The organism is Acidocella sp. MX-AZ02 (genome assembly GCF_000306035.1).
GTDB lineage: Bacteria > Pseudomonadota > Alphaproteobacteria > Acetobacterales > Acetobacteraceae > Acidocella > Acidocella facilis.
The window spans coordinates 537,121-586,625 of the sequence record NZ_JH976207.1; the positions used below are offsets into that span (position 1 = coordinate 537,121).

A 49,505-nucleotide genomic window follows, 5' to 3' on the forward strand; every position below is an offset into this window, starting at 1 on the left:
GGAATTTTCCGCCACTTCCTTCGTCACCCGCACCCGCTCAATCCGCCGCCCATCCATCTCCGTCACTTCAAACTTCCAGCCGCCGAACAAAATCGCATCGCCCTTCGCCGCCGGGCGCAGCAGCAGCGCCAGGATCAGCCCGCCCAGCGTGTGATAGCTGCCCTCGCTCGGCAGGTCCGGCAGATGCAGCCTGGCCTTGATCTCGTCCACCGGGGTCAGCCCGTCCAGCTCATAGGCGCTGTCCGCCGGCGGCTCGATATAGGAGGAGGGGCCGGTATCCTCGGCGTCGCCGACGATCGCCTCCAGCACGTCCGCCGCCGTCACCACGCCCTCGAAGCTGCCATATTCATCGAACACCAGCGCCATGCCCAGCGCATCCGCCTTCAGCCGCTCCAGCGCGTCCAAGGCCGAGACCGAGTCCGGGATCGCCATCGGCTGGCGCAGCACGGAGGAGATGATCGGCCCGTCCTGCTTGCCCAGCACGCGGTCCAGCACATCCTTGGCCAGGATGATGCCGGTGACGTTATCGACCGAGCCGTCGCACACCACGAAGCGGGAATGCGGCGCGGCGCGCAGCCGGGCGATGATGTCCTCGCGTCCGGCGGAGCGGTCGATCCAGACGATTTCGGTGCGCGGCGTCATGATCGCGCGCACCGGCTTGTCGGCCAGGCGCAGCACGCGTTCGATAATGTCGCGCTCCTCGGTCTCCAGCACGCCGGTTTCGGCGCCTTCCACCAGCATCGCCTTCAGCTCTTCTTCGGAAACGCCGCGCCTATCCTCCTGGGTGGGGCCGAACAGCCGCAGCACGAGGTCCGTGGTGCGGCTCAGCAGCCAGATTGCCGGGGCGGCGAGTTTCGCCAGCACCGAGACCGGCCCGGCCACCACCACCGCCAGCCGTTCCGGGTGGCGCAGCCCCAGCTGCTTGGGTACCAGCTCGCCAAACACCAAGGTGAGATAGGTGATGATGAGAACTGTGACGACGACGCCGACCGGCCCGGCATAAGGTGCGATATAGGGCACATGCCGCAGCGGCCCCTGCATGCGCTCGCCCAGCTGGTCGCCGCCGAACATACCGGTGAGGATGCCGACCAGAGTGATGCCGAACTGGGTGGTGGGCAGGAAGCTCTGCGGGTCATCCGCCAGCATCCGTGCCTTGGTGGCGCCGCGCAGCCCCTGGCGCTCCATCAATGTCAGCATCGCCCGGCGCGAGGAGACCAGCGCCAGCTCCGCCAGCGCGAAGGCGCCGTTGAGAACCACCAGAAGCACGAGAATCAGGATTTGCACGATCAAAGGCATGGCCCGCTTCTAGCGCGGAATGGCAGCCGACGCGATTATGCCATGAAGGTGGGAGCGCTGTTGAAAGCGTAAGTGAAGCTGTCCAGACAAAGCCTTCAAAAGAAGGAAAATTTGAACAAATCCTTCCTACATCTGGTTACAAGATTAAATTTTGTTTGCCTTAGTTGGGCCACATTCGCGCCCAGCACCTGCCGCACTGGACGATCATATTGGCTGTCGATCCGGGGATTTTCCCGGGACGCAGCTTGGACATCGCTTGGACACCGCCATGACGTACCAGTCGCAAATTCGCCGCCAGACGGCGCTGATCTCCACCCGCAAGGCCCGCAAGGGCTGGGCGTCCCCCAGCTCATGGGCAGCCGCCATCGGCGTCGGTGTGGTCGCGTTCGGGATCTGGGCCGGCATCAACCGCCCGGCGACGAATATCGCGCCCTATACCGGCGAGATCGGCGGCTTCGCCTTCTCGCCCTTCCATAAAGGCGAGAGCCCGCAGACCGGCGATTACCCGACCACGGCACAGATCAAGTCCGATCTGGCGCTGGCGGCCAAGCACACCCACAATATCCGCACCTACACGGTCGAGGGCGATCTCGGGCAGATCCCGGCGCTGGCGCAGGGCATGGGGCTGAATGTCACGCTCGGCGCCTGGCTGGACCGTCACCCCGAGGCCAACGCCAAGGAGCTGGCGAAGGTCGTGCAGGTGGCGAACGCCAACCCGGACGTGAAGCAGGTGATGGTCGGTAACGAGACCATCCTGCGTGGCGACCAGAGCGTGCCGGAGCTGGTCTCCGAGATCCGCTCGGTCGAGAAGCAGGTGCATGTGCCGGTTTCCACCGCCGAGCCCTGGCATGTCTGGCTGAAGCATCCCGAGCTGGCCAATTCGGTCGATTTCATCACCGTGCATCTGCTGCCCTACTGGGAAGGTGTGCCGGAGAAGATCGCCGTGCAGGACAGCATGAACCGCTATGAGGCGGTGCATAAGATGTACCCAAACAAGAAGATCGTGATCGGCGAAATCGGCTGGCCGTCGGACGGTATCGATATCGGCGCGGCGCGCGCCAACAACATCAACCAGGCCCGCTTCCTGCGCGATTTCTTCAATCTGGCGCAGCAGAAGCATCTCGATTACTTCGTGATGGAAGCCTTCGACCAGCCCTGGAAGACCAGCTTTGAAGGCCGTGCCGCCGGTTACTGGGGTATGTTCACGCTGGGCCGCCACCAGAAATGGTCGCTGACCGGCCCGGTCTGGAATCACCCGGAATGGATCTGGTACGCCGCCGGCGCGGCGCTGGCCAGCCTGCTCGCCACCATGGCGCTGCTCTCCCGCCGCCCGGATATCCGCTTCACCGGCAAGCTGCTCTTCGCGGCTCTGGTGGAAGGCTTCACCGCGACGCTGGCGATGCTGCTGATGTATATGGGCCAGACTTATCTCTCGCTGGGGGCTGCCGCGGTGTGGAGCGGGCTGGCGCTGGGGCAGGGGCTGCTGCTCTTCCTGTTGATCGCGGACAGTTTCGATCTGGTCGAGACCATCTTCGGCCGTATCGCCAAGCGGCATTTTGAACCGATGCCGGCCCCGGCTGGCGCCAAGCTGCCGAAGGTTTCCATCCATCTGCCGATCTGCAACGAGCCGCCGCACATGGTGAAGCAGACGCTCGATAGCCTGGCCGCGCTGGACTATGACCGCTTCGAGGTTCTGGTGATCGACAACAACACCATGGACCCGGCTGTCTGGGAGCCGGTGGCCGAGCATTGCGCCCGGCTGGGGCCGAAATTCCGCTTCTTCACCCTGGGCAAGTATAAAGGCTACAAGGCCGGCGCGCTGAATTTCGCCCTGCGTGAGACCGCCCCGGATGCCGAGGTGATCGGCGTGATCGACAGCGATTATCTGGTCGAGCCGGACTGGCTGCGCTCGATGGCCCCGGCCTTCGACGACCCGGCGGTGGGCTTCACCCAGTCCCCGCAGGATTACCGGGATAATGACGGTTCGATCTTCAAGCGCATGATGTTCTGGGAATATGCCGGCTTCTTCCATACCGGCATGGTCACCCGCAATGAGCGCAACGCGATCATCCAGCACGGCACCATGACGCTGATCCGCAAGGAGGCGCTGCAGAACGAAAATGGCTGGGCCGAATGGTGCATCTGCGAGGACAGCCAGCTGGGTCTGCGCCTGTTCCGCGCCGGGTACGAGGCGGTCTATTCCAAGAAGAGCTTCGGCAAGGGCGTGATGCCGGACGATTACAACGCCTTCCGCAAGCAGCGTTACCGCTGGGCCTATGGCGCGATGCGGATTGTTCGCGGCAATGCGGCGGCTTTGTTCAACCCCTTCAACAAGGAGCTGACCGCCGGCCAGCGCTGGCACTTCATCACCGGCTGGCTGCCCTGGTTCGGCGACGCGCTGGGCATCGCCTTCCTGGCCATGGGTCTGGTCTGGTCGCTGGGGCTGATCCTGGATCCGGTGCGGTTTGAATTCCCGATCGCTTTGTTCATGCTGCCCTCGATCTTCCTGTTCGGCTTTAAGATCGTGCAGATCCTGGCCCTCTATAAGAGCCGCGTGCCTTGCGGCTTCTGGGACCGGGTGGGCGCGGCGGTCGCCGGGCTGGCGCTGAGCCACTCGATCGGCAAGGCGGTGTGGAAAGGCCTGTTCACCAACTCGCTGCCCTTCCTGCGCACGCCGAAGATGGAGAACGCCCCGGCCCTGGTCCAGGGTCTGGTGATGGCCCGCGAGGAGCTGGTGATCCTGGCTCTGACCTGGGGTGCGGCGCTGGGTGTCGGCTTTGGCCATCACTGGGCGACGCTGGAGACCAAGCTGTGGGTGGCGGTTTTGTTCACCCAGTCGATGCCTTATCTGGCCTCGGTCGGCGTCTCCATCCTGGCCGCCCTTCCGGCCAAGGCGCCCAAGCTGGTCGCCGCCCCCGCCGTCAAGCCGATGAAGGCCCCGGTGATGCACCCGGCGGCTGGGGATTAAGACTCGTAGGCACACGAGCTTGATGCCATGAATTGACCCTCCCGCTGTGCAGCGGGAGGGTTTTTTGTGCAACGCGACACAGCTTTGCAAAGGCTGGGCTTGCGTCGCCTTGGCCGGCAAGGCTAAGGGATACTTACCTGCCGCCATGGCGCGAACGAGACATGGTGGCACAGGCTTTATACGGGGCGGGGACGCCCTTTACGGGCTGTTTTGCACCGTCCTTTTCCAGATTCGCGCATGGGATACCGGACATTGACCGCCAGGGCATGGGCCTTCGGCGGTGGAGATGTTTGTTTTGACTGATTTGACCTTTGAGAGTTTTGGCCTGGCTTCCCCGATTTTGGGCGCATTGACGGCGGCGGGCTTCATCAAGCCCACCCCCATCCAGGCGAAGGCCATTCCCCACGCGCTGGCCGGGCGCGACGTTCTGGGCATCGCCCAGACCGGCACCGGCAAAACCGCCGCCTTCGCCCTGCCGATGATCAACGCGATGACCGACCGCCTGCACAGCAAGCGCTTCTCGACTCGCGCTCTGGTGCTGGCCCCCACCCGTGAGCTTGCGGTGCAGATCGAGCAGGAGATCAAGAAATTCGCCGCCGGGCTTGGCCTGCGCACGGTGCTGATCGTGGGCGGCGTCAGCCGCTTCGGCCAGGTGCAGCGCATGATGCGCGGTGCGGACATCGTCGTCGGCTGCCCCGGCCGCGTGGTGGATCTGATGAACACCCGCGAGCTGGTGATCGACCAGTGTCAGTTCTTCGTGCTGGACGAGGCTGACCGTATGCTGGATCTCGGCTTCATGCCGGATATCCGCAAGGTGGTGAACGTGCTGCCGGCGCGCCGCCAGTCGGCTCTGTTCTCCGCCACCATGCCGGCCGAAATCGCCAAGCTCGCCAATGGCCTGCTGCGTGAGCCGGTGCGCGTGGAAATCGAGGCGGTGGCCTCCACCCCGTCGCGCATCGAGCAGAGCGTGTATTTCGCCGAAGGGCCGGAGAAGCGCAACCTGCTGATCAAGCTGCTGCACCAGCCGGAATTCTCCAAAACCGTGGTGTTCACCCGCACCAAGCGCGGCGCCGACCGCGTGGCGCTGATGCTCAACAGCTCCAAGATCTCGGCCGCCGCCCTGCATGGCAATCTCAGCCAGAACCAGCGCCAGCGCGCCCTGGATGCGTTCAAGGCCGGTGAGGTGCGCGCTCTGGTCGCCACCGATATCGCGGCGCGCGGCATCGATGTGAATGCGGTTTCGCACGTGATCAATTTCGAGCTGCCGAATGAGCCGGAGAGCTATGTGCACCGCATCGGCCGCACCGCGCGCAACGGCGCGGATGGCGTGGCGGTGGCGTTCTGCGACGCGACCGAGCTGCCTTATCTCACTCAGATCGAGAAGCTGACCGGCATCAAGATGAAGGTGGCGGGCGGCGAGCGTCCACGCCAGGCGATGCCGGTGAAGAAGCCGGCCCGCCATCCGGATATGCAGGTGCGCAAGATCAAGCCGAAGCGCCCGCCTTACCAGGAAAAGCGCAAGGTTGCGTAAGAGCTGAATATATTTATAGACGTTTTTGGGTGCCGCCTTTTTTCAAAAAGGCGGCATTTTTTTCGCAGCTTTTTGGCCTGTTGCTGGCCGTCCCGATTCAGACTACGCGGCTTTGCCGCTCCGTCATCGGGACGGGGCGGCACCAAAAACGTTTGATTTTTTGGAGTGGCGCTATGGGTGAGACGAAGCAGACGGTCATCGGCATCATTGGCGGGTCGGGGCTGTATAATATCGACGGTCTGACAGACACCAGCTGGGTCAAGGTCGAAACCCCCTGGGGCGATCCCTCTGACGAGCTCCTCGTCGGTTCCTTCCATGGCCAGAAGGTGGTGTTCCTGCCCCGCCACGGGCGCGGCCACAAGACCACGCCGACGGCGCTGAATTACCGCGCCAACATCCATGCGCTGAAATCGCTGGGGGTGACCGACATTCTCTCCCTCTCCGCCGTCGGCTCGCTGAAAGAGGAACTGCCGCCGGGGCATTTCGTCATCGTCGACCAGTTCATCGACCGCTCCTTCGCCCGCGAGAAGAGCTTTTTCGGCCCGGGCTGCGTCGCGCATGTGTCGATGGCGCATCCGGTCTGCGGGCGCCTGGGCGATGCGCTGGAAGCCAGCCTGAAGGCGCTGGACCTGCCGCATACGCGCGGCGGCACCTATCTGGTGATGGAAGGCCCGCAATTCTCCACCCTGGCGGAGAGCAACCTGTACCGCAGCTGGGGCTGCGCGGTGATCGGCATGACCAATATGCCCGAGGCCAAGCTCGCCCGCGAGGCGGAGATCGATTACGCCACAGTCGCCATGGTCACCGATTATGATTGCTGGCACGAGGACCATGACGCCGTCACCGTCGACCAGGTGGTGAAGGTGCTGCTCGGCAATGCCGACAAGGCCCGCGCCCTGGTGAAGGACGTGCTCCCCCGCCTGGCCGCACCGCGCAGTGCCTGCGCGCATGGCTGCGACACCGCGCTGACCTACGCGCTGATCACCGCCCCCGAGGCGCGCGACCCGGAGGCGCTGAAGCGTCTTGAGGTTGTCGCCGGCCGCGTGCTCAAGGCCTGATATGTGCGGCCTTTGCGGTGATGGGCTGAACCGCCGCCAGCTGCTCTTTGCCGGGCTGGCGGCCCCCTTGGCGCTGGGGCCGTTCGATAAAGAAGGTCTGGTGGAGCCGGTGCTGCGGCTGCAACCACAATCCGGCCCGCGCCGTGTGGCGGTGACGCTGGATTGTTGCCCCGGCCATTTTGACATGCGGATCGCCCCGGTTCTGGTCGAGCGCCGCATCCCGGCCACCATCTTCGTCACCGCCGTCTGGATGCGGATGAACCCGGAGGGGCTGGCCTATTTCCTCCAGCACAAGGACATCTTCACCCTGGAAAACCATGGCGCGCGGCATCTGCCGCCGATCCTGGGCACCAGGCGCGTCTACGGGCTGGAGGTGGCCGGGAGCTGGCCCGCGATCCAGGCCGAGATCAATGGCGGGGCGTTGGCCATCACCCAGGCCACCGGGCGGGTGCCGCAATGGTATCGCGGGGCCGCCGGGCTCTACACCCCCTCGATGGTGCCGCGGATCGAGGCGCTGGGCGTGCGCGTGGCCGGTTATTCGCTGAATTCCGATGAAGGCGCCGGGCTGCCGGCCGCCATCGTGCAGGCGCGGATCGAGGCGGCGCGGGATGGCGATGTGATCGAAGGCCATATCAACCAGCCCAAACGCGCCAGCGGGGCTGGCATCGCCGCCGGGCTTGCGGCGTTGCAACAAAGTGGCGCGCAGTTCGCCCGGCTAAGCTGAACTAACGCTGCCTGACGCCCAAATGTCGAAAAAAATGAACGGCCTGCGGTTTGTTTGCGGGCTGATCACCGCGCCTACATCCCGCCTTCACTATTTCGTGAGCTGAGCAAACAGGAAAATTTCCTTTAACCTAAGCTTGTTGCGACAAAGCAAAGAAAATCATTTCATAACATCTGTTAAAAAATTAACACGAACTCGTCTAATTTATAAGAGGAGCTTCGTGATGACGGATGGAACCGACACAAACGGCTGGGGGGGAAACGATACAGACGGTTGGGGTGGAAGCGACACAGACGATCAAACACCACCCAACCCATCTGAAAACCTATTCCCGTTTTATCTGCTGAGCGGCGACGATGGGGGCAGTAGCGTCTCGGTTGGTCTGCCATTTTCGCTACAGACGCAGCAGGTGGTTTCCCTCACCAGCTCGCCGATTTTATATGGCGGGGAAAATTTCCTCATCGTCGGCCAGACCGACACGCAGGTCTATATCGGCACCGCCAGCGAAACCGGCAACGGCAAGGTGATCGGCTTCGTGTTCGAGGACGCGACGACCCAGCAATATTTCCTGTTCTCCACCACGCCCTGGCTGCCATTTGGCACGCCGATTACCGTCAACGTCTCCAGCGGCGCCAACGATCCACAGCCGTATAACTGGGATCTCAGCACTGGCGGCGCGGCGGCCTATTGCTTCATGGCCGGGACCGAAATCGCCACCCCCACCGGCGGTGTCGCGGTCGAGATGCTGCGGGCAGGAGATCTGGTGCTCTGCCATGATGGCCGGGTGGCGCCGGTGAGCTGGGTGGGGGTGCAGACCATCGCCAGCCGCTTTGCCGACCGGTTGCGGGTGCTGCCCGTGCGCATCACCGCCGGTGCCCTCGGCAATGGGCTGCCCTGGCGCGACCTGCTGCTCTCGCCGGACCATGCGCTGCTGCTGGATGGCGTTCTGGTGCAGGCCGGCGCCCTGGTCAACGGCGCCAGCATCCGGCGTGAGACGAATCTGCCGGAGCGTTTCTGCTATTACCATGTCGAGCTTGCCGACCATGCGCTGCTGCTGGCCGAAGGGCTGCCGGCGGAGAGCTTCCTGGATCAGGTGTCGGTTTTCGCCTTCGATAACTGGCATGAGCGCCCGGCACCGGCCCAGGCCCGCGAGATGGCGCTGCCTCGGGTGAAATCCGCCCGCCAGCTGCCGCGCGCCCTGCGGGCGCGCAGCGCCGCCTGAGGGCGCGATTCGGGCCGGCATGTCTGTGATCTGGCCGGCGGGGCGCCCCGCCGGCCTTTTTCACGTTGATCGCCGGATCGGCCCAAACTGGCGGTTTTCCGACAGCCGGGCCGCATTACCAGAGGCTAGGATGCGGATTTTCCACAGGAAAATATACCCGGAGCGGATGATGACGGAAAAACTTCCATCGCGGGACTTGCAGGCCCAACGGCAACAAGCTAGGAAGCGCCGCACCTTCGCGGGTTTCGCTGTCATAGCTCAGGGGTAGAGCACTTCATTGGTAATGAAGAGGTCCTGGGTTCAATTCCCAGTGACAGCACCAGCGAACTTGATCGGGGCGGCCTAATCGGTTAGGCAGCCTGGACCAAGGGCCCAGATAGCTCAGTTGGTAGAGCATGCGACTGAAAATCGCAGTGTCGCTGGTTCGATTCCGGCTCTGGGCACCATTTTCCCTCCCCTCTGAACCCGGCCGAATCTGCATTGCTTCGTGTGGCAACGATTTTTTGCGACGCAGCGCCACGCTTTTTTTGAAAAAACCTTTCTCCCGAGGGGGTTTAAGGCTGGTCTTTTCCGCAGGCCAAGGCTAGATATTTCGCATCCAGCCGGGCAAATTCAAAGAGTCCCTGGTTTGAACATAGAATCTTCGGTCGCGGACGTTCCGGCCAGACCGATCAACAGGAAAAGGCGCGTATAATGTCAAAAGCGTTCATTGCCGAGGTCATTCAGGAAACTGCCGAGATCACCGGCGTTGCCGCCAACCGTACGGCTACCGTTCTGATCGAAGCGATCGTTAAGGAAATGAAGAAGAACGGCAAGTTCACCCTGCCGTCCTTCGGCACCTTCACCGTCCGCAAGACCAAGGCGCGCAAGGGCGTGAACCCGCGCACAGGCGAGGAGATCAAGGTGAAGGCCGGCAAGACCGTGCGCTTCAAGGCCTCCCCGACGCTGAAGAAGCTGGTCTGATCGCACCTGCATTTGCGATAAAGAAACCCGGACCTGGTCCGGGTTTTTTTATGCGCTGCACCGGGGGATGAAGATGCCGAAAACCTTGCATTATGCCTGGAACGATGTCGCACCTTATGGCGATGCGAAGGCGGATCGCCGCTTGATCCCCGGGGCGGGGGGCGATTTGAAACGCGTGGCGGTGAAAGCCGGCACCCATGCCGCGCGCCACGCCCATGATTTCGAGCAGTTCGTGCTGATCTCCGAAGGGCAGGGCAGGCTGGTTTGCGAATCGGGCGAGATCGCGCTTCGCCCTGGCGTGGTGATTCATTTCGAGGCCAATGCCTGGCACGAAGCCTGGTTTGAAACCGACACCACGCTTTACGAAGTGAATTTCAAAAGCTGACGCCACATAAAGCGTCCCATAACGGGACAGGTGCGAAGCCGTCCCGGTTGCGACCAGCGGCGTTTGATCAGATATCCAGCTCTTCCACCTTCCCCGCGTTTTCCTGGATGAATTGAAAGCGCAGTTCCGGGCGCTTGCCCATCAAACTATCCACCAGCGTCGAGGTTTCCGCCCGCGCCTCAGGGGCCGCGACAATGCGCAGCAGCGTGCGTTTGGCTGGGTCCATCGTGGTTTCCTTCAGCACCGCGGGGGGCATTTCGCCAAGCCCTTTGAAGCGGCTGATTTCCACCTTGCTGCCGGGCTTGAAGTTTTTCATCAGCTTTTCGCGCGCGGCATCGTCCATCGCATAGATGCTCTTTGCCCCTTGCGTCAGCCGATAGAGCGGCGGCTGCGCCAGATAGACATGGCCGTGGCGGATCAGCTCCGGCAGCTCGCGATAGAAAAACGTCATCAGCAGCGAGGCGATATGCGCGCCGTCCACATCCGCATCGGTCATGATGATGATGCGCTCATAACGCAGATTGGCGCGGTTGAAAGCGGTGCCGGTGCCGCAGCCCAGCGCCTCGATCAGATCCTTCAGCTCCTGATTCTGCTTCAGCTTCTCCACCGAGGCGGAGGCGACATTCAGGATCTTGCCTTTCAGCGGCAGGATCGCCTGGGAGTTGCGATTGCGCGCCTGCTTGGCGGAGCCGCCGGCGGAATCGCCCTCGACCAGAAAGATCTCGGTGCCCTCGGCGCTTTCCGTGGCGCAATCGGCCAGCTTGCCGGGCAGGCGCAGCCGCCTTGTGGCGGATTTGCGCGGCGTGTCCTTCAACTCCTTGCGGCGGATGCGCTCTTCCGCGCGGTCCACCACATAGGCCAAGAGATTATCGGCATTGGCCGGGTCGCCGGCGAGATAATGGTCGAACCGGTCGCGCAGCGAGGTCTCGGTGAGCCGCGTGGCTTCCTGGGTGGTCAGCTTCTCCTTTGTCTGGCCCTGGAATTGCGGATCGCGGATGAAGAGCGAGAGCTTGGCGCGCAAGCCCCCGAACACGTCCTCGGCGATGATCGCCGCCCCGCGCTTATTGCCGCGCGTCTCAGCCCAGGCGCGCAGGCCCTTCAGCAGGGCGGCGCGCATTCCGGCCTCATGGGTGCCGCCCAGCGGGGTGGGCACGGTGTTGCAATAGGTATCGACGCTGCTCTCGCCCTGTTCCAGCCAGGCCAGGGCCCATTCCAGCTTGCCCTGCTCCTGGCCGCCGATCGGCGCGAATTTCGCCTCTCCGGCCCAGATCTCGGGGAGCACCAGCGGGGCGGCGCCCAGCTCGGCCGCCAGCGAATCGCGCAAACCGCCGGGGAAATGCAGCTCCGCCTCGGCCGGCACCTCCGAGTCGGATTTCAGCAGGCTGGGATCGCAGCTCCAGCGGATCTTCACCCCCCGGAACAGATAAGCTTTCGAGCGGCAGAGCTTGAACAGCCGGGCGGGGGAGAATCTCAGGCTCCCGAAAATCTCGGTATCCGGCACGAAGCCGATGCTGGTGCCGCGCCGGTTCTGGGCCGCGCCCACTTCCTCCAGCCTGGTCTGCGGCACGCCCCGCACATAGCTCTGGCGGTACAGCTTGCGGTCCTTCGCCACCTCGGCGGTGAAGCTTGAGGAGAGCGCGTTCACCACCGAGGAGCCCACGCCGTGCAGCCCGCCTGAGGTGGCATAGGCCTTGCCCGAGAATTTGCCACCCGAATGCAGCGTGGTGAAAATCACCTCCAGCGCGGATTTGGTCTTGAATTTCGGATGCGGATCGACCGGGATGCCCCGGCCATTATCACGGATGGTGAGCTGGTTGCCCTCATCCAGCCGCATCTCGATGGTGCTGGCATGGCCGGCCACCGCCTCGTCCATGGAATTGTCGAGAATTTCGGCGGCCAGATGGTGCAGGGCGTTCTCATCCGTGCCGCCAATATACATGCCAGGCCGCCGGCGGACGGGCTCCAGCCCCTCCAGCACCTCGATATCCTTCGCGCCATAGCTGTCCTTGGCGGGGATGGTCTCGAACAGGTCACTACTCAACGCGGCCGACTCCTACGCTGCACCGGGCGTCTTGGTTGCCATGGCCGGTGCCGCGCAGGCAAGAGGGGCCCCCTATTCGCCCACCCGGTGCAGATCGTAAGAGCGAATGCCGGGCTCCCCGGTAAAGCTGAACCAGTCGCCATGGTTCAGCGTGTTGCGGGTGTCGTAATAGCCCGAGCGCCAATGCTCCTTCATGGAGATGCGGCTGAACTCGTAATCCTTCGCATCCCCCTCATAGGCTTTCTGCTGGTAGATCAACTGCATGATGTTGATCTCGGGCAGCTGGCGCAGATCGGATTTCATCTGCTTCTGCTCGCTGGTCAGCTCATTATCCGGCACCTTGCCCAGCGCGTCGCGCAAAGCCTGTTTCAGCCGGTGGGTCTGCAGGAAATGGTCGGTGGTGGTGCGGGTGCGCGAGGAGTACTGAATGTCCTTCTGCCGGGCCAGAACCTCCGGCATGTCGCGCGGCACCTCGCCGCGGGCGGAGAACAGATCCACCTGGAAGGCCAGCAGGTTCTGCGAGCCGATATTATCCAGCAGATGCTGCAGCGGGGTGTTGGAGACCAGCCCGCCATCCCAGTAATGGTGGCGCCCGATCCGGACCATCGGCAGCCCCGGCGGCAACGCGCCGGAGGCCATGATGTGCTCGGGCTCCAGATCGCGCTCGGCATTGTCGAAATAGACGAAATTCGCCGTCTCGACATTCACCGCCCCCACCGCGAGGCGGATCTGGCCTTCATTGATCAGCTTGAAATCCGCGAGCTTTTCCAGCGTGCGGTGCAGGGGCGCGGTATCGTACAGTGCGGTGGCGAAGCGCGCCCCGCGCGGGGCGAAGAAGCCCGAGGCCGGCACCGGGCGGAAGAAGCCCGGCTGGCCGAAAAACATGCCATGCATGGCCGAAAGCCCATTGCGCAGCTTGCGGGCATTATCGCCCTCGAACCAGGTGGTGTAGGGGTCCCGGGCGGTGATATCCATCCAGAATTTTTCCAGCTTCTCCAGCCGGTGCTCGGGCTTGTTGCCGGCGATGATGGCGGAGTTCACGGCGCCGATGGACACCCCCGCCACCCAGTCCGGCTCCAGCCCGGCCTCATGCAGCGCCTGATAGACGCCCGCCTGATACGCCCCCAGCGCGCCGCCACCTTGCAGCACCAGCCCGACCACATCGCAACCCTTCGGCCGGGCGACCGGCGCGATCGGGTCCAGCGGGCGGCGATGCGGGCGTTTGGGATCGGAGAGCATGTCCATGGGCGGTCAATCCTTCTCGGCTGACGAATGGTCTCGAATATTTAAGGCAACGCTTACATTGGCAAGAAAATCATGCCATCCCAGGGCGATCTGTCAAACCGGCCATGCGAGAAGGATCAATGACATGACGGCCGCCCTGGCGCCAGGGCGGCCGCTTCTACGACGCAGGAGATCTCAGCGCAGATGTTCGGCGAAAAACGCCAGAGCCCGCAGCTCCGCCAGCTCCCAATCCTTGCGGCTATAGCTGGCCCGGGCCTCGCAGCCAAAGCCGTGCTGCGCGCCTTCATAGACGAACACATCCGCCCCCGGCTGCGCCGCCTTGATCGCCTGCACGTCGTTCATCGGAATGCCGTGATCCTCGGTGCCGAAATGCATCTGCACCGGGCAATTGGGCTTGGCGTCCTTGCTGGCGGCAATGGCGCCGCCATACCAGCAGCTGGCGGCCTTGAAGCCCTTGGTCCGCGTCGCCGCGTCCCAGGCCAGGCTGCCGCCCCAGCAATAGCCGATGATGCCCACAGGTTCGCCCTCGCCGAAGGCGGCGGCGGTCGCCTGCAGGTCCAGCAGCGCCTGTTCGGGGGGCACTTGCTGCATCAGCGCGCGGCCCTGGGCGATGCCCTCCTGGTCATAGCCCAGCTCGATGCCAGGTGTGACGCGATCGAACATCGCCGGCGCCAGCACCCGGTAGCCGAACCCGGCCAGGCGCTCGGCGACATTGCGGATATGCTGGTTCACGCCGAAAATCTCCTGCACGACCACAAGCCCGCGCTTGGCGTTGACGTTGCCGGCTTCGTAGGCGTGGAATTTATGGCCGTCGGCGGCGGTGAGGGTCATCATCGGCGGGTGATCCTTGTTCTGGCTGGCGGTGGTCTGGCGGGCGGTTCAGCCGGCGAGGGATGCGAAATCCCGCGCCAGCGTCTCATAGATGTCGCGCTTGAAGGCCACCGCAAGGGCCGGCAGCTCGGATAGTTTCACCCAGCGCCAATCCTCGAATTCCGGATGGGCATCGGCGGTGAGGTCGATATCCTCGTCGCGCCCGGTGAAGCGCAGCGCGAACCATTTCTGCCGCTGGCCGCGATATTTGCCCTTCCAGGCAACCCCGATCAGCGCCGGCGGCAGGTCATAGACCAGCCAGTCCGGATGCTCGGCGACGATCTCGGCCTTGTCGGTGCCGATCTCTTCCTTCATTTCGCGCAGCACCGCCGCGCGCAGATCCTCCCCCTCATCGACGCCGCCTTGCGGCAGCTGCCAGGCATCGGGGTAGTTCTTGCGCTTGCCGACGAAAACGCGCCCGTCTCGCGAGAACAGCACAACGCCGACATTGAGCCGATAGGGCAGGGAGGATTTCTCGGTCATCGCGGCGTCTCACCTAAAATATGCAAAAGTTTTTGGGGCGTGGCCCTTTTTTCAAAAAGGGCCACAGAACGTCTGGGGTGGTGGCAACTTGGTTGCTTCCGCCCCGGCGTTTTCGCCGCTTTTTTTGAGCCGCGCTGGGCGGGCCGATTGAGAGACAGCAGCAAGGCTGCTTGCTCATCGGCGCGCCAGCGGCCCCAAAAAACTTTGTCAGTTTGCCGCCGTCGTCGTCGAGGCGGGCTTCATGTCGGCAATCAGCTTCAGCGCCATCTGCAGCTGGAAGTCGGTCGCCGGCTTGGTCGGGTCGAATTTCGGCCAGTTGGCGGGCGGCTTGTTGGGGATGCTGGCGGCCACCGGCGGCAGCGGCAGCGGCGGCGGCAGTGACGCGGCCTTCTGCTGGGTCGGGTTGGTGAAGGCGTGCAGCAGGTCGGTCTCACGCAGCTGCGCGAAGCTGTCCTCCGGCGTGGCGCTGTCCGCCACCGTTACGTTCGGGGTCACGCCGTAATCCTGGATCGACTTGCCCGACGGGGTGAAATACAGCGCCGTGGTCAGACGCAGCGCGCCCTCATTGTCGATCGGGATGATCGTTTGCACCGAGCCCTTGCCGAAGGTCTTGGTGCCCAGCACCAGCGCCCGGCGGTTCTGCTGCAGGGCGGCGGTGACAATTTCGGCCGCCGAGGCGGTGCCGGAATTGGTCAGCACCACGATCGGCGCGCCATTGGTGATGTCATTGCCCTGGGCGTACCAGGCTTGGTCGTCCTCCGAATGGCGGCCATGGGTGGAGACGATCTCGCCGCTGGTGACGAAATCATCGGACACCGCCACTGCCTGGTCGAGCAGCCCGCCGGGATTGTCGCGCAGATCCAGGATATAGCCATGGATCGGCCCATGCGCCTGCTTGTTCAGGCTCTTCACCGCGGCGCGGATATGCGCATCGGCATTCTCATCGAAACTATCGAGGCGGATATAGCCGACCGGCCCGGCGGTGCTGGTGAGCAGCTTGCTCTTCACATCGTCGATCTTGATGATCTCGCGGGTCAGCGTGACATGCACCGGCGTGTTCACGCCGTTGCGCTTCAAGGTGAGGGTGATCTGCGTGCCCGGCGCGCCGCGCATCTTGGAGACGGCATCATCCAGCGACAGCCCTTCGGTGGCGTGGCCGTCGATCTCCACGATGATGTCACCCGGCTTGATCCCAGCCTTCTGGCCCGGCGTGCCGTCGATCGGGGTGATCACCTTCAGCAGCCCGCTGGCCTCGGTCACTTCCAGCCCCAGCCCGCCGAACTGGCCGGAGGTCTGCACCTGCATGTCCGAATATTGCTGCGCATTCATGTAGCTGGAATGCGGGTCCAGCCCGGAGAGCATGCCGTTGGCGGCATTGTAGATCAGCTTGTCGGTCGGCGGGTCGATCACGTAGTTCTGCTTGATCTGCGACAATATGTCACCAAAAAGCGAGAGCTGCTGATAGGTGCTGTCGCTCGGGGCGTTGTCGCCGAAGGCGCGGGAGAGGGGCTGTGTCAGCGATCCGGCGGCCAAACCGACCACGAAAACCCCGCCGAGCATCAAACCACCGCGCAAACGCATATATTTATCCCTTCAAACGCCGGGCGTATCGCCCTGGCCCTATTAGATAGCATCCCGCCCGGATTATCCAGAGTGGCCGGAAGCCAGCCAGGACGTCGGGTCCACCGGCTCACCACCCCGGCGCAGCTCCACATAGAGGCGCGGCTGGCGGGTGGGATCGGCGGCGCTGAAGGGCTGCATGCTGCCCAGCGGCTGGCCATGGGCGATGCGCTGGCCCTGCGAGACGTCGAGATGGCTCATCCCCGCCAGCACGGCGGAGAGGCTGGTGCCGCAATCCACGATCACCACCTGGCCATAGCCCGAGAGCGGGCCGCCATAGAGAATGGTGCCGTTGCACGGGCTGGTGACGCGTGCCCCCGGGGCGGCGGCGTAGGAAATGCCGGTGGCCGGGCCGGCCACGGTGGCGGCGCCATAGGGCTGGATGATATGCCCCGCCACCGGCGCGCCCGCCCCGCCGCTGGGCAGGTTTACAGGAGTCGCCGGGGCTGGGGTTTTCGGCACCAGATTGGCGATGGCCTGGTCCAGATCCGTCAGCTCATGCTTGGCCTTGGCGGCGGCGGCGGCCTCGGCCACCTTCTGGTCCGCCGCATCCTGCTCATCCTGCCTGGCCTGGTCGATATCCATGGAGAGCTTTGCCTCCGCCGCCTGCTGCGCGGCCACGGCGGCATCCAGCGCCTCGCGCGCGGCTTGCGCCTGGGTAATGGCGCTGGTCAGGGTCGCGGTCTCGGTTTTCACCGCCCGCGCCTGGTCGGAGACCTCCTGCGCCACCCCTTGCAGAATGGCGATGCCGCGGACGCTGTCCACCGGCGATTGCGGGGCGGCGAGCAGCGTGGTGGCGGGCGCGGCGGAGAGGCGCTGCATCACCGGCAGCAGCGCCTTCAGCGCCGCCTGCGCCTGGTCCAGCCGGGCGGCGGCGGCATTTTGGGCGGCGGTGAGCATGGCGAGCTGGTTGGCATCCTTGGAGGTCTGGTCCTCCAGCCCGCGCAAGGCGGCGGCGGCCTGCACCTGCTGCTGCGCCAGCGCCGCGGCTTTCTGTTCCACCGCCTTCTGGTGCGCCGCCGCCGCCGCTTCCGCCGCCTGATGCGCCTTGATCGCGGCGGCGGCCGCAGCGCGCTCCTTCTTCAGCTTGGCGGCGTCGGCGCTGTCCTGGTGGTGCGGAGTCAGATGGCGCTCCTTCGCCAGGCCAGGGCCGGCCAGCCCCAGCCAGAGCGCGGCCAGCCCCGCATTTTGCAGGAGACGCTTAACCCTCACCTCAGCCGAACAGCGGCTTGCCGGTCATCGCGGGCGGCTGCGCCACACCCATCAGCTTCAGCAGGGTCGGCGCGATATCGGCCAGAATGCCGTCATGCAGCTTGATCCCCGCCGGCCCGCCAGCGATCAGCACCGGCACCGGATTGGTGGTGTGCGCGGTATGCGGCCCGCCGGTCTCCGGGTCGCGCATCATCTCGCAATTGCCGTGATCGGCGGTGACGAGAATCGCCCCGCCCTGCGCCTGCACCGCCGCCCAGATCTTACCCAAGCCCGCATCAACCGTCTCCACCGCCTTGATCGCGGCGGGCAGCGAGCCGGTATGGCCGACCATGTCCGGATTGGCGAAATTCAGGATGATCATGTCGAACGTCCCGGTCTTGATCGCCGCCACCGCCTTCTCGGTCAGCTCCGGCGCGGACATTTCCGGTTGCAGATCATAGGTGGCGACCTTCGGCGAAGGCACCATGATCCGCTCTTCGCCAGGGAAGGGCGTCTCCATCCCGCCATTGAAGAAATAGGTCACGTGCGGATATTTCTCCGTCTCGGCCATGCGCAGCTGTTTCAGCCCGGCCTTGGAGACGATTCCGCCCAGCAGATCATCCATGCGCTGCGGCGCGAAGATGGTTTGCATGAACGGCGCCAGCGCGTCCGAATAGGCGGTCATGCCCACCGCCCCCACCAGCTTGGGCTGGCGCGGCTGGAAGCCGTCGAAGGACGGGTCGAGCAAGGCGGTGAGGATCTCGCGCACCCGGTCCGCCCGGTAATTGGCGCAGATCACCCCATCCCCATCCTTGATCCCGCCATAATCGCCGATCACGGCGGGCTTGATGAACTCATCGGTGATCTTGGCCTCGTAGCTGGCCTGGATCGCCGCCTCGGCGCTGGGGAAATGCGCGCCCTTGGCATCCACCAGCAGCTCATAAGCCTGTTGCACGCGCTCCCAGCGTTTGTCGCGGTCCATGGCGTAATAGCGCCCGACCAGCGTGCCCAGCTTGGCACTCTCGCCCAGCCCGGCCAGGAATTTTTCCATATAGCCGAGCCCGGCCTGGGGTGGGGTGTCGCGCCCATCCATCCAGCCATGGGCGATGACGGGAATGCCCGCCTCGTGCAAAATCTTCGCCAGCGCCACCGCATGGTCCTGGTGCGAATGCACCCCGCCCGGCGAGACCAGCCCCAGCAGATGCGCGGTGCCCCCACTCTTCTTCAGCGCCGCGATGAAGCCCTGCACCGTCTCGTTCCTGGCCAGCGCGCCATCCTCGATGGCGGCATCGATGCGCGGCAGATCCTGCATCACCGTCCGCCCGGCGCCGATATTCAGATGCCCGACCTCGGAATTGCCCATCTGCCCGCTCGGCAGCCCGACCACCCGGCCCGAGGTGGTGAGAAAGGCGCGCGGGCAGGTCTCCCAGAGCGCATCGAAATGCGGCGTGTTCGCCTGCGCGACGGCATTGTCCTGCGGCGACTCGTTCCAGCCGAAGCCATCGAGGATCACCAGCATCACGGGTTTCTTGGCCATTTCAGTCCTTAACATAAGCGTTCCGCGGATGTTTTATGAAACTCCCGCCCGCTTGGCCATGCTGGGCACCAGGGAAGTGCGCCGCAATTCAAAAAAACCCCGGTTTGGCATCGTTGTACCCTTCCATGCCAAGTCGCCCCATGCTCAGCTCGCTTTACCCTCACCGTTAAACACAGATTACAACGCGGCCGGGCTGGCTCATCCGCGCCTGACAGCGCCCCATATCGATTGAACGAGATCGATTGAACGAACGTGAGGTTTCATGCGCATCCACCTTGGCTACGAGATTATCGTATCTCACCCTCAGCCCACGCCCATGATCGCGCATCTGAGCATCCATGAATCGCGCGTGCCCGACCTCGCCGGGTCTGACAAGCTCGCCATTCATCCGCCGGTATCGGTCAGTCAGTATCGTGATGGGTTCGGCAATAAAGTCTCGCGTTTTGTCGCACCCGCCGGGCAGATCCGGCTGAGCGCGGACATGTTGATCGATGACCCCGGCACGCCAGATCTTTGCGTCCCCGATGCCCGGCAGCACGAGATTTCCGATCTCCCGGACGAGACGCTGCGCTTCGTGCTCGGCTCGCGCTATTGCGAGACCGACAGGATGGTGGAAATCGCCTGGGCGCGGTTTGGCCCAGTGATCGGCGGCTGGAACCGCGTGCAGGCGATCTGCGCCTTCACCCATGAACATATCAAATTCGGCTATCATTTCGCCCGCAACACCCGCACCGCCTTCGAGGCCTATCAGGAGCGCGTCGGCGTCTGCCGGGATTTCGCGCATCTGGCGGTGACACTCTGCCGGTGCATGAACATTCCAGCCCGTTATTGCACCGGCTATCTCGGCGATATCGGCGTGCCGGAAGACCCCGCGCCGATGGATTTCTCCGCCTGGTTCGAGGCGTATATCGGCGGCCAATGGCTGACCTTCGATGCGCGCCACAATATTCCACGGATTGGACGTGTGCTGGTCGCGCGCGGCATGGATGCGGCGGATACCGCCATCACCACCCATTTCGGCGCCCATACGCTGGATGGATTCCGCGTCTGGACGGATGAAGTGCAGGCTTGAAGCTTTCGCCGCCTCTTTGAAAAAAAGCGGCACCAAAAAACCTTTAAAATTTCAAGGCCGTCCGGCCCGGTGATAAGGATGCCCCGCCAGAATGCTCTGCGCCCGGTAGATCTGCTCGGCCAGCATTGGCCGCACCAGCATATGCGGCCAGGTGAGGGTGCCCAGCGAGAGTTTGGCCCCGGCCCGGGCGATCACCGGCGCGTCCAGCCCCTCCGCTCCGCCGATCACGAAGGCCAGTTTTTTGCTCCGCTCCAGCCAGCCGGCCAGCAGCTTCGCCAGCCCCGGCGAATCCGGGGCCGCGCCATCCATATCCAATGCGATCAGAAATTCATCGGCCTTCAGCGCGGCGAGGATGGCCTCGCCCTCGCGGCGCTTGATCTCGGCGGGAGCGCCTTGCCCATCCGCGAACTCCACCAGCCCCATCGCGGGGCGGATGCGTTTCGCGTAACGGGCAAACAGCTCCATCTCCGGCGCCTTCGACGGCGCCTTGCCGATGGCGAGCAGCCTCAAGCCTCGCTATCCGCCTCATCCAGCTCGGCGGACCACATCTTCTCCAGCCCGTAGAGCGTGCGCGCCTCGGGCTTGAACAGATGCACGACGATGTCGCCGGCATCGATCAGCACCCAGTCAGTGCCGGTCGCGCCCTCGGTCAGCGGCTTGCGGAACCCGGCCGCGGCCAGCTTCTCGTAGAGATGCGTCGCCATCGCGGCGATCTGCCGGTCGGCGATGCCGGTGGCGATGATCATGCGGTCGGCGAAGGAGGCGCGGCCGGCCAGATCCAGCGAGACGATATCCTCGGCCTTGTCATCCTCCAGCGTGGTGACGATGACCGCCTGTAGCCTGTCCAGAAATTCCGGGGTGGTCTTCGGCTCGGCCTTCTTGCGCTTCGGCCCGGCGATGGCGGCCTTCTTGCGCGGGGTGCCGGGCATGCTGGCAATCGAGTCGGTGACCGTTTCGGCGGCCGGCTTGGCGGCGCGCTTACGCGGGGCGGTGGTTTTGGCGCCCCGGCTGGCCGGGGTGCGGGTGGGCGTGCGCGTTATGGCTGCGTTCCTTCTAAAATCCTGCGGCGCAATGCGGTGGCCGAGGCCGCGTTCTCCCGCACGGGCAGGAGAATCCAGGCCGGCGCCCGCATTGTCGCCAGACATAACCCAGCCCGCGCGGGAAGGCGATCTTTTTGGTGGCGCTTTGCCGCGCGCCCGGCCAGCGCCTGGCGGGTGGCGCCGGGGCGGGGGACGACGAGCATCGGCATCGCATGGATGATCTCCTGCCAGTGCCCCCAGCGCGGCAGCTGGATCAGATTATCCGCCCCCATCAGCCAGACGAAGCGCACGCGCGGAAAGCGGCGCTTGAGGCCGCGCAGCGTGTCGCGGGTATAGCGCGTGCCCATGCGGGTCTCGATATCGGTGGCGATGATCCGCCTGCCATCGGCGATCCTGCGGGCACTCGCCACGCGCTCCGCCAGCTTCGCCATGCCGTTCGCCGGCTTCAACGGGTTGCCCGGCGAGACCAGCAGCCAGAGCTGGTCCAGCCCCAGATGCCGCATCGCCTCGCGCGCCACATGCAGATGCCCCTCATGCGCCGGATTGAAGGAGCCACCGAGCAGCCCGATTTTCAGCCGGTGCCGATGGCCATAGGTTGGCGTGTTGAAGGGCAAGGGGCGGGGTTACGGGCGGGTTTGGCCGGTGCCGCGCACCACGTAGCGGAACGTCGTGAGCTGTTCCGGCCCGATCGGCCCGCGCGCATGGATATGGCCGGTGGCGATGCCGATTTCTGCGCCGAAGCCGAACTCGCCGCCATCGCAGAACTGGGTCGAGGCGTTCCACAGCGTTACCGCCGCCGGGCAGCGCGCGAGGTAAGCCTCCGCCACCGCCTCATCCTGGGTGATGATCGCCTCGGTATGCTCGCTGCCATGGGCGCGCACATGCGAAAGCGCGCCCTCCGGCCCGTCGACCACGGCGATGCTGAGGATCGCATCCTGCCATTCGGTGTCGAAATCCTTCTCTTCGGCGGCGGGCAAAGCCGGCAGGATCGCCCGCGCTTGCGCATCCGCCTTGAAGGCGCAGCCCAGCTTGGCGAGGTCTTCCACCAGCACCGGCAGCAGGGAAGGGGCGATGGACGCGTCTATAAGAAGCGTCTCGGTGGCGCCGCAAACGCCGGGCCGGCGCATCTTGGCATTGGCCAGCACGCTGCGCGCCATCTCAGGGTCGGCCGCGGCATGGATGTAAGTATGGTTCAGCCCTTCGGCGTGGGAGAGCACCGGCACCCGCGCCTCGCGCTGCACCAGCTCCACCAGCGTCTTGCCGCCGCGCGGGATGATCAGGTCGATATGCCCGACAGCCCCCAGCATGGCGGCGACGAAGCGCCGGTCGGTCGAGGGCGCCACCTGCACCGCATCCGCCGGCAACCCGGCGGCGCGCAGCCCGGCGGTCACCGCCTGGTGGATCGCCTGGGCGGAGTGAAAACTCTCTGAGCCGCCGCGCAGAATGATGGCATTGCCGGATTTCAGCGCGATGGCGGCGGCATCCGCACCGACATTCGGGCGGCTCTCATAGATCATCCCCAGCACGCCGATCGGCTGGGCGATGCGGGCGATGCGCAAGCCATTCGGGCGGGTCCATTCGGCCAGCATATGGGCCAGCGGGTCGGGCAGATCCGCCACCTCTTCCAGCCCCTTGGCCATCGCCTCCACCCGGGCCGGGTTCAGCAGCAGCCGGTCACCGAACGCGGCCGAGCCTTTATAGGCGGCCATGTCCTTGCCATTCGCTTCCAGGATCGCCGGGGCGGTGGCCCGCAGGACAGAGGCGGCTTCGCGCAAGCCAGCATCGCGCGCGGCGGCTGGGCGCTGCGCCAGGGTAGCTGCGGCGGCACGGGCACGGCGGCCCATCTCCTCCATGGTCTGCGAAAATGTCTCGGACTCAGCGTTCATGGCGCGCATGCTTGCCCAGTCCTGGCGGGAAGATCAACTGCGGGTTACACTGACTTCAGCATGCCTGATCTCCTCGATTCGCTGATGCCCGGGCTCGCATTGCCGCCAGGTCCGGTGCTGCGCACCACGCGTCTCACCCTGCGCCCGCTGCACGGGGGGGATGTCGCCGCCTTTCATCGTCTCATCAATGACTGGGACATCTGCCGGCGCGTGCCGGACGCGCCTTTTCCCTACCCCGCCCTCCAGGCGGCGGAATGGGTGCAGGCGGCGGGGGCGGACCGGGCAGCCGGCCGGGCCGAGCAATTCGCCATCACCGATGCAAGCAGTGACGAGCTGCTGGGCTGCGCCGGACTGAAACTCTCCAAGGACCGTAAATCCGCCGAGCTGGGCTACTGGATCGGCCGCGCCCATTGGCGCCAGGGCTACGCGCTGGAGGCGGTGCGCCGGCTCACCGAATGGGCTTTCGCCAGCCTGCCGATCACCCATCTCTCCGCCGTGGTGGCGGCGGATAATGACGGTTCGCTGGCGCTGCTGCGCAATCTCGGCTTCACCAAGACCCATAACGGCCACCGCGTCTTCTCCTGCCGCCCCGGCGAGAAGCTGCCGGTGAAGCATTTTACCCTGGCCCGTGAGCTGCCGCAGGACGCCAAGGCGGCCCCGCCCGAACAGGCGGCGAAAACCTTGCTGGTGGTCGCCGCCGCCTTGATCGACGCGCAAGGGCGCATCCTGCTGGCCCGCCGGCCGGAGGGCAAGAAGATGGCCGGGCTCTGGGAATTCCCCGGCGGCAAGCTGGAGCCGGGCGAGACTCCGGAAGGCGCGCTGGCCCGCGAGCTGCGCGAGGAGCTGGGGCTGGAGACCGACCCGAAGGATTTCGCCCCCTTCGTCTTCGCCTCCCATGCTTATGACAGTTTCCATCTGCTGATGCCGGTGTTTCTCTGCCGGCGCTGGCAGGGCGAGCCGCGCGGCCGCGAGGGGCAGAAACTCGCCTGGGTGGCGCCGCCGGATCTGGCCGAATACCCGATGCCCGCCGCCGACCGTCCACTGATACCGATGTTGAGGGATTTTCTATGAACGACGCACAAGCCGGCAACCCCACCGCCGCCATCCTGATCATCGGCAATGAGATCCTTTCCGGCCGCACCCAGGATGTGAATGTGCAGTTCATCGCCCAGCGCCTGGCCGCCCTGGGCATCAGGCTGCAGGAGGTGCGGGTGGTGCCCGACATTGCCGCCCGCATCATCGGCGCGGTGAACGAGCTTCGCGCCGCCTACACCATGCTGTTCACCACCGGCGGCATCGGCCCGACCCATGACGACATCACCAGCGAATGCATCGCCGCCGCCTTCGGCGTGCCCTGGGAGCTGCATGAGGAAACCGACCAGGAGATGAAGGCCCATATGGGCGAGCGCTACAACGAAGCCCGCCAGCGCATGGCGACGATGCCGCGCGGCGCCGTGCCGATCAAGAACGAAGCCAGCATCGCGCCGGGCTTTACCATGGGCAATGTGCATGTGATGGCCGGGGTGCCGCGGATCATGCAATCCATGATGAAGACGCTGGAAGCCACCCTGCCGCGTGGCGAGGCGATCCAGATGCGCGCCGTGCACGGCATGGGGGTGATGGAAGGCGGCATCGCCGCCGGGCTGGAGGCGATCCAGGAGGCGTTCCCGCAGCTCGATCTCGGCAGCTACCCGTTCAAGCGCGATGGCGGCTGGGGCGTTGCGCTGGTTGCCAAGGGCACCGACCTGCCGGCCATCGAGGCGGCGATTATTCAAGCCACCGACCTGATCCGCGCCCAGGGCGTGGAGCCGGTGCAGGGCGAGCCGGGCTGACGACTGGTCTGGTTGAACCGGGACATCGAGCTTTTTTGCTTTGATCCTCTGATTTTTATTTTGACGTGCAATTTCATGTGTTTATCTTGACGCTGCCGGGTCAACCTCAACATATATTGCTCTGATAAAGCGCCTCATCCTTTTGGCGGCGGCGACTTTGCCGCCTTCGCCTAAATATTTTTACGCAAACGCATTCGCCCGGCAGAGCCGGATAAACCCCATCGCCGCCTGATGCAGCGGCCGGCCGGCGACGGCGGTGAGCAAAATCTGCCGGGTCAGATCCGGCTCCACGAAGTCCCGCGCCGCCAGAGACGGGGAGATCGCCGCACGGTCGGAGAGCAGGGCCACGCCCAGCCCGGCGCGCACCAGCTCCTGCATCTGTCCCAGCCCGGCGCGCAGGCGCTGGGTGCGCAAAGGCGGTTCCGCCAGCCGCGCCAGCGCCTCGCCGAAATTGCCGCATTCATCGCTGAGCAGCAGGGTTTCGCCTGCCAGATCTTCCAGGCCGCACTGGTTTTTGCTGGCAAGCGGATGGGTTTCCGGGCAGATCAGCCGGGGGGTGTCGGTGAAGACCGGCCAGCGATTCAGCCGCTCGGGCAGCGGCGCGTCGGCGGGGAGCAGGGCGCAATCCAGCGCGTCGGCCAGCATCGCATCCACCAGCGTACCGCATGGCGCCTCGGAGAAATGGATTTCGGTGCCGGGCAGCACGCGCAAAATCTCCGCCACCGCGCCGGTGATCGGCGTGGCCGGGATGCCGGGGCCGAGCCCGATGCGCAGGCTGCGCGGGGCCGGGTTCTGATGGGCGCGGGCGAGCGCCTGCGCGGCCTGGGCGGCCTCCACCATCGTCTCGAAATGCGGGCGCATCTCCTGGCCCAAAGCGGTCAGGCGGGTGAGGGTGCGCTCGCGGAAAATCAAGGCGCCGCCAAGCTCTTCCTCAAGCTTCTGGATCGCGCGGGAGAAGGCCGGCTGGGTGACGTTGCAGGCCTCGGCGGCACGCGAGAAATTCAGCGTCTCGCACAAGGCCAGAAAATAGCGGACCTGGGTGAGTTCCATCAGCGCAGGCCCGCCAGCGCGTCCAGAATGGCCTCTGGCTCCGGCCATTTGGTGAAATCCATATCCACGAAGCGCCGGGCGATGCGCCCATCCGGGGTGATGATGAAAATCGCCGGCACTGGCAGGCACCAGGCGGCATTGCCGTGGCGCAGCTCCATATCCAGCCCGGCGGCGATCAGCCCGGCGCGGTAGAGGGGGGGAATCCGGTACACCACCCCGGCCTGCAGCCCGACGCCGAAATCCACATCGCACAGCACGTCCAGCCGGCCGCCATGGCGGGTTTGCAGGGCGGCGGGCAGGGGGCCTGTTTCAGGGGTAAGGGCAAGCAGCGAGGCGCCCATGTCGGCGATGCGCGGCATCGCCTCGGCCAGGGCTTCGAGCATCAGCTTGCAGAAGGGGCACCAGGTGCCGCGGAAAAATCCCAGCACTACCGGCCCGTGGCGTAACCGCCCGTTGAGCGAGACCAGCCCGCCCTGCGCATCCGGCAGCATGAAATCCGGGAAAATGGCCCCTTCGGGCAGGATCAGCTCCGCCATGCCGGCCGCTTCGAGGGTTTCGACAAGCTGCCGATAAGACGCATCCCAGACCGCATTTTCACGCCGGCTTGCGCGCAGACTATCCAGCTTCTGGGTCAGATCGCCGATGGTCGGCCTCCTGGGTGGCGTGGGGTATTATGTATTGAGAGTGACGCCGGAGCGTCAAGAAGACATGGGCGTCCCCATTCCGGCGCCCCACGCCAAGGCGTGAGGCGCTGTGCTGGCGATTACTGGCTGTTGCTGCTGTGGCCCATGCTGTTATTGCCCATGCTGTCATGGCTCATGCCGTTGCCCATGCTGTCCTGGGTTTTGGTCTTGCCCATATCATCATGCTGCATCGCATTATTGCCCATGCTGTCATGGCTCATGGCGTTGTTGCCCATGCTGTCGTGGCTCATGGCGTTATTGCCCATCGTATCATGGCTCATGCCGGTGCTGGTCTGGGCGAGGGCGGCGCCGGCCATGGAAAGGGACATGGCAGCGGCGAAAGCAAGTGAACGCAACATCGAAATTCTCCTGTGGGTGAGGCCGGAAGATCCGGTGCCCCTGAGATGGCCCATTCACGACCGGCTGCGCCAATGCCGTTGAGGCATGAACTCGATGCCTGAATCAACCGCATCCAGGCCGGCATCTATGGCGTATAAGGCTGTACGTTTTCAAAACCGAACGGAGTGCCGGCCATGCGTGCGCGCGTCATCCATCCCTGGCCCTTGCGGCTGACCCACTGGCTCAACGTCATCGCGATGGTGATGATGATTGGCTCCGGCTGGCAGATTTATAATGCCTCGCCCTTGTTCAATTTCAATTTCCCCGTCGGCATCGGCGCCTGGCTGGGGGCGGGCATCGCCTGGCATCTGGCGGCGATGTGGCTGCTGGTGCTCAACGGGCTGATCTATCTGGTCTGGAGCCTGGCCAGCGGGCATTACAGGAAATTCTTCCCCATCCGGCCGCGCGCGGTGCTGGCGGATCTGGGGGCGGCGTTGCGCTTTAACCTCAAGCATGAGCGCGGGGTTTATAATGCCGTGCAGCGCCTGCTGTATCTGGGCGTGCTGCTGGCCGGGCTGCTGGCGGTGCTCTCGGGGCTGTCGATCTGGAAGCCGGTGCAGCTCTGGTTCCTGTGTGATGCCTTTGGCGGGTTTTTCATCGCCCGTTACGTGCATTTCTTCGCGATGACCGGGATCTGCCTGTTCATCCTCATTCATCTTCTGCTGGTGGCGCTGGTGCCGAAAACCTTGCCGCCGATGATCACTGGAGGCCGTCTGCCATGATCCAACGCCGTTCATTGCTGCTGCGTGCCATGGCGCTCGGCGCCGCCGCCCCGCTCGGGGGCTGCAATTACGAGGATCCGGCGCATCCGGACCTCGCCGATAAATTCCTGCATGCGATGTCCGCCTGGAATGACCGGGTGCAGGAGGCTCTGTTCGACCCGCGCACCCTGGCGCCCACCTTCCGGCCGGACCAGATCACCCGGCCGCCGCGCTTCAACGCGTTCTATTCCATCGACCAGGCGCCGGTCGTCGATGCCGCCAGCTATAAGCTGGAGCTGGGCGGGCAGATCCAGAGCAAGACCGGCTGGAGCCTGGCCCAGCTGCGCGCCCTGCCGCAGCATGAGCAGATCACACGCTTCGTCTGCGTCGAAGGCTGGCGGGTGATCGGGCAATGGTCGGGCGTGCGCTTGAGCGATTTCCTGGCGCATGTCGGCGCGGATACCAGCTGCAAATATGTCAGCTTCAAATGCGCCGATGGTTATTACAGCTCGATCGACATGCCCTCCGCCCTGCATCCGCAGACCATCCTGGCGCTGGATTTCCTGGGCCAGCCACTCACCGCGCCGTTCGGCGCGCCGGTGCGGCTGCGCATTCCCATCAAGCTCGGCTTCAAGAACCCGAAATCCATCATCCAGCTCGCCGTCACCAATGTCTATCCGGGCGGCTATTGGGAGGACCAGGGTTATAACTGGTTCAGCGGCTCGTGAGGGCGCATCGTCTGGCGCTGGCCGCCGCCTTCGCGCTGGCCGCGTCGCCGGCCTTTGCCCGTCCGGTGCTGGTGGAGCTGTTCACCTCGCAATCCTGCTCCTCCTGCCCGCCGGCGAATGCGCTGCTGGGCGTGCTGAAGGCGCAGGATAAGGATATTCTGCCGCTGAGCTTCGACGTGACCTATTGGAACGATCTCGGCTGGAAGGATACCGATTCGCTCCCCGGCGCCACGGACCGGCAGGATTGGTATGCCGGCCTGCGCCACAGCACCGAGGTTTATACGCCCGAGGCGGTGGTGGATGGGCAAAGCCAGCTTGTCGGCAGCCATGCGGCGGAGCTGCGCGCGGCGATCAAATCCGCCAAGGCCGCGCCCGCGGGGAATGTGGCGATCGGCATTTCCGGGCAGGATCAGCTCGGCATTTCGGTGGCCGCCGGCAAAGGCACCGGCTCGGTGCTGCTGGTTGGCTATGACGACCAGCACCGTACCCATGTCGGCGCCGGGGAGAATGGCGGGGTGCTGATCACCGAGGTGAATGTGGTGCGCGCCATGGTGCCTCTGGGCGCCTGGTCCGGGGCCGCGTTGCAATTGCGGGCGCCGCGCCCGGTAGGGCAGCATGTCGCGGTGATCCTGCAGGGCGCCGACGGCCATGTGCTGGGGCTGGCGGCGCGCTGATTTGCCCGCCGGAGTCGCTCATCGGGCAAAGAAAAACCCGCCTCATGGCGGGTTTTTCTTTGGGGAGATCCGGGATCAATAAAGGCCGCCCAGAGATTTCTCGACCGTGGAGGGCGTGGCCGGCGTGCCGGGGGCAGCTTGCTGGCCGGGGGCGGTCAGGCTCGGGGCGCCGCTCTGGCTGTTATCCATGCCGCCGCCGAGCAGGCCATTCTGGTTCTGTGCGCCGGGGCTCTGGCCGGGTTTGAAGGCTTCCGTCACCATCTGCCCGTTCGGCTCGGGCACTTGCTGCAGGGTCATCCCGGGCGGGGTGGCGAAATCCAGATCCGGCTGGCCCTTGAGCGCCACCTTCATGAATTCGTTCCAGACCGGGCCGCAGACATTGCCGCCGGTCTCGTTGTTGCCCAGGCTGGTCGGCGTGTCGAAGCCGGTCCAGCAGCCGGTGACGATGCCCGGCGTGTAGCCGATGAACCAGGCATCGTTGAAATCGTTGGTGGTGCCGGTCTTGCCGGCGACAGGCTGGGAAATGCCCTTCACCGCCGGAACACCGGTGCCGCGCAGCACCACGCCCTTCATCATCACCTGCATCTGATAGGCGGAATCCGGATCCGCCACCTGCTGGCCGGTCTGGGTCAGAACCGGGGGCTGGTCGGGGTTGCCATTCACGCAATTGGCGCATTGCTCGCCGGGCGCCTGATAGAGCACCGTGCCATCCGGGTTGGTGACGCTGTCGATCAGGCTGGGTGTGACCATCCGGCCGTAATTATCGATGGTCGCATAGGCGGCGACCATCTTCCACAAGGTCGTGTCGATGGCGCCGATGGCCGACGGGTAATAAGGCGGCATTTTATCGACGATGCCGAAATCCTGGAAGGTTTTGGCGATCGCCGGCAGGCCGATCTGGCGCGCCAGATGCAGCGTCGCCAGGTTGAGCGACTGCTCCAGCGCATGGAAGATCGGCACCGGGCCTTCGAAGGTCAGCTCATAATTGCCGGGGCGATAGACGGTGCCATCCGGCAGGGTCTGCACGAAGGGGCCGTCAAGTACCTGGGCGTCGGGCTGGATGCCCTGTTCCATGGCGGTGAGATAGACCAGCGGCTTCACCGAGGAACCCGGCTGGCGCTGCGCCTGGATGGCCCGGTTGAAGGGGCTGACATTATGGCTCCAGCCGCCGACCATGGCCAGCACCCGGCCGGTGCGCGGATCCATCGAGATCAGCGCCGCCTGGACCAGCGGGATCTGCTCCAGGGACAAAGCGTTGAGGTCGCCGGAGACCATCACCACATCGCCTTCATGCAGCACCTGGGCGGTGGAGCTGGGATGCGCGCCGGGATGGCCGTTCACCAGCGGGCGGGCCCAGCGCATATTGGCGATCGGCAGCGTGCCGATGCCGGGCTTGCCGTCCGCCGGGTCGAGCGTGCCGATGCGCGCGCTGGGGCCGCTGGCGGCGAGGACGATGCCAAGCCGCCAGCCCTCGCGCATGCCTTGCGGGGTGGATTGCTTGGCCAGCAGCTTCTGCCAGTTATCGGCCAGATCCGGCGTCGCGAGATGGTTCACCAGCCCGTGCCAGCCGCCATAGATATGGTCGTAATCCTCCAGCCCGTTGCGCACCGCCGTGGTCGCGGCCTGCTGCAGCGTCGGGTTGAGGCTGGTGCGCACGATCAGCCCGCCGGTATTCACCGCGTCGGCGCCGAATTTCTGCACCAGCTGGGCGCGCACCGCATCGGCGAAATAGCCGCCATTCACCAGATCCTGGCGGGCCTGCCCGGCTTTCGGCAGCAGCGGCTCGGCCTGCGCGGCCGTGGCCTGGTCCTGGGTGATGACGCCATCGGCCAGCATCCGGCCGATGATGAAATTGCGCCGCTGCAGCGAATCGGCGGGGTGGAGGAAGGGGTTGTAGTTGGTCGGCGCCTTCGGCAGTGCCGCCAGCGTCGCCGCCTGGGCGATATCGAGCTGGGAGAGCGGCTTGTCGAAATAGGTCTGCGCGGCGGCGGCGACACCGAAGGAATTCTGCCCGAGATCAACCTCGTTCAGATACAGCGTCAGCACCTGCTGCTTGCTCATCGCCTGGCTGACGCGCATCGCCAGCAGCGCCTCCTTAATCTTGGTGGCGAAGGTGATGTGATTATCCAGCAGCATGTTCTTCACCACCTGCTGGGTGATGGTGGAGGCGCCGATGGGCCGCCGGCCGGAGCCGATCAAGGTGATGTCGGTCAGCCCGGCGCGCACGATCGCCGCCGGATTGATCCCCGGCTCCACCCAGAACAGCCGGTCTTCCGCCGAAATAAAGGCGTTCTGCACGACTTTCGGGATCTGGTCGTAGGACACATAGATGCTGTGCTGCGTGCCCATTTCCGCCAGCAGCTGGAAATTCGAGGTATAGACGCGCGATTCCAAAGGCGGCTTGTAGGTCTTCAGGCTGTCGATGCTGGGCAGGCCGGAGGAGAAATACAGGAAGCCGCCACCCGCCACGACGATACCGGCGATGATGACGACAAATGCCAGTCTATAGACGCTGGAGACGCAGAACGCGAAAATTTTGCCGATCAGGCCGCGGGGCTTGCGGGGCTTCGGCGCGCGCGGGTCCCGGGGCGGTTTTGGCCGTTGCGGGGCCTGCGGGCGGCTCGGGCGCGCCAGCCGCTCGCCGGGCGTGAAATCGTCATTCTGATCGGACATGCGCGGCTCTTAGCACCTTGTTTTATGGCCCGCGAGAGAGCCGAAATGACAGCTTTGCAATTCAGCCGGCCATGCGCCCGCCGGCCGGGCCGGTGAAATAATGGTCCACCGCGCGGGTGAGCTTCGCCACCAGCTGGCGGCGCTGGCGCAGGTCGCGCAGGCGCCGTTCATCCTCTGCATTGCTGAGGCAGCCCATCTCCAGCAGCACGGAGGGGATGGAGGGGTCGCGCAGCACCGCGAAATTGGCGCTGCGCTTGGGGTCGGGCAGCAGCGGGATGTCGCCGGCAAGCGAGCTGGCGATGTCGTTCTGGAAGGTGGCGGAGCCGATCTTGGTGGCGCGTGTTTCCAGGCTGGCCAGGATATTCGCCACTTGCGGGGACACGCCGGAGGGGCCGGCGCTGGGGCCGTCGGCGCTGTTTTCATCCGCCGCCACCGCCGCCGCCAGCCGGTCGGAGGCCTTGTTGGACAAGGTGAACACCGAGGCGCCGCGCAGATCCGATTCGGGCAGATGATCGCAATGCATCGAGAGGAACAGATCCGCCTTATGCGCCAGCGCCAGATTGACGCGCCCCTCCAGCGTGATGAACTCATCGCTGCTGCGGGTCATCGCGACGCGGTAGCGGCCGGTCTCCAGCAAAGCGTGGTGGAATTCCAGCGCCGTGGCCAGGGTAATGGTCTTTTCATAATAGCCGTCGGGGGCGATGGCGCCGGGATCATGCCCGCCATGGCCGGGATCCAGCATGATCAGCGGCTTCTGCATGGCGGCGCGGGCCGGACGGGAGAGGGCGGCAAGCCCGGCGGCGCCGAGTCCCAGGCGCAGAAAGTCACGGCGTGTGGGGTCGCAAATCAGGCACATGCGTGTGGTCCTACCATCCGGCTTTCAGTTTTGGCTATGACTCATTGATAATCAGCCGGTTTTAGCGCGAGAAACGTAACCGCTTTATGTCCGCTTCTGGGTCGGCATGTGGCGCCGCACCAACATCTCACCGATCTGCGGGAGGGGGCTTGCGGAAGTTTTCCGGCTTGGCTATAGGCTCGCCGCATCGGAGTGTAGCTCAGCCTGGTTAGAGTACTGTGTTCGGAACGCAGGGGCCGGAGGTTCGAATCCTCTCACTCCGACCAAATTTTCTCTCAGACATTTTAATCTTTGTTCTTGGTAGAATTTAATTTTCTCCAGGTGCGGTCACGCTTTTCTGGCGTTTTTTTCACGTGCGTGGGCGAAATGATGCTGCGCTGCAGTATAGTGCGTTAAAAATTCCAAAATTCATAAAAAACTTTCCTTGAAGCAATTGCCTCCGAAAAATCTCTGCCCCATAGATGCTCTATTGTACCGGAGCGTATCTGGCGAAAGTTTTATTTTGCCGGTTTGCATGGGATGACATTTTGGAAGGAAACGACATGTCGGGGACCTCGGCTATCGATATCAGGCGGGCGCGTAATGCCGTTGTGGCCGCTTTCTTGGGCTGGACGCTGGATGCGTTCGATTTCTTCATTCTGATCCTCACCCTCGATAACGTCTCCAAGGCGTTCGGCGTCACCATCGGCTCCGTGGCGTTCTCGATCACCCTGACGCTCGGCACCCGCGCCATCGGCGCCTTCGTGTTCGGCCGGCTGGGGGATATTTACGGCCGCAAGCCGATCCTGATGCTGGTGATCGTCCTCTATTCCTTCTTTGAGGCGATGACCGGTTTCGCCTGGTCCTTCGTGTCCTTCATGGTCATCCGCACCTTGTTCGGCATCGCCATGGGCGGCGAATGGGGCCTGGGCTCCTCGCTGGCGATGGAGACGATCCCGGATCGTTGGCGCGGCTGGGTCTCCGGCCTGCTGCAGGCGGGCTATCCGTTCGGCTTCTTCCTGGCCACGCTGCTGTTCGATTTCGGCATGCAGCCGCTGGGCTGGCGCGGCATGTTCTTCGTCGGCGCGCTGCCGGCCCTGCTGGTGCTCTACATCGCCACCCAGGTGGAAGAGAGCCCGGCCTTCGAGGCGATGAAGCATCGCCCGACCAAGGTTTCCATCGGCACGGTTCTGCGCAAGAACATGAAGCTGGTTGTCTATGGCGTGTTGATGATGGCCGCCTTCAACTTCTTCTCCCACGGCACGCAGGACATTTACGTCAAGCTGTTCCTGGGCAAGCAGCTGCACTTCACCCACAGCCAGATGGCCAATGCCGGGCTGATCTTCAATGCCGGCGCGATCATCGGCGGCATCCTGTTCGGGTTCCTGAGCCAGAAAATCGGCCGCCGCTACGCCATCATCGGCGCCTGCTGCGTCTCGCTGCTGGCCCTCTATCCCTGGTCGCATGGTTCGGATTTCACCACCATCGCCATCGCCGCCTTCTTCATGCAGATCGGCGTGCAGGGTGCCTGGGGCGTGGTGCCGGTGCATCTGAACGAGCTCTCTCCGTCCGAAATCCGCGGCACCTTCCCGGGCTTCGTCTATCAGCTGGGCAATTTCGTCGCCTCCTTCAACGCGCCGATCCAGGTTGGCATGGCGATGAGCCATGGCGGGGATTACGGCTATGCGCTGGCGGTGGTCGGCGGTGTCGTCGCCGTGGTGCTGATCCTGCTGATGCTGTTCGGGCCGGAAGCGCGCAACGTCTCGATGACCCACGCGACCCTTCCCGAGTAATCTCGATGCCTTGGGCCGGTTGCGGCCCTTGGCAAGCTGCTTCCGAAAAGGGATGCTTCCGCGAGGGAGCATCCCTTTTTCTTTGTCGGAGGGGCGATGGCGGCTTGGATGAGCAGAGCAGGCCAAGGGTGGTTGCGCGGACCGGCGGGGGTGCGCGCCGGCTGGCGCGGGCTCGCCTATCTGTTGATCGCCCTGGTGCTGGTCGCGGTCGAAATCGCCGGGCTGGCCTGGCTGAAGCCGCCCTGGGTGAGGCCGACGGCGCTGCTCACCCCGCGCATCATCCTGCTCAACGAGGTTTTGCTGCTGGTGCCGATCTATCTCGCCAGCCTGGCCATGGCCCGGGCCGAGGGGCGGGAGGTCGCCGCGTTCGGGCTGCGCCAGCCGCGGCCCGTTCGCGCGCTGGCCGGGGGGCTGGCGGCCGGTATCGCCGTGCTTTCACTGCTGATCGGGCTGCTTTGGGGCGGCGGGCTGGCGCGGATCAGCTTGCAGGGGCTGGGGCTGGCGGCGTCTCTGGCCAGCCTGGCGGCGTGGCTTGGCGTCTCACTGCTGGTCGGCGTGACCGAGGAGCTGGGGTTTCGCGGCTATCCTCTGGTCGCGCTGGCGCGCGGCATCGGCTTCTGGCCGGCGGCGCTCCTCACCAGCCTGGTGTTCGCGCTGCTGCATGTCAGCAACGGGGGTGAGAGCGTGTTCGGCATCCTCAACGTGTTCGGCGCCGGGATGATTTTATGCCTCGCCCGTCAGCGCACCGGCGGGCTGTGGTGGCCGATCGGCTTTCACACCGGCTGGGATTTTGCCCAGAACGTGATCTTCGGCACCCATGATAGCGGCCAAGGCTGCGCCGGGGCGCTGCTCAGCACCCTGCCGGTTGGGCCGGCCTGGCTCTCCGGCGGGCTGACCGGCCCGGAGGGCAGCGTGATCGGTCTGGGGGTGGAACTTGCTGTTGCGCTGACGATTTTGCGTCTCCTGCCGGCCCGCCGGGATGATTTTGATATGGATCAACGCGGTCCCAGCGGGTAATCATCCCTGCATGAGTTCCTTCGGCAAGATCGCCTCGCTGCGCCACCCGGTCTCCATCAATCTGACCGAGCGCCCGGCCGCTTCCGCCTGTGATGATTGCGGCGCGCGCCATATGGGGCTGTGCGACGCGCTTTCCGATGATGAGCTGGTGTTTCTCTCCCGGGCGGCGCAGCGCGTGACTTTTCAGGCCGGCAAGCTGTTCATGGAAGAGGGCGAGCCGGCGCAGTATTTCTACAACATGAATGCCGGCACGGTGCGGCTGTTCAAGGCGCTGCCGGATGGGCGCCGGCAGATCACCGGCTTTGCCACGGCCGGCCATTTCATCGGGCTGGCGTCGCTGGAAACCAACATGGTCTCGGCCGAGGCGATCGAGACCGTGCAGCTCTGCCGGTTCTCGCGCGCCAATCTGCGCGCCATGTTCACCGAATATCCGGCGCTGGAGCGCAAGCTGCTGGATGTGGCGATGCATGAGCTGGTGCTGAGCCAGCAGCAGATGCTGCTGCTGGGCCGCAAGACCGCGCTGGAACGCATCGCCAGCTTTCTGATCGGCTGGGCGCAGCGCCAGGAGATTTGCGGGGCCGGCAAGCTGCCGCGCCCGGGGGCGAAACTGACCTTGCCGCTCTCGCGCACGGATCTGGCGGATTATCTCGGCCTGACCATCGAAACCGTCTCGCGCTCGCTCAGCCAGCTGAAAAAGGACGGGCTGATCGAGATCCCCAGCATTCACGAGATCATTCTGCAACGGCCGCAAGCCTTGGAAAACATCGCCGAAGCCGCCAATTGACAAGCATCAAGGCGCGCGCAAGCGTCTCCTGCCAGGAATAAGGTAGGCTCTATTCAGGAGGATGCCATGAATGTTTCCGAAGTGATGACGCGCAACGCGCTTTCGGTACAGCCGCGCACCAGTGTTGCGGATGCGGCGCGGATCATGCTGGCCAACCATGTCAGCGGCCTGCCGGTTCTGGACGAGGCCGGGGTGCTGGTGGGCGTGGTGACGGAGGGGGATCTGCTGCGCCGGGCCGAGATCGGCACCGAGGGCAGCCCGGCGGGCTGGCTGAAGGCGCTGCTGCAGCCGGCTTCGGTGGCGGCGGATTATGTCGCCACCCATTCCCGCCATGTCAGCGGGGTGATGACGCATAGTCCGATTTTCGCGACGCCAGAAATGTCGCTGGGTGAGGTCGCGCAGATCATGCTGCGCAAGCATATCAAGCGCCTGCCGGTGCTGGAGGATGGCAAGCTGACCGGCGTGGTCAGCCGTGCGGATCTGCTAAAGGCGCTGACCGCGAAGCTGATCGAGACCCACCCGGAGGTGCGGACGGATGCGGAGATTCTGGCCTATATCAGGGCGGAGATCGCCAAGGCCAACTGGGCGCCGAAAGCTGGCTTGCGGATCAGTGTGAAGGATAGGGTGGTGATGCTGGATGGCACCATTTTCTCGGATGAGGAGCGCCAGGCGGTGGTGTGCATCGCCGAGAACGCGCCGGGCGTCGAGGATGTGCACGACAAGATGACCTTTGTCGATCCGGGATCGGGCCTGTCTTTCCCGGCGACGGCCTGAAGTTATAAAAGTTTTTGGGGGTGTGGGGACTTTTTCCAAAAAGTCCCCCCGTCTTGCTTATTTCATCTTGCTTATTCCGCCGCGGCGCGCAGCGCCAATCCCGTCCCCAGCGGCGCCAGCGGCAGGGCCGCCAGCAGCATCGCGAAAATCATATAAAACGCCGCCGCCGGATGCGGGCTGGTCGCGGCGGCGGTGCCGAAGATCAGGCTCGGGATCATCAGCGGCAGCGTGATCAGCGGCATCAAAATCGCCCCGCGCCGCGCCCCGGTGGTGAGTGCCGCCGCCAGCGTGCCCAGCAGCGAGAAAATCAGCGTCCCCGGCAGCAAGGTTGCCAGCAGCACTGGCAGTTTCTCGCCCGGCAGGCGCAGCATCACCGCCAGCGGCCCGGCGATGATCAGCAGCGGCAGCCCGGTGGTCAGCCAGTGCACAATCGCCTTGGCGGCGGCGATCAAGGACGCCGGTTGGCCGGAGAGCAGCAGCAGGTCCAGCGTGCCATCCTCGAAATCCGGCCCGAACAGCCGCTCCAGCGGCAGCAAGGCGGCCAGCAGCGCGGTCACCCAGACCACGCCCGGGGCGATGCGGCCCAGCACCACCGGGTCCGGCCCCGCCCCGAAGGCGAACAGCGTACCGGCGATAACGAAAAACAGCAGGGCGGCCATGCTCTCGGCGCCGTGTCTTATAGAAAGGCGCAGCTCCCGCGCGATCAGCCCGATCATAGCGCCAGACCCTCTGTGCCGGGCAGTTCGATCGGGGTATGGGTGCTGGCGATGATCATGCCGCCTTTCGCCAGCTGGGCGGCGCAGAGCCCGAGAAACTGGTCGATGGAGGCGGCATCGAGTCCCGTGGTTGGCTCATCGAGCAGCCAGAGCGGCTTCTCCGCCGCCACCACGCGGGCGATGGCGAGCCGGCGCTTCTGCCCGGCGGAGAGGAAACGCGCCGGCAAAGCCTGGAATTTTTCCAACCCCACGGCGGCGAGCGCGGACGCTGGCACATGCTCGCCGGCGGTCAGCGCCGGTTTCACCGCATCCTGGTGGCCGAGCCAGGCGATGCGCTGGGCATGCGCCTCGCGGTCGGCGAAGGCGGGCAAAGCGTCCCAGAACAGGTCACCCGCGGCCAAAGGGGTGAGCCCGGCGATGGCGCGCAGCAGGCTGGATTTGCCCGCGCCATTCGCCCCGCGCAGCAGAAGCATGCCGCCAGGGCGAAGCTCGAAGCTCAGACCCTGCTGAACAAGGCGATCTCCGCGGAAAATGGCGAGTTTTTGGGCAGTGAGCAGGTGCAAAAATCCTTGGTCACGGAATGGACGGGCGGGTACGGCTATGGTTTAAGCCGGTCCAAATCACAAGCGGCAACTGCAGAAAGGTTGAGCCCCATGACAGCGATCGGCCACGATAGCCTGGAAACGAAGAAAACCCTGACCGTTGACGGTAAGTCCTACGAGTATTTCTCGCTTCCGGCCGCGGCCGCCAAGCTGGGCGATATTTCGCGCCTGCCGAAGACGCTGAAGGTTCTGCTTGAAAACGTGCTGCGCTTTGAAAACGGCGGCAGCTACACCCAGGAAGACGCCAAATCCATCATCGCCTGGCAGGAAAAGGCGTCCTCCACCAAGGAAGTGCCGTTCAAGCCCGCCCGCATCCTGATGCAGGATTTTACCGGCGTGCCGGCGGTGGTGGATCTGGCGGCGATGCGCGACGGCATTGGTCGCCTGGGCGCCGCCCCGGAGAAGGTGAACCCGCTGATCCCGGTGGATCTGGTGATCGATCACTCGGTGATGGTGGATTACTCCGCCTCCCACGACGCGCTGCAGAAGAATATCGACCTCGAATTCGAGCGTAACGCCGAGCGTTACCGCTTCCTGCGCTGGGGCCAGGAAGCGTTCAATAATTTCCGCGTGGTGCCGCCCGGCACCGGCATCTGCCACCAGGTGAATCTGGAATATCTCGCCCAGGTCGCCTGGACCTCCGAGAATGGCGGCAAGACCTATGTCTATCCGGACACGCTGTACGGCACCGACAGCCACACCACCATGGTCAACGGCCTGGGCGTGCTGGGCTGGGGTGTTGGCGGCATCGAAGCCGAGGCCGCGATGCTGGGCCAGCCGATCGCCATGCTGATCCCCGACGTGGTCGGCTTCAAGCTGACCGGCAAGCTCTCCGAGGGTGTCACCGCGACCGATCTGGTGCTCACCGTCACCCAAATGCTCCGTGCGAAGAAGGTCGTCGGCAAGTTCGTCGAGTTCTATGGCGAAGGCATGGCCGATATGGCGCTGGCGGACCGCGCCACCATTGCCAACATGGCCCCGGAATATGGCGCCACCTGCGGCTTCTTCCCGGTTGACGAGGTCACGCTGGACTATCTGCGCCTCTCCGGCCGCGACGAGCACCGCATCAAGCTGGTCGAGGAATACACCAAGGCCCAGGGCCTGTGGCGCGACGCGCATGAGCCGGTCTTCTCCGACACGCTGGAACTGGATCTCTCCACCGTCATGCCCTCCCTCGCCGGCCCGAAGCGCCCGCAGGACCGCGTGCTGCTGAAGGAGGCCGCCTCGGCCTTCAAGTCCGAGCTGACCAAGAGCCTGGGCGTGACGGCCGATGCCGTTGCGGCGAAGGGCGCCGTCGCCGGGACCAATTACGAAATCACCCATGGCGATGTGGTGATCGCGGCGATCACCTCCTGCACCAACACCTCCAACCCGTACGTGCTGGTCGCGGCCGGCCTGGTGGCCCGCAAGGCCCGGGCGCTGGGCCTGGCGCCGAAGCCCTGGGTGAAGACCTCGCTCGCCCCCGGCAGCCAGGTTGTCACCGATTATCTGAACAAGTCCGGCCTGACCGAGGATCTGGATGCGATCGGGTTTGAGACCGTCGGCTATGGTTGTACCACCTGCATCGGCAATTCCGGCCCGCTGGCCGACCCGATCGTGGATGCGATCGAGAGCAACAAGCTGGTGGCGGTGTCCGTGCTCTCCGGCAACCGCAACTTCGAGGGCCGCGTGCACCCGAATGTGCGCGCCAACTATCTGGCCTCGCCGCCGCTGGTGGTCGCCTATTCGCTGTTCGGCAATATGCGCGAGGATATCACCACCGCGCAGATCGGCACCTCCAAGGACGGCAAGCCTGTGTTCCTGAAGGATATCTGGCCCTCCAACAAGGAGATCCAGGATATCGTCGGCAAGGTGCTGACCCGCGAGATGTTCCTGGAGCGCTATTCGGACGTGTTCAAGGGCCCGGCCGAGTGGCAGGCCATCGAAGTCACCGGCGGCACCGACACCTATGCCTGGCCGTCCGGCTCCACCTATGTGAAGAACCCGCCTTACTTCCAGGACATCACCCCGGAGATCAAGCCGGTGAGCGATATCCATGGCGCGCGGATCATGGCGCTGCTGGGTGACAGCATCACCACCGACCACATCTCGCCTGCCGGCAACATCAAGAAATCCTCTCCGGCCGGTGTGTTCCTCTCCGAGCATCAGGTGCAGCAGAAGGACTTCAACTCCTATGGCTCGCGCCGCGGCAATGACGATGTGATGGTGCGCGGCACCTTCGCCAATATCCGCATCAAGAACGAGATGATGGGTGGCGCCGAGGGTGGCAACACTAAATATTATCCGGGCGGTCAGGAAATGCCGATCTATGACGCCGCGCAGAAATACAAGAAGGATGGCGTGCCGCTGGTGGTGTTCGCCGGCCAGGAATACGGCACCGGCTCCTCGCGTGACTGGGCGGCCAAGGGCACCTTCCTGCTGGGGGTGAAGGCGGTGATCGCCGAGAGCTTCGAGCGCATCCACCGCTCCAACCTGGTGGGCATGGGCGTGCTGCCGCTGCTGTTCAAGAACGGCCAGACCCGCAAGAGCCTGGGCCTGACCGGCGAGGAGACCGTGGACATTGTCGGCCTCGACAAGCTGGCCCCGCGGATGGACATCAAGGCGATCATCACCCGCCCGGATGGCTCCAAGGAAGAGGTCGAGCTGCTCTGCCGCGTCGATACGGCGGACGAGGTCGAGTACTACAAGAATGGCGGCATCCTGCAGTACGTGCTGCGCGGCATGGCCAAGGCCGCCTGATTTCGCTTCCGGGGCACGGCATCAGCCGCGCCCCGGACGTAAAAATTCGCAAACGTTTTTGGGTGCAGCCTTTTTTCAGAAAGGCTGCATTCTTTTGTCCCGAAAACGCCAAAAGCCCCGGAGGGGCTTTGTGTAAGGCTTTGATTTTGAAGGAATGGTGGGCGCGACAGGGATTGAACCTGTGACCCTTCGCGTGTGAAGCGAATGCTCTACCGCTGAGCTACGCGCCCGGTGGGCGGGCTGATAATCTGCCCACAAGGCGCTGTCAATCACCTGACATAAACCATTTTGCGCCAGCCTTTCCGTATATCGCGGGGATCTCATGAAGCTTTCAGGGAAAATGTCAGAAAATTGAGGTTTTGCGGTCATCGGGTAGGCATGGAATAGTCGTGGGAATGGTGATGATTTCTTCACATCTGCCAGCTGACCCCGCCGGACGCGAGGGGGATTGCCTTGGGTTTCTCGCTCATGGCGGCGCAATGGGCGAACTGATCAGTGGATTCGACTGGGCACGGACATGTCTCGGCCCGGCCGAAGGCTGGTCGGCCGCGTTCAAGGCGCATGTCGCCACCTGCCTGCGGGTGCCGCAGCCGCTGGCGATTCTCGCCGGGCCTGAGGGGGTGGTGCTGTATAATGATCCCTGCATTCCCTTGATGGCCGCGCGCGGCGTGTCGATGCTGGGCTGGAGCGCGCGCGCCGTCTGGCCGGAACTGGCGGATATTGTCAGCCTCAGTCAGTTCGCGGATCAGGGGGCGGGGTTGCAGCCGATGACGGTCGATCTCGGCACCGTGCCCGACCAGGGGAGGCTGAGCGCGTTGTGCCTGCCCTTGATGGGGGATGCTGGGAAGGTGCTGGCGGTGTTGGCTGTCCTCAAGCTGGGACCGCAGGATGGGGCCGTCCTGCCGTCCGCCCCGACACAACTGCCGGCCCTGCGCCGCCTTGCCGAGGCGATGCCGGGCCAGGTCTGGACCGCGCGCCCGGATGGGCGGGTGGATTGGATGAATGACCGGCTGAAGGCTGCTTTGGCCGCGGATGGCGGCGAGGGTTGGCCTGGTTTGGTGCATGAGGATGATCGCAGCGCCATCGCCCGGCGCTGGGCCGAGGCGGTGGCGGCCGGCATCCCGTATCAGGCCGAAGCCCGGCTGCGGACGCCCGAAGGCACATATTTCTGGCATCTGATCCACGCCACCCCGATTCGCAGCGCCGGCGGCGCGGTGGAAGGCTGGGTTGGCAGCAATGTGAACATCCATGCCCGCAAGCTGGCCGAGGCCGAAGCCAGCGAGGCCCGCAACCGGATCTGGACGCTCAGCCGCGTCTATATGCTCACCTTCGATTCCCACGGCGTCATCCTGCACAGCAATCCGGCGATCGAGCGTGGGCTGGGCTGGCGCGAGCCGGAGCTGAGCGGGCGCAAGCTGCGCGCCTGCATCCATCCGCAGGATTACGTGGCGGCCCGCCAGGTCTTTGAGCGGCTGGCCAAGGGGGAGACGATCCAGGGCTTCGAGTGCCGCTGCCTGATGAAGGATGGGCATTACCGCGTGGTCGATTGGGAGGTGGTGCCGGATGGCGCGCTGAACCATGCGGTCGGGCGTGACATCACCGACCAGCGTGCCGCCCTGCGCATGCTGGCGCAAACCTGGGAGCTGTCGCCGGTGATGAAATTCATCACCGGGGCGGAGGGCATCATCGTCACCGTCAACCCCGCCTGGAGCAAGGTTCTGGGCTGGGATGAGGCGCAGAGCCGCGGGCGGATGCTGCAGGAGCTGGTGATGCCGGAGGATTGGGAACGGCTGCGCCGGCACCTCTATGATCCGGGCGCGGCGCGGCGCGGCGGCGAGATCAGCGTGGGCATGCGGGCCAGGGAAGGCGGGCGGCGGGAAGTGGTCTGGACCCATGTCGCCGAAGGCGGGCTGCATTACGGATTCGGACGGGACGTGACGGCCGAGCATGAGGCGGCGGCGGCGGCGGCGGCGGCGAGTGCCGAGCGCGAACAGATTTGGGTGTCCGCCAATGATCTGCTGGCGACGATGACGCCGGATGGCAGGCTGCGTTCGGTCAACCCGTCCTGGCGGCGGCTGCTCGGCTATGAGGAGGCGCGGCTGCTGGCGGCGCCGTTGCTGGAGCTGGTCCCAGCGGCCGACCAGCCCGCCGCCGCACGCGCCTTGCAGACGCTGCGCGCTGGCCGGCCGGTGCGCGATGCGGAATGGCGGATTCTCGACCAGGCGGGGCGCGCCGTGCTGGTTTCCTGGTCGGCGGACCCGCTGGATGGCGCCGTCTATGTTGTCGGGCGCGATGTCAGCGCCCAGCGCGAGGCGGAGGAGCTGCTGCGCCAATCCCAGAAGATGGAGGCGGTAGGGCAGCTCACCGGCGGCATCGCGCATGATTTCAACAATCTGCTGCAAGGCATCAGCGGCAGCCTGGAGGTGGTGGGCAAGCGGCTGCAGCGCGGCCAGCATGAGGGGCTGGAACGCTTCATCGAGCTGGCCATGGCCGCCGCGGACCGGGCGGCGGCACTTACCCAACGCTTGCTGGCCTTCTCGCGCCGACAGCCGCTCGACCCCAAGCCGGTGTCGGCGAACCCGCTGATCGGCTCGATGGAAATGCTGCTGCGCCGGACCTTGGGCGAGGCGGTGGAGCTGCGTCTCGCATTGCAGGATGGGCTGTGGACGACCTTGTGCGACCCCAACCAGCTGGAAAACGCCGTGCTGAACCTGACCATCAATGCGCGCGATGCGATGCCGGATGGCGGATGGCTGGTCATCGCCACGAAGAATACCGAGCTGGATGGGGCAGGGCTGGCCCGGCCGGGCGATATCGCATCCGGCGCCTATGTCTGCATCAGCGTCGCCGATAGCGGGCTCGGCATGGATGCCGCCACCTTGGCGCGGGCGTTCGAGCCGTTTTTCACGACCAAGCCGCTGGGGCAGGGCACCGGGCTCGGCCTGTCGATGATTTACGGCTTCGCCCGGCAATCTGGCGGTTTTCTGCGGATCGAATCCGAACCCGGTGCCGGCACCATCGTGCGGCTCTATCTGCCGCGCTGCCTGGAATGTGACGCCCCCACCGCGCAGGTCGCGCCGGAGCAGATCGCCTACGAGGCGACCGGCGAGAGCGTGCTGGTGGTCGAGGACGACGCGATGGTGCGCGGCTTGATCGTCGAGGTTCTGGGCACGCTCGGTTATGCCGCGCTGCAGGCCCAGGATGGGCCGCAGGGGCTGGAAATGCTGCAATCGCGCCGGGCGATCGATCTCTTGATCACCGATATCGGCCTGCCGGGGCTCAATGGCCGGCAGATCGCCGAGGCCGGGCGGCTGCTGCGCCCCAATCTGAAGGTGCTGTTCATGACCGGCTATGCCGAGAAAGCGGTGATTCAGGAGGGCGGGCTGGCGCCGGGCATGGAGATCATGGCCAAACCCTTCACCATGGACGCTTTGGCGGCCCGGCTGCGCGGGATGCTCGGAAACAGCGCTTAACAGCGCTTCCGGCCTGGCGCGGCGGATGCTAAAGCCCGCCCATGGCTGGACATTCACATGCAAAGAACATCATGCACCGCAAGGGCGCGCAGGACGCCAAGCGTGCCCGGATTTATGCCAAGCTGATCCGCGAGATCACCGTGGCGGCCAAGGAGGGTCTGCCCGACCCCGCCGCCAATCCCCGCCTGCGCGCGGGCATCGCGGCGGCGTTGAAGCAGAACATGACGCGCGATGCCATCGACCGCGCGATCAAGAAGGCCTCCGGCGCCGGCGGGACCGAGAACTACGAATCCGTGCGCTATGAGGGCTATGGCCCGTCCGGTGTCGCGATCATCATCGAGGCGCTGACCGATAACCGCAACCGCACCGCCTCCGTGGTGCGCGCCGCCTTCAATAAATCCGGCGGGGCGCTGGGAGAGACCAATTCCGTCTCCTTCATGTTCAACCGCCTGGCCGCGATCCGCTATCCGGCTTCGGCCGCCAGCGCGGATGCGATGCTGGAAGCCGCGATCGAGGCCGGGGCGGATGATGTGGTCTCCGACGAGGACGGCCACGAGGTGCAGGCGGCGGTGGAGAATTTTTTCGCGGTCCGCGACGCGCTGGCCCAGACCTTCGGCGATCCGGCGGAGGCCGGCATCGAATGGCAGCCGAACATGACGGTGACGCTGGACGAGGAAAAAGCCACGAGCGTGCTCAAGCTGATCGATACGCTTGAGGATGATGACGACGTGCAGAATGTTTACGCCAATTACGAGCTGCCGGACGAGGTTCTGGCGAAGCTCTCGGCGTAATGGACGCGCGCGGGGATGGTGGGGCGGCCGCGCGCAAAATAACAGGCGGGGCTGCCAGCGTTCGCATCCTCGGCATCGACCCCGGCCTGCGCTTTACCGGCTGGGGCGTGCTGGAGGCGCAGGGCAACCGGCTGGTGCATGTGGCGGATGGCGTCATCGCCACTGATGGCGGCGAGGATGTGCCGTTGCGGCTGAAGGATCTGGACGCCAAGCTGGCCGATTTGCTGGCGCGTTTTGCCCCGGATGAGGCGGCGGTTGAGGAAACCTATGTCAACCGCAACGCCACCGCGACGCTCAAGCTCGGCTATGCGCGCGGCGTGGCGCTGCTGGCCCCGGCACGGGCGGGGATTCCGGTGTTCGAATATGGCGCCAAGACGGTGAAGATGTCTGTGGTCGGCACCGGCAATGCGGAGAAGGAGCAGGTGGGGCTGATGGTGAAGCGCTTGCTGCCCGGCTCCACCCAGAAACGCGCCGATGCGGCGGATGCGCTGGCGGTGGCGATCTGCCACGCGCATCGGCGCTCGACCTCGAATGTCTGGAAGAGCCTGTCATGATCGCGAGGCTGCGCGGCATCGTCGATTCGATCGAGGACGGGCGCTGCGTCATCGATGTGAATGGCGTCGGCTATCTGGTGTTCTGCTCCTCACGCACGCTGGGCGCGTTGCCGGAGGGGCTGACGACGCTGCTGATCGAGATGCAGGTGCGTGAGGATGCGATCACGCTCTACGGGTTTTTCACTTCGGCCGAGCGGGAATGGTTCCGGTTGCTGACCACAGTGCAGGGTGTGGGCGCGAAGGTGGCGCTGGGCATTCTCTCTGCCTTGTCGCCGGACCAGCTGATCGGCGCGATTGCCGGGCAGGATAAGGGGGCGCTGACCCGGGCGCCGGGTGTGGGACCGAAGCTCGCCATCCGTATTCTCACCGAGTTGCAGAGCAAGGCGGGGGCGATGCCGGGCGGCGGGGCTGCGGCGCTGCCTGTTGCGGTGGCCAAGGGGGCGGCGGGCGATGCGCTCTCCGCACTTACAAATCTCGGCTATAAACGCCTTGAAGCCGAAGCCGCGCTGGCGAAAGCGCTGGAGGCGCACGGCGAAGATGCAAGCCTGGATGTGCTCATCCGCGCCGGCCTGAAGGCCTTGGCCAAGTGACGGCACTGGCCCCAAGAATCAAAAGTTTTTGGTGCAGCTTTTTTCAAAAAGCTGCAAATCCAACCCCATGAGCGACCGCATCACAGCCCCTGAGCGCCTGGCCGACGATAGCGGCGAAGCCTCGCTGCGCCCGCAGAGCCTGGAGGATTTCACCGGCCAGGCGGCCAGCCGGGAGAATCTGAAAATCTTCGTCGCCGCCGCGAAATCCCGCGGCGAGGCGCTGGACCATGTGCTGCTGCACGGCCCGCCGGGCCTGGGCAAGACCACGCTGGCGCAGATCGTGGCCCACGAGATGGGGGTGGGGTTCAAGGCGACCTCCGGCCCGGTGATCCAGAAATCCGGCGATCTCGCCGCCATTCTCACCAATCTGCAGCCCAAGGACGTGTTGTTCATCGATGAGATCCACCGGCTGCAGCCGGCGATCGAGGAAATTCTCTATCCGGCGATGGAGGATTTCCAGCTCGATCTGATCATCGGCGAAGGCCCGGGGGCGCGCACGGTGCGCATCGATCTGCCGCCTTTCACCCTGGTCGGCGCCACCACCCGCGCCGGCCTGCTCGCCACGCCGCTGCGCGACCGCTTCGGGATTCCGCTGCGGCTGGTGTTTTATACCCCCGACGAGCTGACCGGCATCGTCATCCGCCTCGCGCAGAAGCTGGGGATGAACCTGTCTTACGAGGGCGCCTACGAGATCGCCCGGCGCTCGCGCGGTACCCCGCGCATCGCCGGCCGGCTCACCCGCCGGGTGCGGGATTTCGCCACGGCGGCGAATGTTGCGGAAATTTCACAACAGCTCGCGGATGCCGCGCTGACCCGGCTGGATGTCGACCAGATCGGTCTGGACGCGATGGATATGCGCTATCTGAAACGTCTGGCCGAGCATCATAATGGCGGTCCGGTGGGGGTGGAAACCCTCGCCGCCGCCCTGGCCGAGGCCCGCGATACGCTGGAAGATGTTGTAGAACCTTATTTGATTCAGGAAGGTTTGCTGCTGCGCACCTCGCGCGGGCGGATGCTGGGCGAGCCGGGCTGGAAGCATCTGGGGCTTAACCCGCCACGCACTGGGCCGGATCTGCTTGACCTGCTGGACGAGTAATCCGCAACCGGAACGTGCGTCTGGCGAGATCATTGCGCCGCACTGCCACATTAAAACCTTTTTCAGCTTTAATCATGGGCTTGGAGCAGGATCTTGATCTATCGTTACACCACGCGCATCTACTACCAGGACACGGATGCCGGGGGCATTGTTTACCATGGGAACTATCTCGCCATCGCCGAGCGCGCCCGCACGGAAGCGCTGCGCGAGATGGGTGCGCCGCATGCCGAGATGGTGGCGCAATATGGAGTCATGTTTGTGGTGCATCGCGTCAATCTGCTCTATCAGCGCCCCGCAAGGATCGATGAGCTGGTGAGCGTGGAGACCGAATTCACTGAGATGCGCGGGGCCAGCGTTACACTACGCCAGAAATTCCTGCGAGACAGCGACTCGCTGGCCGTGCTTGAGCTCGGCCTGGGTTGCGCACGGGTATCCGATGGCCGGGCGACGCGAATTCCGCGCGATTGGGCCGCGCGTCTGAAATTTTGAACGGGGAAAGATAGTGGACCAAACGGTGTCTCAGGCGGCGATGGCCGCGCCGCAGGCAAATCTCTCGCTGCTGGGTCTGTTCCTGCATGCGGATGCGGTGGTGAAGCTGGTGATGATCATCCTGCTGCTCGCCAGCATCTGGGTATGGACGATCATTATCGAGAAGGTGATGACGCTGCGCCGCGTCAACCGCGAGGCCAATGCGTTCGAGGATAATTTCTGGTCCGGCGGCAGCCTGGATGAGCTGTTCGACCGTGAGGGCGCGGACCCCACCAACCCGATGGCCGCCGTGTTTGGCGCGGCGATGAGCGAGTGGAAGCGCACCGCGCGCATCGCCGGCACCGATATCGGCCGCACCGCGGTGAAGGAGCGCGTGGACCGCGCGATGAACGTGACCATCATGCGCGAGATGGAGCGGTTGGAGCGGTTCATGATCTTCCTGGCCTCGGTCGGCTCGGTGGCGCCGTTCGTCGGTCTGTTCGGCACGGTCTGGGGCATCATGCATGCCTTCTCCGCCATCGCCGCGATGCATAATACCGATCTCGCGGTGGTTGCCCCGGGTATCGCCGAGGCGCTGTTCGCCACCGCCATCGGTCTCGTTGCCGCGATTCCGGCGGTGCTGGCCTATAACAAGCTCTCCAACGATCTCTCCCGCTTCGCCGGGCGGCTGGAAGGGTTCGGCACGGAATTCTCCGCCATCCTCTCCCGCCAGACCGAGGAGCATAAGTAAATGGCGGGCGGGCTCATCGGCGGGCCGGGGGGCGGCAAGCGCCGCTACCGGCCGATGGCGGAAATCAACGTCACCCCGCTGGTGGACGTGATGCTGGTGCTGCTGATCATCTTCATGGTCACCGCGCCGATGATCACCTCCTCGGTGCAGGTGAACCTGCCGCAGGCCAATGCCAAGCCGGCCAATGCCGATTCCAAGCCGATCACCGTCACAGTGGACGACAAGGGCAAGGTCTATCTGAACAATAGCGAGATCCCGCTGAACAATCTGGTCAGCACCCTGCAGGAAGCCTCGAAGAACAATGCCGATCAGCGCATTTTCATCCGCGGTGACAAGCAGGTCGATTACGGCACCATGCTGCAGGTGATGGCCGATATCGTGCAGGGCGGGTTCACCAAGGTCTCGCTGCTGGCCCAGCAGCCCGGTCAATAAAGCCGGGCAGGGGAGTAACAAGTGGATCGCGATCTGCGCCGTAGCGCGATTGTTTCTGGCGTCATCCACGTGGCGATCATCATCGCCGCGATCGTGACGCTGCCCATGCAGCCGCTGAACACCTCGGCGGATGAGAGCGTGGACGTGGATCTGGTCGGCCCGACCCAGCCGCAGACGGCGCAGAACAAGGGCACCGTGGCCGCCCCCTCGGACCAGCC

The 49,505-nt window shown here is 64.8% G+C and carries 45 protein-coding genes, 4 tRNA genes and 1 pseudogene; 30 read left to right on the plus strand and 20 right to left on the minus strand.

All coding sequences use genetic code 11. The features are described from left to right. A partial coding sequence (locus tag MXAZACID_RS02700) for a hemolysin family protein (RefSeq protein ID WP_008492517.1) occupies positions 1-1,296 on the minus strand: 1,296 nt, incomplete at its 3' end. A 268-nt stretch (positions 1,297-1,564) separates the two neighbouring features. Between MXAZACID_RS02700 and MXAZACID_RS02705 the strand changes: the two genes are divergently transcribed. From MXAZACID_RS02705 to MXAZACID_RS02745, 9 genes are all read left to right on the plus strand, one after another. Next, entirely contained in the window at positions 1,565-4,264 is a 2,700-nt protein-coding gene (locus MXAZACID_RS02705) for a glycosyltransferase (RefSeq protein WP_039884914.1), read from the plus strand. 286 nt (positions 4,265-4,550) lie between these two features. Next, positions 4,551-5,795, plus strand: coding sequence for a DEAD/DEAH box helicase (locus MXAZACID_RS02710; protein WP_008492519.1), 1,245 nt, complete (start codon positions 4,551-4,553; stop codon positions 5,793-5,795). 173 nt (positions 5,796-5,968) lie between these two features. Then, positions 5,969-6,853, plus strand: coding sequence for an S-methyl-5'-thioadenosine phosphorylase (locus MXAZACID_RS02715; protein ID WP_039884670.1), 885 nt, complete (start codon positions 5,969-5,971; stop codon positions 6,851-6,853). Between the two features lies 1 nt (position 6,854). After that, positions 6,855-7,577: a polysaccharide deacetylase family protein gene (locus tag MXAZACID_RS02720; RefSeq protein WP_008492521.1), complete on the plus strand. Its 723-nt coding sequence runs from the start codon at positions 6,855-6,857 to the stop codon at positions 7,575-7,577. A 409-nt stretch (positions 7,578-7,986) separates the two neighbouring features. Next, positions 7,987-8,799: a Hint domain-containing protein gene (locus MXAZACID_RS17615; protein ID WP_008492523.1), complete on the plus strand. Its 813-nt coding sequence runs from the start codon at positions 7,987-7,989 to the stop codon at positions 8,797-8,799. Between the two features lie 247 nt (positions 8,800-9,046). Then, positions 9,047-9,121, plus strand: a tRNA-Thr gene (locus MXAZACID_RS02730). A 48-nt stretch (positions 9,122-9,169) separates the two neighbouring features. Then, a tRNA-Phe gene (locus MXAZACID_RS02735) sits at positions 9,170-9,245 on the plus strand. A gap of 247 nt (positions 9,246-9,492) precedes the next feature. After that, positions 9,493-9,762, plus strand: coding sequence for an HU family DNA-binding protein (locus tag MXAZACID_RS02740; RefSeq protein WP_008492525.1), 270 nt, complete (start codon positions 9,493-9,495; stop codon positions 9,760-9,762). A 73-nt stretch (positions 9,763-9,835) separates the two neighbouring features. Beyond that, on the plus strand, positions 9,836-10,147 hold the full coding sequence (locus MXAZACID_RS02745; RefSeq protein WP_039884915.1) for a cupin domain-containing protein: 312 nt from the start codon (positions 9,836-9,838) through the stop codon (positions 10,145-10,147). Positions 10,148-10,214: 67 nt separating this feature from the next. On the opposite strand, the gene parE is transcribed toward MXAZACID_RS02745, so the two are convergent. The 7 genes from parE to gpmI form a co-directional block, all read right to left on the minus strand. Further along, a complete protein-coding gene (gene parE / locus MXAZACID_RS02750; protein ID WP_008492527.1) occupies positions 10,215-12,188 on the minus strand; it encodes a DNA topoisomerase IV subunit B in 1,974 nt (657 codons plus the stop codon). Positions 12,189-12,260: 72 nt separating this feature from the next. Continuing rightward, the gene (locus MXAZACID_RS02755) at positions 12,261-13,433 is read right to left on the minus strand and encodes a patatin-like phospholipase family protein (protein ID WP_008492528.1); all 1,173 of its coding nucleotides are present in this window, start codon (positions 13,431-13,433) and stop codon (positions 12,261-12,263) included. Between the two features lie 174 nt (positions 13,434-13,607). After that, positions 13,608-14,267: a dienelactone hydrolase family protein gene (locus MXAZACID_RS02760; RefSeq protein ID WP_008492529.1), complete on the minus strand. Its 660-nt coding sequence runs from the start codon at positions 14,265-14,267 to the stop codon at positions 13,608-13,610. A gap of 45 nt (positions 14,268-14,312) precedes the next feature. Continuing rightward, positions 14,313-14,786: an RNA pyrophosphohydrolase gene (locus MXAZACID_RS02765; RefSeq protein ID WP_008492530.1), complete on the minus strand. Its 474-nt coding sequence runs from the start codon at positions 14,784-14,786 to the stop codon at positions 14,313-14,315. Positions 14,787-14,993: 207 nt separating this feature from the next. After that, positions 14,994-16,367, minus strand: a complete 1,374-nt coding sequence (locus MXAZACID_RS02770) for a S41 family peptidase (RefSeq protein ID WP_008492532.1) — start codon at positions 16,365-16,367, stop codon at positions 14,994-14,996. Positions 16,368-16,430: 63 nt separating this feature from the next. Continuing rightward, a complete protein-coding gene (locus MXAZACID_RS02775; RefSeq protein WP_008492534.1) occupies positions 16,431-17,618 on the minus strand; it encodes a murein hydrolase activator EnvC in 1,188 nt (395 codons plus the stop codon). A gap of 1 nt (position 17,619) precedes the next feature. Beyond that, a complete protein-coding gene (gpmI, locus tag MXAZACID_RS02780) occupies positions 17,620-19,134 on the minus strand; it encodes a 2,3-bisphosphoglycerate-independent phosphoglycerate mutase (protein ID WP_008492535.1) in 1,515 nt (504 codons plus the stop codon). A gap of 316 nt (positions 19,135-19,450) precedes the next feature. Here gpmI and MXAZACID_RS02785 point away from each other — a divergent pair, with 316 nt between their 5' ends. Then, positions 19,451-20,206, plus strand: coding sequence for a transglutaminase family protein (locus tag MXAZACID_RS02785; RefSeq protein WP_008492536.1), 756 nt, complete (start codon positions 19,451-19,453; stop codon positions 20,204-20,206). Positions 20,207-20,257: 51 nt separating this feature from the next. Here MXAZACID_RS02785 and MXAZACID_RS02790 read toward each other — a convergent pair whose 3' ends face one another. The 4 genes from MXAZACID_RS02790 to MXAZACID_RS02805 all read right to left on the minus strand — a co-directional run bounded on the left by MXAZACID_RS02790 (position 20,258) and on the right by MXAZACID_RS02805 (position 23,141). Further along, positions 20,258-20,716 carry a 23S rRNA (pseudouridine(1915)-N(3))-methyltransferase RlmH gene (locus tag MXAZACID_RS02790; protein WP_008492537.1) on the minus strand — a complete coding sequence of 153 codons (459 nt, stop codon included), beginning with the start codon at positions 20,714-20,716 and terminating at the stop codon, positions 20,258-20,260. Further along, entirely contained in the window at positions 20,713-21,135 is a 423-nt protein-coding gene (gene rsfS / locus MXAZACID_RS02795) for a ribosome silencing factor (RefSeq protein WP_008492538.1), read from the minus strand. Before rsfS ends, MXAZACID_RS02790 begins: the two co-directional genes overlap by 4 nt. Positions 21,136-21,242: 107 nt before the next feature. Then, entirely contained in the window at positions 21,243-21,860 is a 618-nt protein-coding gene (locus tag MXAZACID_RS02800; RefSeq protein WP_008492539.1) for a nicotinate-nucleotide adenylyltransferase, read from the minus strand. 9 nt (positions 21,861-21,869) lie between these two features. After that, positions 21,870-23,141, minus strand: coding sequence for a glutamate-5-semialdehyde dehydrogenase (locus tag MXAZACID_RS02805; RefSeq protein WP_008492540.1), 1,272 nt, complete (start codon positions 23,139-23,141; stop codon positions 21,870-21,872). 51 nt (positions 23,142-23,192) lie between these two features. Here MXAZACID_RS02805 and mutT point away from each other — a divergent pair, with 51 nt between their 5' ends. Beyond that, positions 23,193-24,203, plus strand: coding sequence for an 8-oxo-dGTP diphosphatase MutT (gene mutT / locus MXAZACID_RS17620; RefSeq protein WP_008492541.1), 1,011 nt, complete (start codon positions 23,193-23,195; stop codon positions 24,201-24,203). Continuing rightward, positions 24,200-24,964, plus strand: coding sequence for a molybdopterin-binding protein (locus tag MXAZACID_RS02815; protein WP_008492542.1), 765 nt, complete (start codon positions 24,200-24,202; stop codon positions 24,962-24,964). The genes mutT and MXAZACID_RS02815 overlap by 4 nt, the downstream gene beginning before the upstream one ends. A 180-nt stretch (positions 24,965-25,144) precedes the next feature. On the opposite strand, the gene MXAZACID_RS02820 is transcribed toward MXAZACID_RS02815, so the two are convergent. From MXAZACID_RS02820 to MXAZACID_RS02830, 3 genes are all read right to left on the minus strand, one after another. Then, positions 25,145-26,014 (minus strand): LysR family transcriptional regulator, encoded by an 870-nt coding sequence (locus MXAZACID_RS02820; RefSeq protein ID WP_008492543.1) that lies wholly within the window; start codon positions 26,012-26,014, stop codon positions 25,145-25,147. Beyond that, positions 26,014-26,550, minus strand: coding sequence for a peroxiredoxin-like family protein (locus MXAZACID_RS02825; RefSeq protein WP_008492544.1), 537 nt, complete (start codon positions 26,548-26,550; stop codon positions 26,014-26,016). The genes MXAZACID_RS02820 and MXAZACID_RS02825 overlap by 1 nt, the downstream gene beginning before the upstream one ends. 227 nt (positions 26,551-26,777) lie before the next feature. Continuing rightward, positions 26,778-27,056: a hypothetical protein gene (locus tag MXAZACID_RS02830; protein ID WP_008492546.1), complete on the minus strand. Its 279-nt coding sequence runs from the start codon at positions 27,054-27,056 to the stop codon at positions 26,778-26,780. Positions 27,057-27,230: 174 nt separating this feature from the next. Between MXAZACID_RS02830 and MXAZACID_RS02835 the strand changes: the two genes are divergently transcribed. Genes MXAZACID_RS02835 through MXAZACID_RS02845 form a run of 3 tightly spaced genes read left to right on the plus strand, consistent with a single transcriptional unit; the run spans position 27,231 to position 29,199 of the window. Then, a complete protein-coding gene (locus MXAZACID_RS02835) occupies positions 27,231-27,818 on the plus strand; it encodes a cytochrome b/b6 domain-containing protein (RefSeq protein WP_008492547.1) in 588 nt (195 codons plus the stop codon). Then, a complete protein-coding gene (locus tag MXAZACID_RS02840) occupies positions 27,815-28,525 on the plus strand; it encodes a molybdopterin-dependent oxidoreductase (protein ID WP_008492548.1) in 711 nt (236 codons plus the stop codon). Before MXAZACID_RS02835 ends, MXAZACID_RS02840 begins: the two co-directional genes overlap by 4 nt. After that, positions 28,522-29,199 carry a thioredoxin family protein gene (locus tag MXAZACID_RS02845; protein WP_008492549.1) on the plus strand — a complete coding sequence of 226 codons (678 nt, stop codon included), beginning with the start codon at positions 28,522-28,524 and terminating at the stop codon, positions 29,197-29,199. The genes MXAZACID_RS02840 and MXAZACID_RS02845 overlap by 4 nt, the downstream gene beginning before the upstream one ends. Positions 29,200-29,274: 75 nt before the next feature. Here MXAZACID_RS02845 and MXAZACID_RS02850 read toward each other — a convergent pair whose 3' ends face one another. Beyond that, positions 29,275-31,872: a penicillin-binding protein 1A gene (locus tag MXAZACID_RS02850; RefSeq protein WP_008492550.1), complete on the minus strand. Its 2,598-nt coding sequence runs from the start codon at positions 31,870-31,872 to the stop codon at positions 29,275-29,277. Between the two features lie 61 nt (positions 31,873-31,933). After that, positions 31,934-32,728 (minus strand): N-acetylmuramoyl-L-alanine amidase, encoded by a 795-nt coding sequence (locus MXAZACID_RS02855; RefSeq protein ID WP_008492551.1) that lies wholly within the window; start codon positions 32,726-32,728, stop codon positions 31,934-31,936. Between the two features lie 188 nt (positions 32,729-32,916). Between MXAZACID_RS02855 and MXAZACID_RS02860 the strand changes: the two genes are divergently transcribed. From MXAZACID_RS02860 to MXAZACID_RS02880, 5 genes are all read left to right on the plus strand, one after another. Beyond that, a tRNA-Pro gene (locus MXAZACID_RS02860) sits at positions 32,917-32,994 on the plus strand. 276 nt (positions 32,995-33,270) lie between these two features. After that, positions 33,271-34,500 (plus strand): MFS transporter, encoded by a 1,230-nt coding sequence (locus tag MXAZACID_RS02865; protein WP_008492552.1) that lies wholly within the window; start codon positions 33,271-33,273, stop codon positions 34,498-34,500. Between the two features lie 108 nt (positions 34,501-34,608). Further along, entirely contained in the window at positions 34,609-35,517 is a 909-nt protein-coding gene (locus MXAZACID_RS02870) for a CPBP family intramembrane glutamic endopeptidase (RefSeq protein WP_168118374.1), read from the plus strand. Positions 35,518-35,527: 10 nt separating this feature from the next. Then, entirely contained in the window at positions 35,528-36,301 is a 774-nt protein-coding gene (locus MXAZACID_RS02875) for a Crp/Fnr family transcriptional regulator (RefSeq protein WP_008492554.1), read from the plus strand. Between the two features lie 66 nt (positions 36,302-36,367). Beyond that, positions 36,368-37,075 (plus strand): CBS domain-containing protein, encoded by a 708-nt coding sequence (locus MXAZACID_RS02880; protein ID WP_008492556.1) that lies wholly within the window; start codon positions 36,368-36,370, stop codon positions 37,073-37,075. A gap of 71 nt (positions 37,076-37,146) precedes the next feature. Here the strand turns inward: MXAZACID_RS02880 and ccmB are convergent, their stop codons facing one another. Together ccmB and ccmA are read right to left on the minus strand one after the other, a co-directional pair. Beyond that, positions 37,147-37,791: a heme exporter protein CcmB gene (gene ccmB / locus MXAZACID_RS02885; protein WP_008492558.1), complete on the minus strand. Its 645-nt coding sequence runs from the start codon at positions 37,789-37,791 to the stop codon at positions 37,147-37,149. Beyond that, a complete protein-coding gene (gene ccmA / locus MXAZACID_RS02890) occupies positions 37,788-38,354 on the minus strand; it encodes a heme ABC exporter ATP-binding protein CcmA (protein WP_008492559.1) in 567 nt (188 codons plus the stop codon). Before ccmA ends, ccmB begins: the two co-directional genes overlap by 4 nt. A 90-nt stretch (positions 38,355-38,444) precedes the next feature. On the opposite strand from ccmA, the gene acnA reads away from it, so the two are divergent. After that, positions 38,445-41,132, plus strand: coding sequence for an aconitate hydratase AcnA (gene acnA, locus MXAZACID_RS02895; protein ID WP_008492560.1), 2,688 nt, complete (start codon positions 38,445-38,447; stop codon positions 41,130-41,132). Positions 41,133-41,287: 155 nt separating this feature from the next. Here acnA and MXAZACID_RS02900 read toward each other — a convergent pair. Next, positions 41,288-41,362: transfer RNA gene (locus tag MXAZACID_RS02900), tRNA-Val, on the minus strand. Between the two features lie 249 nt (positions 41,363-41,611). On the opposite strand from MXAZACID_RS02900, the gene MXAZACID_RS17625 reads away from it, so the two are divergent. The 9 genes and pseudogenes from MXAZACID_RS17625 to MXAZACID_RS19100 form a co-directional block, all read left to right on the plus strand. Continuing rightward, complete coding sequence (locus MXAZACID_RS17625) at positions 41,612-44,605, plus strand: PAS domain-containing sensor histidine kinase (protein WP_008492561.1); 2,994 nt, start codon at positions 41,612-41,614, stop codon at positions 44,603-44,605. Positions 44,606-44,646: 41 nt separating this feature from the next. After that, positions 44,647-45,396, plus strand: a complete 750-nt coding sequence (locus tag MXAZACID_RS02910) for a YebC/PmpR family DNA-binding transcriptional regulator (protein ID WP_008492562.1) — start codon at positions 44,647-44,649, stop codon at positions 45,394-45,396. Then, the gene (gene ruvC / locus MXAZACID_RS02915) at positions 45,396-45,950 is read left to right on the plus strand and encodes a crossover junction endodeoxyribonuclease RuvC (RefSeq protein WP_008492563.1); all 555 of its coding nucleotides are present in this window, start codon (positions 45,396-45,398) and stop codon (positions 45,948-45,950) included. Before MXAZACID_RS02910 ends, ruvC begins: the two co-directional genes overlap by 1 nt. Continuing rightward, a complete protein-coding gene (ruvA, locus tag MXAZACID_RS02920) occupies positions 45,947-46,540 on the plus strand; it encodes a Holliday junction branch migration protein RuvA (protein WP_008492564.1) in 594 nt (197 codons plus the stop codon). The genes ruvC and ruvA overlap by 4 nt, the downstream gene beginning before the upstream one ends. Positions 46,541-46,607: 67 nt before the next feature. Then, entirely contained in the window at positions 46,608-47,636 is a 1,029-nt protein-coding gene (ruvB, locus tag MXAZACID_RS02925; RefSeq protein ID WP_039884673.1) for a Holliday junction branch migration DNA helicase RuvB, read from the plus strand. 93 nt (positions 47,637-47,729) lie between these two features. Then, positions 47,730-48,125 carry a YbgC/FadM family acyl-CoA thioesterase gene (locus MXAZACID_RS02930; RefSeq protein WP_008492566.1) on the plus strand — a complete coding sequence of 132 codons (396 nt, stop codon included), beginning with the start codon at positions 47,730-47,732 and terminating at the stop codon, positions 48,123-48,125. A gap of 13 nt (positions 48,126-48,138) precedes the next feature. Beyond that, the gene (gene tolQ, locus MXAZACID_RS02935) at positions 48,139-48,855 is read left to right on the plus strand and encodes a protein TolQ (protein ID WP_026440056.1); all 717 of its coding nucleotides are present in this window, start codon (positions 48,139-48,141) and stop codon (positions 48,853-48,855) included. Beyond that, positions 48,856-49,287, plus strand: coding sequence for a protein TolR (gene tolR, locus MXAZACID_RS02940; protein ID WP_008492568.1), 432 nt, complete (start codon positions 48,856-48,858; stop codon positions 49,285-49,287). A gap of 21 nt (positions 49,288-49,308) precedes the next feature. Then, positions 49,309-49,505: pseudogene (locus MXAZACID_RS19100) on the plus strand (hypothetical protein); the annotation flags it as partial.

Bases quoted from the DNA above. Each gene is read 5' to 3' on its own strand.
- MXAZACID_RS02705 (WP_039884914.1), top strand. From the start codon at position 1,565: ATGACGTACCAGTCGCAAATTCGCCGCCAGACGGCGCTGATCTCCACC.
- MXAZACID_RS02710 (WP_008492519.1), top strand. From the start codon at position 4,551: ATGTTTGTTTTGACTGATTTGACCTTTGAGAGTTTTGGCCTGGCTTCC.
- MXAZACID_RS02715 (WP_039884670.1), top strand. From the start codon at position 5,969: ATGGGTGAGACGAAGCAGACGGTCATCGGCATCATTGGCGGGTCGGGG.
- MXAZACID_RS02720 (WP_008492521.1), top strand. From the start codon at position 6,855: ATGTGCGGCCTTTGCGGTGATGGGCTGAACCGCCGCCAGCTGCTCTTT.
- MXAZACID_RS02740 (WP_008492525.1), top strand. From the start codon at position 9,493: ATGTCAAAAGCGTTCATTGCCGAGGTCATTCAGGAAACTGCCGAGATC.
- MXAZACID_RS02745 (WP_039884915.1), top strand. From the start codon at position 9,836: ATGCCGAAAACCTTGCATTATGCCTGGAACGATGTCGCACCTTATGGC.
- MXAZACID_RS02755 (WP_008492528.1), bottom strand. From the start codon at position 13,433: ATGGACATGCTCTCCGATCCCAAACGCCCGCATCGCCGCCCGCTGGAC.
- MXAZACID_RS02760 (WP_008492529.1), bottom strand. From the start codon at position 14,267: ATGATGACCCTCACCGCCGCCGACGGCCATAAATTCCACGCCTACGAA.
- MXAZACID_RS02765 (WP_008492530.1), bottom strand. From the start codon at position 14,786: ATGACCGAGAAATCCTCCCTGCCCTATCGGCTCAATGTCGGCGTTGTG.
- MXAZACID_RS02770 (WP_008492532.1), bottom strand. From the start codon at position 16,367: ATGCGTTTGCGCGGTGGTTTGATGCTCGGCGGGGTTTTCGTGGTCGGT.
- gpmI (WP_008492535.1), bottom strand. From the start codon at position 19,134: ATGGCCAAGAAACCCGTGATGCTGGTGATCCTCGATGGCTTCGGCTGG.
- MXAZACID_RS02785 (WP_008492536.1), top strand. From the start codon at position 19,451: ATGATCGCGCATCTGAGCATCCATGAATCGCGCGTGCCCGACCTCGCC.
- rsfS (WP_008492538.1), bottom strand. From the start codon at position 21,135: ATGCCCGGCACCCCGCGCAAGAAGGCCGCCATCGCCGGGCCGAAGCGC.
- MXAZACID_RS02805 (WP_008492540.1), bottom strand. From the start codon at position 23,141: ATGCGCGCCATGAACGCTGAGTCCGAGACATTTTCGCAGACCATGGAG.
- mutT (WP_008492541.1), top strand. From the start codon at position 23,193: ATGCCTGATCTCCTCGATTCGCTGATGCCCGGGCTCGCATTGCCGCCA.
- MXAZACID_RS02815 (WP_008492542.1), top strand. From the start codon at position 24,200: ATGAACGACGCACAAGCCGGCAACCCCACCGCCGCCATCCTGATCATC.
- MXAZACID_RS02820 (WP_008492543.1), bottom strand. From the start codon at position 26,014: ATGGAACTCACCCAGGTCCGCTATTTTCTGGCCTTGTGCGAGACGCTG.
- MXAZACID_RS02825 (WP_008492544.1), bottom strand. From the start codon at position 26,550: ATGGCGGAGCTGATCCTGCCCGAAGGGGCCATTTTCCCGGATTTCATG.
- MXAZACID_RS02830 (WP_008492546.1), bottom strand. From the start codon at position 27,056: ATGTTGCGTTCACTTGCTTTCGCCGCTGCCATGTCCCTTTCCATGGCC.
- MXAZACID_RS02835 (WP_008492547.1), top strand. From the start codon at position 27,231: ATGCGTGCGCGCGTCATCCATCCCTGGCCCTTGCGGCTGACCCACTGG.
- MXAZACID_RS02840 (WP_008492548.1), top strand. From the start codon at position 27,815: ATGATCCAACGCCGTTCATTGCTGCTGCGTGCCATGGCGCTCGGCGCC.
- MXAZACID_RS02850 (WP_008492550.1), bottom strand. From the start codon at position 31,872: ATGTCCGATCAGAATGACGATTTCACGCCCGGCGAGCGGCTGGCGCGC.
- MXAZACID_RS02855 (WP_008492551.1), bottom strand. From the start codon at position 32,728: ATGTGCCTGATTTGCGACCCCACACGCCGTGACTTTCTGCGCCTGGGA.
- MXAZACID_RS02865 (WP_008492552.1), top strand. From the start codon at position 33,271: ATGTCGGGGACCTCGGCTATCGATATCAGGCGGGCGCGTAATGCCGTT.
- MXAZACID_RS02870 (WP_168118374.1), top strand. From the start codon at position 34,609: ATGAGCAGAGCAGGCCAAGGGTGGTTGCGCGGACCGGCGGGGGTGCGC.
- MXAZACID_RS02875 (WP_008492554.1), top strand. From the start codon at position 35,528: ATGAGTTCCTTCGGCAAGATCGCCTCGCTGCGCCACCCGGTCTCCATC.
- MXAZACID_RS02880 (WP_008492556.1), top strand. From the start codon at position 36,368: ATGAATGTTTCCGAAGTGATGACGCGCAACGCGCTTTCGGTACAGCCG.
- ccmB (WP_008492558.1), bottom strand. From the start codon at position 37,791: ATGATCGGGCTGATCGCGCGGGAGCTGCGCCTTTCTATAAGACACGGC.
- acnA (WP_008492560.1), top strand. From the start codon at position 38,445: ATGACAGCGATCGGCCACGATAGCCTGGAAACGAAGAAAACCCTGACC.
- MXAZACID_RS17625 (WP_008492561.1), top strand. From the start codon at position 41,612: ATGGGCGAACTGATCAGTGGATTCGACTGGGCACGGACATGTCTCGGC.
- MXAZACID_RS02910 (WP_008492562.1), top strand. From the start codon at position 44,647: ATGGCTGGACATTCACATGCAAAGAACATCATGCACCGCAAGGGCGCG.
- ruvC (WP_008492563.1), top strand. From the start codon at position 45,396: ATGGACGCGCGCGGGGATGGTGGGGCGGCCGCGCGCAAAATAACAGGC.
- ruvA (WP_008492564.1), top strand. From the start codon at position 45,947: ATGATCGCGAGGCTGCGCGGCATCGTCGATTCGATCGAGGACGGGCGC.
- ruvB (WP_039884673.1), top strand. From the start codon at position 46,608: ATGAGCGACCGCATCACAGCCCCTGAGCGCCTGGCCGACGATAGCGGC.
- tolR (WP_008492568.1), top strand. From the start codon at position 48,856: ATGGCGGGCGGGCTCATCGGCGGGCCGGGGGGCGGCAAGCGCCGCTAC.